This is a genomic window from Rathayibacter sp. AY1B6 (genome assembly GCF_002932755.1).
In the GTDB taxonomy this organism is placed as follows: domain Bacteria; phylum Actinomycetota; class Actinomycetes; order Actinomycetales; family Microbacteriaceae; genus Rathayibacter.
The window spans coordinates 1-52,766 of record NZ_PSWL01000026.1 but is presented as its reverse complement, the minus strand read 5'-3'; the positions used below and the strand labels follow the sequence as shown (position 1 = coordinate 52,766).

Here is a 52,766-nt window from a genome sequence, read left to right as displayed (position 1 = left end):
ATACCCAGAACGACGAGGGTGATGCCGGCGATCGTGAGAACGACGCCATCGATTGACAGAGGCGTGGAACCGTAGGAAGCACCCAGGATCAACCCGCTCTCGGGGGCAGCGTCCTGCAAGAAGCTGTTGAAGAGGAAGGGGGAAACTACTGCCACCCCGAGGCCAGCAAGCCACTGGCTGCGATTTTCGAGTCGCCAACCGATCGCGAACAGGAGCACCCCGACAAGAAACGCCGGACCGACGAACTCAACAAGAAAGGCCGGACCGGCGAACATCGTGGGCAAAAACGTCAAGATCGAGATTGCGGCGATGACGGCCGCGATCGGCCCCATGCGCTCGCGCCCCATTCCCACACCTGCGTGAGCAGCAGTAGCCCTCAGCACGATCCAGAGAGCGATGCTCGTGAAGGCAGGAATCAGGAAGCCGACGGTGAACAGCGTCGAACCGGCCAGGGGCAGCAGTCCGGCTGTTACCACTCCGACGCCGGAGACGATCAGCGGAAGTGATGACACGTGCCGCGCGTCTCGGACCCGTTCTTCTAAGGGCGTGCGAGTCAGCGACATGATGCTCCGATCACTCTGTGGTGTAGAGCAACTGTACTCTGCCTTGCAGAGCGGTCGCTAGGACGTCCAGCGTCGGGACCGTTTCGAGCGGCCGCAATTCCGCGCATCAGATCGCGAACAAGCGGACGCCGACCTCAGGCCGGCGCGGTGTCGTGCGCTGCGCGAATTTTTGCCTGGAAGCCTTCGGCAGCGTACGGGCCTCCGGCGTCCACGCAAGCCGCTGCGCGGCCGGCTCCTCCGAGCTTCTCGGCACGCGGTCGCTGCGCTCCCTCCCATCGCGCCGACAACCTCTCCTCCTCCGCCCTCCGGGTTGCGCTCCCACCTCCGACCCTGCTCGGCACTACGTGCCTTCCAGGCAAAAAAACGCTGGGAGAGAAGGAAGAACGACCGAGCCAGACCACCCCCGCTGGCTTGACAAACCTGATTGAGAATCACGGCAAAAAACGATGAGGAAGAGGAAGAACATGCAGCAGATCATCACCGTCAGCACCTTCGTCCCGGCCGCGAACGAGGACGGGATACAGAGCCAGTTGCGCCGGATCGCCGAGCGCGACGTCGACCTCTCAGGTCTGGCACGCAACGGGTGGGCGCTGGCACACATCGCCACGATCCCCGGCCCCGAGGGCGTCATGTTCGTGGACACCCTCACCCGCACCGAATCCTGACCCGCACCACCACCGAGGAGCAAACGCCATGTCCGACACCATCACCACCAGCCCCGCGGCCGAGGAGCCGACCCTCCTCGACGCGGTGGCCGAGTTCGCTTCCGTGTTCTCCCACGGAGACACCGCCGACGACCTGGCAGTCCGACTCAGCTGCGCCGAGGTCGACGCTCTGGCCGGACTCCTGCGAGCATTCGGACGAGATGAGGCCGCGGACCTGTGGATCGCGGAGCACGCGAGCGACGACGACGAGGGCGACGCCCACACCCCGGAAGGAACCCACCGATGAGCGAGCAGCAGCAGACCACGCCCGACCCGGCGGCGACCTACCAGGCGGCCGTCGCGGCCTTCGCGGCCACGCTCTCCGACCCGGCCGTCACGGAAGCGATCGCTCCGACGCTGCCGTGCTGGCGCGCGACGGGCATCATCGACCTCCTCACCCAGGCCGGACACACCGACGCCGCCGAGAAGTGGGCCGAGCTGCACGCCTGGTCCCCGGTCAACGACGAGCACGACCCGCATCGCGGCGACCGGTGGGACGACTGATGCTCACCGTCTACTCGAAGCCGTCGTGCGTGCAGTGCACCATGACCTACCGGGTGCTCGAGAAGAAGGGCATCGAGTACACCACCGTCGACATCACCACCAACCCCGCAGCGCTCGCGTACGTCACGGAGGAGCTGGGCTATTCCGCCGCCCCCGTGGTCGTCGCGAGCGACCAGGACCACTGGTCGGGCTTTCGCCCCGACCTCATCGAGAAGCACGCCGCATGACCGGCCCGAACATCACCGGCGACGACTACCGGGCCGGGTACCTCGCCGGACAGGCCGACCGGCAAGGCGAAGTCGACTGGCTGGAGAACGAGGCCGACCGGCTCTACCGCCTCGCCTACGGCGACGAGCGTCGCGTCCCCGCCCTCACCGTCACGCGCGCCGAGCTCGAACAGCGCAGAGCGCTGTCCGAGCCGCCTATGGAAGTCACGAGGCGCGACGCTCTGGCGTCCTGGGGCATCGAGACAACCCCCGCCGACACCCCGGCGGCCGCGGCCGCGGTCGAGAACCCGTCGACGTCGACGGGACCCACCAACCGCACGAGCAGGAGACGACAGATGAGCACCAGGACCATCACCGGCAACCTCGCCGCCGACCCCGAGGCCGTGCAGGCGGGCCGCGTGCAGATCGTGAAGCTGCGCGTCATCGAGAACACCGGCGAATACCGCGCGGGGGAGTGGATCCCGCACGACGCCCCGACCACGCACTACGTGGAAGCGAAGTTCGAACTCGGCGAGCACGTGCTCGCCTCCCTCCACAAGGGAGACGCCGTGATCGTCGTCGGCTACGAGCGCACCGTCGCCTGGGGCGACGGCGAGAACCGCCGCACCGGCCGCGTCCTCGAAGCCGACGCCATTGGCCCCAACCTCACCCGCGCGACCGCCGTCGTCACCACAACCACCCAGCGCGCACCCCGCCGCAGCGCCGCCCCCGCGGCTGAGTAAGTTGGTCGGCATGTGGGACGGGATCGCTCTGCTGCTGGCCGTGACAGGTGCCGCGCTCGTCGTCGCCGGTATCGTGCCGCTTTATCGCGACTCCGAGCTCCACTCCGCGCAGGTGTCCGAGGTCGCGGTCGACAAGCGCGCCCGGGCCCGCGGCGCACTCCTCGCGGCCGTTGTTCTCTTCTCCGCAGCCACTGTCGCCCTCCTCGCCGGCACCGCCGGCCCGTGAGGGGCGACCCTTCACACTCCCCGAGTGCCCCGTTGCGGGGCGCGAGCTGCGCGCGCGGCGGTGACGGAGCACCGCACGTCGAAAGCCGTGATGCGGCCCAGTCTCCGACGCCTCCGGCTCGGGGTTCATCCCTCGACGTAGCGTGCGCAGTCGCCGGAACCGTGCACATCTGCCGGATCGGCGCAGTGCAGGAGTGACCAGCTGGCACCCACGCCCGTGGGCTCTTCAAGACCGTTGTGGCGATCGAACGCTGTCGTCGTGTACACGTCGACGCCGTCGATCGAGCCACCGACGAACGCGAACGAGACGATCGGGTCACCTTCGGTGGTCGGTGTGCTCCAAGCCAGTTCCGCATCCTCTCCTGCGAGGGCGGCCGTCGCGAGGCAGGCTCGAGCCTCGCTAGGCAGGTCACTTCCTTGCTCAAGAACGTATTCGCCGCAGCTTGAACTGGCGTCGCTAACGGCGACGACGCCACCAGCATCAGGAAGGTTGCGAGCGGCGACGATCGGATCGCCGTTCGGCGCTTTCGACGCAGGTTCAGGCGCAGTCGCGGAGCAACCGCTGGCCAGAGTAAGCACCGCGATCGCGATCGCAGCTACCGTCAGGCGGTTCATCCGCCCACCGTATCCGCCAGCGCCGCATACCAGCCAAGGAACCAAGCGGGCGGGCCGGCGCCGCCCGCCCGTGAGGGGCGGCCCCCTCACGCTCCCCGGTGTCCCGTTCCGGGGCGCGAGCTGCACTCGCGCAGCGGCGACGGAGCGCCGCCAAGGGGAGGCCGCGATGCGGCCCGTTCCACCCGTTTTCTTCACCTCTCCGCGGTTTCAACCTATTTCGCTCCACCGGCTCCGTGCCACCGAGAGCGGACGCGCCCTGCGGGCTTATTTCGCCCGCTCTCGGTGTCACTGCGCCGCCTCCACTCAAACGGTTTTCCCCGCCGGAGAGGCAAAGAAAAACGATCAGCCAGAGGGAGCACCCACACCATGCAGACCACCACCGACTTGCAGACCACCGCGAAGACCTACCTCACGCTCGCGAACACCCGCGCGGTCGACGTGCGCGTTGTGGGCACCGACCCGAAGACGATGCCCTCGGTGCACGTCACCCGCCGCAAGTCCGGCGTCTGGGAGGCGTGGCACTCCGACCAGCTGCACGGCATCACCAGCGGCTCATTCCGCCACTGCGTCGCCCACGCCCGCCGCGCAGCGATCCGCCGCGTCGCCCCGTTCCTGAACCGCTGAGAGGACCACACCATGACCCGCACCGACACAGGCCGCGCCACGGCCGAACAGCTCGCGCTCATCCTCGCGACCAGTCGCGACGAGGACCCGGAGAACACCACCGCGACCGACGCGGAGATCCTCGCGCACACCCGCAACACGCTCGGACTGCCGGGGGAGTGCGGACCCGGCGGGATGCCTGTCTACGACGACGGCACCGCCGAGGCTGCCGCGTTGATCGCGTTCCTGACGCCCGCCGAGTAGCGCGGGGGAGGGGCCGGCCTTCGGGCCGGCCACGAGGGGTGACCCCCTCGCGCTCCCCCGTGTTCCGCCGGAGGCGGGGCGCGAGCTCCGCACGCGCAGCGGTGACGGAGCACCGCCGGCGGGAGCCGCTACGCGGCAGGTCCTTTGCTCGCCTGGCTCACGCTCGGCATCGCGTTCCTCCTGGGACACGCGGTCGCGCGTGGTCATCGGTCGCGAGGAAGTCAGACCTCCGGCACCCAGATGTCGGCTACGCCGGCCTGCAGGCGCATCTCGCCGAGTTTCAGTTGCTTGCGGAGACGAAGCCGGGTGTAGGGAACCAGGACCACCAGCGCGATGCCCTCCCGGTGTTCCGACTCGACTCGGATGGCCTCACCGCTCCCGCTGATCGTGACCACGCTGACGTACGCGACCGCCCGCAACGACTGCCGGTTCTCTCTGCTCGCACGCCGGAGCTCGTCGAGGTCCGCCTGGGACGAGTTGTTCCCGCGACCCGGCTCCTGCTCCACCATGCTCAGAACGCTGCGCCCGTCGGTGTCGATCGAGGCGGAGAACGGGCCGAGCTCGCCGCGCTTTCCGAGAGCCTCAACGGCGCGAGTCATCGTCAGATCGAGAAGGCCGTCGAGATCCTCTTGCGCTTCGGCTGATGCCGTCTCACGCCACATCATCATCTGCACACACTGCCACAGGCCGCAGTCTCGCGCTGGACGGAACCGCGGTCGCGTATACGGCGAAGGCCACACCCGTCTCCCCGGTCGGGGGCGCGAGCTGCGCTCGCGCAGCGGTGACGGAGCACCGCCGGCGGGAGCCGCTGCGCGGCGCGTTTCTAGGTTTTCTTCACCTCTCCGCGGTTTCAACCTATCTCCCTCCATCGGCTGCGTGCCGTCTCTCTCGGACGCGCCCTTCGGGCTTGTTTCGCCCGTGATCGGCGTCACTCCGCCGACTCCACTCAATTGGTTATCACTCGCCGGAGAGGCAAAGAAAAACGATCAGGAAGACGACAAAAGCCCCGTAGTTGGTCTAGAACCACGGGACTTGTCACCTTCATGGTCGCACACCGATTGAGGAGAAACCATCGTGACTATCACCACCGGAACCGGGACCATTCAGCACATCGACCCGACCGCCCTCGTGATCGAGGCGAACGTGCGCACCAGCGCCCCGCTGACGAAGGACTTCATCGCGTCGATCCGCGAGAACGGCGTCATCACCCCGGTCCTCGCCCGCCGCGACGAGCACGGCAACGTCATCGTCCGCGCCGGACAGCGCCGCACCCTCGCCGCCCGCGAGGCCGGAGTGCCCACGATCCCGGTCTACGTCGTGGAGGGCGACGAGACGACCGCGGACCGGATCGTGCAGCAGATCATCGAGAACGACCAGCGCGCCGAACTGAGCGTCGCGGACCGCACCGCCGCGTGGGCGCAGCTCGCGTTCGAGGGCGTCACCGCCGCAGCGATCGCCAAGCGCACCGGCACCAAGACCGACGCGGTGAAGAAGGGCCTCGCGGTCGCGGAGTCCGCAATTGTCACGTCCGTTCTGCACGAGCACGAGCTGACCCTGGACCAGGCGGCGGTGCTGTTGGAGTTCGAGGACGATGCCGACGCCCGCGCGAACCTGATCGAGGTCGCCACCCACGACCCGGCCCAGTTCGAGCACACCGCGCAGACCCTCCGCGACGAGGCCGCGCACCAGGCGCTCCTCGCAGCGACCGCCGCCGAGTACACCGGCAACGGCTTCCAGATCCTCACCCGCTCCGACGCCTACGGCGACCAGGCGACGTGGACGCCGGTGCGGCAGCTGCGCGGCGAGGACGGCAAGAGCGTCACCCCCGAGCAGGTCGCCGCCGCTCCCGGACGCGGAGTGCTCATCGACACCAGCTGGCGCGGCGAGGTCGAGGTCACCCTCTTCGTCCAGGACCCCACCGCCGCCGGATTCACCTACGCCTACGGAGCCCCCGAGCAGCCGCAGACCGAGGAGGAAGCCGAGGAGGAGCGCGCCGAGAAGTCCGCGGAGCGGAAGGTGCTCATCGCCAATAACAAGGCGTGGAACGCGGCCGAGAAGGTGCGGCGCGAGTGGATCGCGACGTTCCTCGCCCGCAAGACCCTCCCGAATGACGCGGATCGCGTCATCGCTCTCGGCCTCACCGCGCACCGGTTCGCGGTGTCGTCGGGGATGAGCAACGGCAGCGACCTCGCGTACGCGCTGCTGCGCGTCGAGCGTCCCTCCGGCTACCGCGCGGACGCTCTCGCTGCGCTGGTCGAGGCGAATCCCGCGAAGGCCCGCCTGGTCGCGCTGGCCGTCGTCCTCGGAGGGCAGGAGGCGCACACGAGCAAGGAGTCCTGGCGCCGCGGCGACGAGCGCACGGCCGAGCACTTCCGCCAGCTCGCGGCCTGGGGATACGCGCTCTCCCCGGTCGAGCAGGTCGTCACCGGCGACAGCACCCCCACCGACGCCGCAGGGCTCAGCTAGCCCACCCGGCGGGGACCGGCTCGCGCCGGTCCCCGCCCCTCCTCTTCTCCCACTGCTGCACAGGAAGGCCCGACCATGACCACCACGACCACCGCACCCCGCCCCGCCCACCGATTCGACCCGTACCAGGAGGACCCGACGCTGCGAGCGGCCGAGGTCGCCGTCGACGCCGCGTCCGGCGACGCCGACGCGACCGCGCCCGCAGCGCGAGCGCTGATCGTCGCCGCGGCCGCCTACGGCTGGCCCACCGCGACCGCCCTCGTCTTCACATACGAGACGACCGGCCCCATCGCCCACGTCTGGGGACTGTGGAAAATCCTCGACGCCGACCGGCAGGTGCTGCGCGAATGGGACGAGGAGCCCGGCGACATGACGGATGAGTCCGAGGAGGAACTGATCGCCCTTGACCTCATCAGCAACCGCCGCGCGACCCTCGACTACACCGACTTCGGGAAGCCCATCGGCTCCACGACCCTGATCCTTCACACGCTCACCCTCTGAGCGCGTGTGCGGGCCGACCCTAAGCGGGCCGACCCTAAGCGGGCCGGCCCGCACGAGGGGGAGAACCCCCTCGACCCCCCCCGTCGAGAGCCCGCGTCCTGCCTGTGCTTTCACCGGTGGCTAGGCTACGGACGCGAAAACCGCAGTGATGGCAGAGGGGCACCCTTCGTGACGACCGGACCGAAAGTGTCGATCGGAGCCGGAGTCGCTGGGCTCCTGGTCTTGATCTTCGAGCTCTACGGCCAGGTCAGAAACGGCACCGAGACCTGTTACGCCTGGTACGGCGTTCTCTTTCCCGGCGTGGAAACGGAGACCCTGGCAGGCGCTTCACTGTGGCCGCTCGGCCTCAGGTGCACTTATGAGCGATTGGGCTCCGGTGACGTACTCGCCGTAATCAACCCGAGCTGGTTCCTCACAGCGCTGCTGATCGTGTCGTTGGGGCTGATCATCGGCGGCCTCGTCTATGCCATCCGCTCTCACACCGCTCCGGCCAGATCTGACGCGTAACGCCCCGGCCCCGACCGGGCCGGCCCACAGGGGAGGGAGAATCCCCTCGACCCCAGGGCCTCGCACCACAGCAGCACAGCCAGTGTCATGGCCGGATGCGACGATGGACGCGCTCGCACCCGTCGCGACCGCCGGTCGTCGCGCCTCATCAGACAGGACACCAGCGATGAAGCTCTACCCCGACGTGATCAGCACGCTCCGCGCCCAGGAAATCGAACCTGACGAATGGGCGCGCGAGCACAGCTCGCCCTCCATCGCAGAGTGGGCCGGCGACGCGTGCGGCTGCGCCGACGACCGCTGCATCGGCCACCACCACGACGAGCACGAGGACTGCGGCTGCTTCCCCGCGATGCTCGAGCAGCACTTCGCCCAGGAAGACGCTCGCGGCCACCGGACCCTTAAATGGCGCACCACTCCCGTCAGCGTCGTCGTCTCAGCAGAATCCGACCTCGAGGACTTCGGGCTCCTCGCCCTCGCCGACCAAGACCAGATCGACCTCTTCGCCAGCACCGACGTCGACACGGCGGCGATGACGCAAGAACACACCACCGCCGAAGAGACAGCCCGGATCGCAGCGTTCGCCGCCGAAATGTCCACCGCCGGCTCCCTGAGCGCCGAGCAGTACGAGCAGCTCGGAGAGATCCACCACGCGGTCCTCAACCGCGCCAAGGACGCAGGCGACCCCCGGTACGACCTGTACCGCGAGACGGAACGGCTCTCCCGCGCCATCACCGAGGTCTGGGACCGCGACGTCGCCGCGTACCAGGACGCCTACCTCACCGTCGTCCGCGACACCCTCACCACCCGTGGTCTCACGACCGGCATCAAGGTCGTCGCCTTCGCTGACCGCGACACCGGAATCTACGACGAAGACCTCGCGCACGACCTGCGCGACGTCGCCCTGCTCACCACGCCCCTGCCCGTCATCGGAGCCCCCAGGGAGGAGCGCAAGATGACGGTCGACGCGCTGCGCGCCGCCGGCCTCAGCTACATCGAGCGCGCCCGCGCCGTCGTGTCCGCCGAGGCTGCAGCCGAGTAGCGATCAGCGGCGGGGCCGCGGCTTGTACTTCTTCCCCGCCCGGATGTTCCGGTTCTCGATCACCCCGACCACCGTCAGGCCGGCGGCCACGGCGACGATCAGCACCCACCCGAGCACGTTGAACCACTCACCGGTGAACGCCGCGTAGGTCTGCTCGCCGGCGATTGCGAAGAGCATGAACGATAGCCCGAACCAGACCATGCCGTTGCTGATCAGCGCAGCACGTGCGAGCTTGGTCCGAGGCTTCGACATGCGCCCACCCTCCCACCGGATTCTGGGCGTGTCCACGGAGCCGAGGCGGTTCTAGGGTGAGCGCATGAGCACCCCGACGCCCCGCGAGTTGCTGGCCGTTCACGTCGCCACCGACCCCTCCGGGATCACCGCGACCTTCACTCTGGGCGACCCGCTCGAACTGCCACAGTCGGTGGGATGGTTGACCTACGCCATCGAGCTCACCGGCGCTGATGGCGCCACGGCGAAGCACTTCGGCGTCCGCCTCTCAGAGCAGGAGACGAAGGCGTTCGTCTTCGAGTTCGAGAGCGCCACCCAAGCCAACTACGACGCCACGCACGTCACGGACCGTGGCGCCTCGCTCGTCGCCCGGGTCCCGGACTCCTCACTCGGCGTCGACGCGATCGGCACAGTCACCGGATTCGCCACCATCGAGGGCGAGGACGTCGCCGCCGGCGTCGCCGTCCAGTTGCTTAGGTAGTGCGTGATGCCAGCCATCCGGCCCAGTGGCCCTATCGACGTGTATTCAGCGACGCAGGTCGGTAGCGCCATCCTTGCGATGGCACGCAGCGCGGAGACGATCGCAATGAACGCCTGGCAGAACCCGCCAGCGTCGGGCTTCGGGGCCGGACTCTACATCGACCGCTCCTACACCGCGGCGGTGAGCCAGATGTCGATCTCTGTGGCCAGCGGCCTCGATCACCTCCGCGCGCTGGGATATGCGCTCCAACAGGATGATCCGTTGACCACCTCCCTCGGAACGATCGCTCGTGGAGCGGTCGAAGCGTTGGGGCGAGCCTGGTGGATGCTTTCGAGTGACACGTCGCTTCAGTGCCGGCATCGAGCTGCGCTCCTTCTGGCGAAAGAGGGACAGGGGCTCTACAGCCGAGGCATCATGTCTCCGAACAGCGCCGGTGAGGACGGTCGGGCGCTGTTCGATGCCACTCTCCACTCGCAACTCGCAGAGACCACTGAGGGAGTAGCTGCAACGGAGATGCCGACGTTGCGCCAGTTCCTCAGCAGGACTCCGAGCTTCACCACGCTCGCATCGGAAGTCTTGGATGCGACAGGAATCGACGGGGCCGTGGCTTACTCACGTCTCTCCGGCATTGCTCACGGCGAGTCGCTGCACTTGATGGCTCGAGGCGTGTCCACGACTCCGACGACCGCCGGACTTGCGCAGACCTACGAGTGGGTCGCACAGGTAACGCGCTACCCCCTCGATGCCCTCCACGTCACCATCGAACTGCTCGTTCGGAGGTGGGGAACCGCGAGTGAGGCGGAAGAGTGGCAACGTATCCGCGATATATCCTTCGATCAGATTGGAGCCGTCCTCGATGCACGTTGAGTCGCCTGGCGCGACACTCTCCGCCAGACCGGACGACGAGACTCGCTCGACCTAATCCGGCCGGACCTAGGGTGGGCAGATGAGTCGTCGTTCTGTTGCACTCACACTCCTGCTGGCTGTCGTGGGCACCATGACCGCGTGCGCGCCAGGGCCCGTTGATCGCGCGCAGCTCACCCAGTGGCGCTCGGATCGTCAGGCTGACATCGACGCGGGAGGTCCTTTCCTCGCTGTGCTGTCGTCCGATTCGAGCGCGGGGCAGGAAGGGGATCGGCTGGAATCTGCCTTCGACCAACCGGTACTGCCCGGCGCCATCACCTTCGAATGCTTCGGGGATGGCACGGTCGAACTGCATCTCGACTCCGACTCCAAGACCGGCACGGTCACGACAGGCAAGACCACTGTCCAAACCGTGGACTGCGGCGACGGTCCGCTCGACATCGACCCAGCCTCCCTCGGCACCGACCCAATCGACCTCGTCGGCGCGGCTACAACTGGCGCCGATCGCGACACGGCATGGTTCCTGACCGTGCGTGAGGCGTAGAGCACGCACTGACGGCCCGCCGCTCATGTCGGCTCCTGCGGGGCAAGCTAGTTCGTCCCGTAGGGGGATCGTTCACCGGTCGCGTATGCAGCTACGGGCAGCGGTAGGTCTTCGCGAAGTCGGTTGCCGTGAACTGCCTTCCCTCGGTCATCGAGTTCAGCGACGGGCAGATGTCGTTGTTGTGCGCCGCCGCTACGAAGGGGGTCGCTGCTTGTGGGACGCAGCCGTAGTCCTGGTCGGGCTGGTCGAGGATTCGCAGCTGACCTGTCTCCCCGGCGGCGAGGTGAAGATCGGACCAGGAGCAGGACCAGGTGAGTGAGGCTCCGGTGTCGTTGGTGATGCTGACGTAGTGGGAAGGGCCATGCACTCCGAACAGCAGATCACCCACCCACAGAACCGCGGCCGCCACGACGGCTAGAGCGCCCAGCACGATCGACAGTCTCACCAACCGTCGTTGGCGGGGTGGTGTCTGCCGGTCCGGCGAGAGTCTGCTCGGGTCCCAGCTGTCCAGGCGTTCAACCACGGCGTATCCACCCCTCGGCGCGACGTGAAGCGGCCTCGATCGCCGCCGAGCTCGTTACCTTGAGTTCTCCCACGGGAGAACAGTAGGCGTGACGCGGCTCTCACCACGAGGAGCTACCGACTCGCGACCGAGAGTGTCCTGTAAGGGGATCGATCCGCGGGACGCTTTCAGCGGACTGCTCGGAGGGGCTACTGCTCGTCTTTCCGGGCTGCTCGGCCGACGAAGTGCACGGACCGTCGAGCGTCGACGAGTTCGCGCTTCTCGAAGTGGCGAACGACGAAGGCTCCTGCGACGAACGAGTAGCCGATGCCCTCCGCGATTCGTGTGAGGACCGGGATGGTGCTGATGATCTGTTCGACGGTGGGTGATCCGTTGGCTTGGTAGGGGGCGATCCAGAACGGCACGATCGTGCCGAAGACGATGCCCAGGAGAATCCCGGCGACACCGATCCAGAACATGGAAGTGGACGAAAGTGCTCTGAGCATGGGATCCCCGGAATGTTCGGTGGGCGAGTCGAGAGGCGCCGCTGTCGGACGCGCCGTCCTCGCTCACGGCTGATCGGTCTGGTTACAAGCGCAGGTTGAGCGCGGCGAGGACGGTGACGAGGCCGGCCGCGACGACGACGACCGTCAGTGCAACGCGCCCCGCCGTACGGCGGAGAAGGCCGGTCATCGTGGCGGCGTCCGCCACGCGAGTCGCGATCACGAGGTCAGGAACGCCGGCCGGCGGTTGCGGTGGCGTCGTGGAGTCGTCTTCGCTGGCCGGGACGCTCACGGTCTGCTGAGCCGGCTCGATCCGATCGGGCAGCTTCTTGAAGCGGCCATCATTCGATTCGCCCACAGCGACCTCCCCAGCGGTCGCCGCATCGCGACCCTCCTTCGTGACTGTAGCCGTGCAACTCCATTGCGTCAGCGTGAGCGCGTAGCGGCCTGGAGCTGGAGACTGCTGCGGCGCACGTCTCCTCTCCACTCCTCGAGCGTCCACCGATCGGGTCCCGTAGAGGAACCTGCTGCTTCCCGAGCGCGCTGCTCGCTGCCATAGATTCCAACGACGTCGGTGGCGTCTGCCCAGAGGGCTGTCCTGAGGAGGAGGTAGTGCTCACCGTCACTGCTGTTCTTCACGCCTCGGATCCTCGTCGGTTCCGACGTCGTTCGGTCACCGTGGCGCGAGGTATCACAGTGCTGGCGCGCGTCCCGTATCGGGATCCTAAACCGGTCACCTATAGCGGCGTTTCTCGCGGCGTCGTTGCGCTCCTCAGCGCGTGTGTTCTCGCGGCACTGTGCGACTGGGCTACTCCGCGTCGTCGCTAGCAGTGTCGCCCCGGCCGCTTGCAAGAGGTCTGTAGCTGGGCAGAGGGGTGGAGCTCGCATCGAACCCCTCAGGGCGATCGTCTCCGTGATCCGCGGTCTCGCGGTCGGCTTCCATGCGCTGCCGCCGTGCCTGCTCCTCGGCCACGGCAAAATCGATGAGCCTCTTCGATCCGTACATACGACCACCTCATTCCTCGGAGTGGCGAGCGTATCGACCTCGGCTGGGGAAGGCGTCATCCCGGTACACACGACCGCTGCCCGCGGTTCCCGCCGCAGCCGACGTCGCCCGTGCCCCAGGTCGCTTACCGGCATTCGCTGCAGCGTGTTCCGTATGGGGATCGATCTGCGGGACGCTTTCAGCGGACCGCTCGGAGGGGCTTGGCGTCGTCGTCGCTTGCTGGTGATGCCGCCAGGGTCGACCGCAGGTCTTCTCGTGCTCGTTGGTAGCGGGTGCGTGCCGTGGACGCGGGGACGCCGAGGAGTTGTCCTGCTTCGGTGATGGAGAAGCCGTCCCAGTGGATGAGGCGGACGAGCTCGGCCTGTTCTGGCGCGAGCCTGGCGATCGCATCGCGCACGTCGACTCCTTCGTCGGCGGGGCGTCCTTCGGTAGGAGCGGTCGCCAGAACGCCGCGGAGCCGGCCGGAGAGGTCGGCTCGCCTGTTCTCAGTGCGGGTGCTGTTCGAGAGGACGTTCCGGGCGATGCCGAAAAGCCACATCCGCGACTCCTCCGCGGTGCGGGGAAGGGCGCCTACGCGGCGCCATGCGGTGAGCATGACGTCCGCGAGTGCGTCGGCGGCGTCCTCGAGAGGGAGGCGGCGTTGCAGGTACTTGAGCAGGTCAGGCGAGGCGACGCGCAGCGCCTCGGTGAGTCGCTCCGCCTCGTCGGTCTTCCTGCGGGTCACCAGGTCGCTCCGGGGCAGTGGGCCTCGCCCGCGATGCTGAGGTTCGCGGCGTCGACGTCGACGTTCTGCGCAGTGAGCTCGGCGTCGAGAGCGTTGCTGATGATGCGCCCGACGGCGGTCGAGTACTCCCGGTCGGCGTTGTAGAACTCGGTGCCGTAGCCGGCCGGCGTGCGGGATCCGTCAGCGTTGATGAAGGATCGGTCCTCGGTACGCAGCTGCGCGATGGTCTCCTGGAGTGCCCCGTCGCTGAGGAGGGCGTCTATGTCGGTCGTCTGGTAGAAGTTATCGACCACGGCGACGGCCGCCGGATCGGTTCCTTGAACGTCTCCCATGCGCTCCTCACACTGAACACCGCTGGGCAGCGAATAGGTGATCGAGGCGTCCGGCGTCTCCGCCCACGGCGACCACGCGCCCGTCGCCGCGGCGGCCGCGGTCGCCATGCCACCGAGCAGTACCAGCGACGCCACTCCGGCGACCGCAGGACGCGCCCAGCGGTGACGGTTGACGCGGGCCTCTGCCGCCGCGAGCTGCTGAAGCTCGGCCAGCTCGACAGCGACGTCGTTCGTCACTGTCGATGTGCGGGGGCTGGACTCATCCAGCAGGACGTCCAGGGGGTCTCGGTCAGGGGCGGCAGTCATGACGGGCTCCTTCGAAAGCGGGTTCATCCTGTACATGTCCACCCGACCCGCAAACGTCTGCCGCAGCATGAAACCGGCTCGCCGCCCTCGTCGCGGTGCCAGCGCCGACGCCGGACGTCAGGTCGCGAGGGAAGAGGCGAGTTCGGCGGGCGCTCCTGCGGAGCGGGGCTGCCACGACTCGAAGACGCCGTAGGCGATGATCCGCTCCGCGGTCGACAGCAGCGGATTGCAGCTCGTCATCGTGATCAGACGATCCGTCGGAACGACGTCGCTCGTCCAGGGGACCGGATCGATGACCTGCACTTCGGAGGGCTGCACGTATTCGAGGTTCCGGAACCGATAGGTGTACCAGCCGTCGGCGGTCTCGATGTAGATCGCGTCACCTAGTTGCAGCTCATCGATGAGGTGCATTCCTCCGCCGGCGGCGGAGCGGTGCGCCGCGATCGCGAAGTTCCCCATTTCGCCGGGCATCTGCGTTCCCGGGTAGTGGCCGATGCTGCCCACGTCGAGCACGTTCTCCGCGTCGACGCCCTCAGCGATCGTGCGCACCCACCCCTCGCCGTACCGGGGGATGTAGAGGTTGCCGAACGTGGTGTCCAGAGCTGCGACCGGCGCGATCACCGGGTCACCGGGGACGGCCGGCTCAGCGGTCGGCTCGGACGGCGCCTCCGCGGACGGCGCGTCATCGCCCCAGCTCTGGCGCAGCTCGGCCGCTTGATCTTCCTGCCGCCCTGCGATCACCGCATCGTTCCACCACAGCTGCCAGGCGAGGAACAGCAGAACGAGCACCCCTGCGGTCATCAGCAGCTCACCCAAGACGCCGAAGAAGGACAGGCGGCGACGAGCCGGACGACGTCGGCGCCGCGACACGTCCACGGATGACGAAGCAGTCATGCGCAGGAGTCTAGGTGTGCCGCTCTCACCCGCATCGCTGCTGGAGATCGTTCACCGAACGAGCGATCGCCCTGGTGAAGCTAGCTGCGCGGAGAGGCGTCGTTGTGCCAGTACGCGGCAATTGCCGAGGTTCGCCGCACTACCGCGTCCGCCGAGGCAGGCGCCGGCCACAGATACAGCGCGTACCGGTCAGGCGCCGGATGCGCTTCGTCGGCGACATCTTGTCGCCGGCCCTCTTCCATGCCGGAAGCGCACCACCGGGCCCGATAGGCGGACGCCGTGAGCTGGAACGACGCGGCGGAGTCCCCAGACCATCCGCTAAGCACCGCATCCGGTCCTTCGGGCTGGAAGCTCGCCTCGACGATCTCCTCCCACAAGCCGAGCTCAGGCGCTGTGTCCAATGTGCTGACTCGAACCTGTACGTACCCGGTGTGGATACCTGTCCGCATGAAGAGGGCGCCGGGCAAACTCGCTCCGCACAGCCCATTCTCTTGTCCGTCGAACGCATCACGAGGATCCTCAACCGACGCAGCGCCGGTTGTGAGTTGCAGCTGGGAGTAGTGCGTCCACACGGTTCCATCGAAGACGACTGGCATAACAGCCATCCTCCTCGACGTTCCCAGCGTCGCGTCCCATATGGGGATCGCTGGCCGGGCGTCCGGGAGGATCAGCGCATGTTGCCGGATGTCGAGCTTGCCGCAGCGCTCGAGGCTGTCGGGGTGCGGCGGCGGTGCTCGACGTCGACGTTGGGTAGCTTCGGGACATGGATGAAGCCACTGAGCCGTCCGCGCGTGGGTGGCGTATCGATCTCAACGAGCCGCCGAGGCTTCTGTGCAGTGAAGCGGAGGCAGCGCTCGTGCGCGCGTCGGAGGAGAGTGCACTTCTTCGCAGCCAGCCCTCGGGATCCAGTGGGAGGGAGAGGGTCGTTTCTGCTGCGCGCTCCGCTGTTCTTCTCGGTGCCAACGAGGACGAGCTCGCCGTGGCGATGGGGTTCACGCTCGAGGCTGTTCGGTCGATGCTCCGCGACGCTTGAACTAGGCCCGGGCCGTCCCGTATGGGATCCGCTCGCGCTTGCGCCACGCCTCGAGGAACGTCAACGACACCACGTCCTCCGCCTCCCCAGGAGTCGGAGCGAGCCCGAGCGCGTGCCGGCGGACGCGGTCGCGGTGCCGGTCGAAGATGCGACCGAACGCCTCACCCTCACCCGCTACGACGCGAGCCCAGTCCTGCTCATCAGTGACGCTCATACCAAGAAGTGTCCGCAGCGCTGCAAATCGCTGCACCCTTGGCCAAGTCCCCTCGAGTGCGAAGACTTGTGCCGTCCCGTAGGGGGATCGTTCAGCGGTTCACGCGATTCGCCGCCGTCGGAACGATCGGCAGCTTCTTCGCGCGAAGGGTGGTGGCGAGGAGCCGGCCGAGGAGGGAGGCGATGCCTGCCGTGACTGCGTATTCCGTGATGAGGCCCGCGGAGGAGGGCCAGGTCGCGTTTCCCGACGCGAGTACCAGTGCGGTGGAGGCGGCGGCGCCGATCACGAGTCCCAGACCCAGGAACGCGGCCGCCTGCCCGACACGCGGGAAGCGGCGTGTCCGCCGGTCGAGCCAGAGACTCGAGGGAAGCCACAGGAGTGCGCCCGCGACAGTGAACGCAGCTGCCGTGCCCGCGATGAGCCCTGCTGCGGACCCGCCCGATACATCCCAGCTGCCCGCTGTTCGCAGCAGCGCGAGGACCGCAACGGCCGGCCACGCCAGAATCCCCCATGCCAGTTCTCGTGTTTCCATGAGCATCATGGTCCGGCACGTCGGTGAACACGCCATGAATCAGAACGTTCAGCACTCCACGATCATGTGTTCCGTAAGGGGATCGTTGAGCGGCAGAGGGGGCGCTGCGCTATGTCGTCGCTCGGTCTTCCGGCGACTCGGTGATGAGCTCCTGCTTGCGTTCGGCTCTGAGCGCGACGACGGTTCCCTCGAGAGCGAGTGCGGCGGCTGCGGTGAAGAGGGCGGTGGCGTCCCACCTGTAGTGACGGATGGTGATGCCTGGTGAGGTCTCGCTGGCTGCGTAGGTGCAGGAAAGTCCGAGCGGGTAGAGGATCTTCTCGCCCGATACGCGGCTGGAGTAAAGGTCGATCCCGTCGGGGTACTCGCTGTGCTGGCACTGCACGGCGGCGGGTTCCCAGCCGGTCTGAACCCAGCCGATCGTGTGGGTGAGGAGGGCGACTGGGGTTCCGATCACCATCGCGAGGATGCCGAGGGTCTTCGCGGTCCGGAGTTCCATCCCGTCAGAGTAGGGCGGACGCTACCCACCAAGCGCGTCCCGAAAGGGGATCGGTCAGCGCTTCACTTGGGTTCGGCTGAGTAGGTGCGTGCCGCCCAGCTTGGCCAGTAACTCTCGGCCGCGTCTAGGTCGATGCCGCGAAGACGGATGAGGCAGACGTCCTGGTCGCTGCGGGTAACTACCCAGAGGCTATGGGGCCGGCCGTGAGCTCGCTTCGGGATCCAGGCCAGCACCTCGTCAAGGTCGGTTTCTGAAAGCTCCCACTCTTGGTTCGACGTGCCGTCTTCGGACCAGAAGTGGACGCGGTACGTCGGACCGTCGACCTGCAAGGTTTGGTCGCGCGGATCGTGCAGCTCTGCTTTCATGCGCCCACTGTAACTATCGGGGTGCTCGAGGCTGGCCCGTATGGGGATTGATCACCGGGTCGTCACGCGGTGCGGCCGAGCATCGCAGCGGACGCTGCGGCGCAGTTCTGCGGGCGACGCGCTCGATCGTGTCTTCAGAGCATGGCGGCCTACCGAGGCGACTGCTTCAGAGGACTTGTCCGTCACCTATGGCTTTGGGGCCTTCAACGATAGTGAAGGCCGCTCCGGCGCTGAGGGAGCTGTAGTCGATGTCGTACAGAAGCTGAAGGGTCACTTCGCTCGTCTCGCCGGGATCGACTTCAGTAGCCTCGCTGCTGCGCACGATCACGCCGAGATGCGTTCCGTCGCCGCCGACGACGACGACATGAGGTCGGTACCTTCCGTCGAGACCGATGGGCGCCTTTCGGCCGCCGTCGCTGGTTGGACGGAGACGGATCCTCGCGCGAACCGTTCTCGCGTCTGATTGCGGTGGTGTCACCGGCTGACCACTATGCCTACTGTTCGATGCATGGACTGATCATCGCAGCCGCGCTTCGCGTCCCGGATTGGGATCGTTCAGCGCTTCGGTCGCAGGGGCAGGCCGGTCCGCCCAGTAGGCGAAGGATTCCGATCCTGGGCCCGCGTCAGGAGGCGTCGCTGTCTCTAGTCGAGGCGTCGATCGAGTCGAGGGTGACAACCATGACGGGCTGTATCGACCGCGTTTGAACTGCTCGAGCGTCTTCCACTGCTCGAGCGTCTTCCACTGCGCTGCGGACGAGCGTGAAATGGACAGACCCTGATGCGAAGTCGGCTTCGGGGTCGACAGAGATTGGCGACGACTGAAGCGACAGGACGGCTTGAGCCGCACGGCCCGCCGAGAGTCGAACCATTCGGGGGAGCAGCCCGTCGATCAGGAACAATCCTTGTGCGACCACCTGCTCCCGCCACGATACGTTGGCGGCCGGAAGGTTCGAGCGTAAGTGGATGCTATTCACCCACCACTCCACTCCCCAAGCATCGGACGGCGGAGCCGTCCGGAGGCGAGAGGCGGCGTAGGCCCGAAGTACAACCGAGTCACCTGAACGAGTGAACCCGCGTTCGATGAGCGGTCGGAGCGTGGGATCGTCGTTCAACCAGCGCTCCACGGCTCAACTCTGTCACGCAGTGACGTTGCGCATCGTCCCGTAAGGGAATCGACTGGCGGGCTATTCCTCGATCGGTTCAGCGCCCTCGAGCGGAGTCAGCGTCGCCCAGAATCCGTTCCCGGAACTGAGGTACAGGCGGAGGGGCTGGTCGGTGTCCATCGGGTCTCCGTCCGGGTAGAGGTCGGTGCCGCTGCACGCATCAGGCATCGACACGACGCGGATTGTCTCTCCTGCAATGAACGGTCCCTTCTCTGTCTCATCCACGGTGACCATGTATGCGGATGCTGCGACGCTGAAGACGCTCTGAGTTCCCGAGGCGCGAGGGGAGGCGGTCGTGATGACCGCTTCGGCGACCTCGTAGCGAGCTTCCGCGGATCCAAAATACGCCCAGCCCGGGCATCCCGACGTCTGCACCGCCGGCGCGCAGCTGGCGGCGGTGAGCAGCGCCGCTCCGGTTGTGAGCGCGGCAGCAACTCGAATGCGGTGACGCGAACCCGAGGTCATGCCGGTGACGCTACCCGCTCAGCTCCGTCCCATATGGGGATCGTTCTGCGGATCACCAAGTCGCCGGGCCGACCTCCGCCGGGTGCCGTGGTTCAGCGAGAGAGCCCTCCCGCTGTCAGCTTGCGCGGACCGACAGGTTCTTGCCGAGCTGGGTCCAGCCGTCGCCGGTGGCGTCGTCCGGTACGGCGTCGTCGGGGTGGATCTGTACCGTCCAGTCGTTCTGCTTTGACAGCTTCTCGCCGCAGCCGCTGACCGGTTCGTCGCCCTCGTTGACGATGACGCAGTGTCCGGCTCCCTCGCGAGGTAAGGCCAAGTAGAAGTCGAGGCCCTCGACGGACCCGGCGAACCGGATCGAGTCGGGATCGAGCTTGTCTCCGACGCTGCCGAGCGAGGGGAGTGCGTCCTGCTCCTGCTGCGCCCTGTCGTAGTCCGAGTACACGGTCGGGTCGTCGTAGACGGTGGTGTCCTGCGCGCACCCGCCGAGAAGAGGAAGGGCCATGAGCGCGACCGAGGCCGCACCGATCTTGAATCCGTAGGTCGATCGTTTGTGGCCCATGGCGTCCCCCGTCGCGTTTCGCTCACCCTACTTCGCCTGAACTCCAGAGCACCGGCTCTCATCAACGGAGCGAAGAGCGCGAGGCTGCCCGTTCCGTATGGGAATCCCCTAACGGGACGACGCAAAGCCGATCGAAGGTCAGTAGGCGACGTCAGCGGGCGCTGGCTTCCCGACTCGGCTGTGATCGGGCCGACGGGCTCGGTGGGAAGATCTGGCCAGGAGGAGACCTGCAGTCACAGCAGCCAGCGACGTGGCGACGCCGGTGAAGGGCAAAGTGTCCGCGACATCCCACGGGAGAAAGAACGCTCCAGGGTCGGTGAGGGGGTTGATGACCAGGAGGAGCCCGACACCAATCAGTGTGACGGGTCGTCCCGGCGAGAGCACGAGGGCGCCGAGTATCACGAGCGGGAAGGCGATGGCCCAGAGGATCGTCGTGGCGATCCACGTGAAGTCCGACTGTGTGGCGCTGTAGCAACCCTCGTTCAGGCCACTGAAGCACGAGCTCCAATGCACCAGGAACGCGGCGGCACCAGCAGCGCCGAGCGATGCGATTGTCCATCCAACCAACGGGCCTGACTTAGCGAGTCGCTTCATGCGCTCACCATAGGACTCGAAGGAGAACCTGAGCTAGATCCACATGGTCGAAGCGAAGGCCACCGCCGCGCCCCCACTCGCTCTGATGAACGATCGTTCAGCGAAACCATTCCAGGCCTGGAGCGCGGCGATCCCACCTGAGGGTCAGAGGGTGGGGAACCAGCTCGAGTTGTCCACAATCCACAGCGACACAGAGTTCCAGAGCCCGGTGATGACGAGGACGCCGATCGCGATGAGGAGCACGGCGACGGCCTTATTGGCGTATGCGCCGATGCGGCGCAGCCAGCGGCGTGAGCGTGCTGCGCGGGCGAGGACGAGTCCGAGTAGGAACAGAGGGGTGAGCATGCCGAGGAAGTAGACGAACCCCAGCGCCACGCCGAGTCCCACGGTGTCGATGTTGGAGGCGAGGCCGTAGGCGATGGCGAGGGATGGGCCGAGGCAGGGGTACCAGACGGCGGCGCAGCTGATTCCGAGCAGCAGTGCTTTCGCGGCCGAGCCGCCTGGGGTGGAGGTCTTCGTGATCCAGGGGATCCGGAGGAAGCCGAGGGAGTAGAGGCCGGCGGCGATGAGTAGTCCGCCGGCGATGAACGTGTACGGCGGCCGGGCGAGGTTCACGTTCGCGCCGAGCGCGAGCAGCAGCGCCACGGATCCGATCAGCACGAGAGCGGCCCCGACCGCGAACGCGAGGATCGACCACACCTGTCGAGACGGTCGAGCCCGTCCGTCCCCTGTCGAGGTGAGCGCGCCGACGATGCCGGGGAGGATCGGTGCAGCGCAGGGGGAGAGCAGAGCGAGCGCGCCCGCGAGGAACGCGGTGCCAAGCTCGGGGAACATCCCCTCACCCTAGTTTCCGGAAAGGGCGCGTCCTGGCCCCGCGCTTCCTAGGCTGACCTCGTGACCTGGACAAGTCGACCGCGCAGCATCGCAAGGGTGACCGCTCGAACCCTCGCCATCACGGTCATCTCTGCCGCAGTCACGGCCTCGCTCAGCGGGTGCTTCGCCACCGCCGAGCGGCCGCCGCTCACCTTTGGTGACCTCGACCGGGCAGCGACCGAGGCCGATACGTTCCCGACGCTGCCCCCGCGTGCCTCCTGGTCCGAGATGGACGAGACCAGCTCCCGGCTCGTCGGCCGAGTCGGAGACCGATCGCTGTTCCTGGCGCGCACGAGCGATCCGGGCACGACGTGCCTGACGAGCTTCGCTGACGAGGACACATGGGACCAGAGCTGCGGGGCCGACGACTTCGACGCCACGATCGGCCGGAACACGGTCCACGTCGTCCCGGACGGCGCGGGCGCGGAAGAGACGTGGACACCGCTCAGCGAGAACGTCTACGTCGACAGCCCTGGTGTGCGGTGACGACGATCGAGGAGCTGCGACTGGCGCTCGTTCCCGTGTTCGAGGAAATGCTGCACGAGGACGAACGCTCGTCACTTCGGCTGCACTTCGTGCGGCTCGCAGAGTGGCCGGACGGTTCTCCTCTGAGTCCTGCAGATCGCCTCGAGGACGGCAGCGTCGTCGCGCAGTGGGTAGTCCTCGGGGAGACGGGCTCATCGCGAGAGCTTCAGAGCGGCGTCTCCGTGTTCGTCCTCGCTCTGGCCGTGCAGAGCGATCTTCAAGACTTCATCGCGGAGAGCGTCTTCGGGTGGGGACAGCTCAGGGGTACTTAAACGCTCCTGCCACCTTCTGGCACCGGTCGCCTCCGCCGGCAGAGGCGAGCGGCAGGCCACATCGATGAACTATCGAGACCTGGCCGCCTCCTCGATGAACCACTGTCGTCGTACGGTCTGGTCATGGGTGCATTGGTTCGGCGTCGCGTTCGGTGGTGGTGGCTCGCGATCGCGTTGGTTGCTCTCGTCGCTGTGGTCCTTCTCGCCGGTGACCGTTCGGGTAGCTGCGTGGAGTACGTGAACTCGCCAGGCGTGTGCACCAGCGTCAACGAGGATCCCCGTACCTGGGTACTCGTCGGGATCGGCAGCCTGATCGTCCTCGGCGCACTGTATGGAGCGTTTCGGCGCCGGTAGTCGAGCCCTGCAACCGATCATGGCCGCCCGCGAAAGGATCGTGAGCGGGCGATCGGCTCGGTGGCTGAAAGCCTTGAACTCGCGTGCAGCCCACGGTTCTGGACTGCCGCGACGATCAGCCGGACATCGAGCGGCGTCCATACACTGAGGACTTGTGACTGCTGATCGAATCCAGCTCGTGCGCGACGACAAGCTCGCTATCGTCCCCGCCTCCGCCGTCGCGGTGCAGCCGTCAGCGGGCTGCTGATGGCCGGCGGGGCGAGCAGTGCGCTCGCCTGCAACGCTCTCGGCGCGGTGATCCATGACGTCCGATCAGCGATCTGACCACGACGCGCCTCTCGAGCGCGAGCCCGACACGGCTCAGGCTCGCACCGATGCGAACTTCCGCCCGGCCGACCACTTCGACTCCGACGGGTCTATCACGCAGCCCACCCTCGGCTTCACCGGGTGGGTCCGCTGGATGTGGCGCCAGCTCACCAGCATGCGCACCGCGCTGTTCCTGCTGCTGCTGCTCGCGATCGCGGCGGTGCCGGGCTCGCTCGTGCCGCAGCGCTCCTCCGACCCCAACGGCGTCACCCAGTACTTCATCGACAACCCGGACCTCGCGCCGCTGCTCGACAAGGTCCAGGCCTTCGACACCTACACCTCGGCGTGGTTCTCGAGCATCTACCTGCTGCTGTTCGTCTCGCTGATCGGCTGCATCATCCCGCGGACGAAGCACCACTTCGAGGCGATGCGCTCGCGGCCGCCGAAGACGCCGGCCCGTCTGCAACGCCTCGCCGGCTACACCGTCCGAGATGTTGAGGGCTCCACTGCGGAGGAGGCGATCGAGGGCGCCCATGCGATGCTGCGCCGTGCCGGCTATCGCGTCGAGCGGTACAACGACCCTCGCGGCCGCTGGTCGAGCGTCTCCGCTGAGCGCGGTTACCTCCGCGAGACCGGCAACCTGGTCTTCCACTCCGCCCTGGTCGGCATCCTCGTCGCCGTGGGTATCGGCGGCGGATTCGGCTACAGCGGGCAGCGCGTGCTGGTCGAGGGCGGTCAGGGGTTCGCGAACAACCTCGCGGCCTACGACTCGTTCAACCCGGGGCGCTTCTTCGACAGCAGCCAGCTCGACCCGTATCAGCTGAACCTCGACAGCCTGGCCGTCGAGTACGTGACCGAGCCGGGCGAGGCGTTCGGGCAGCCGATCGACTACACCGCGACCGTCACCACCACCCAGCGCGGAGGCAGCAGCGAAGAACGCACCGTCAAGGTCAACGAGCCGCTGGCGATCGGAGGCACAAATGTCTACCTCCTCGGCAACGGCTACGCCCCGACCATCACAGTGCGCGACCCCTCCGGCACGGCGATCTTCACCGACTCGGTGCCCTTCCTCCCGACCAACGCGAACCTCACCTCGGTCGGAGTGGTGAAGGTGACGGACGGCCTTGCTGAGCAGATCGGCATGACCGGCTTCTTCTACCCCACCCAGGACCAGCTCGCGACAGGAGCATCGACGTCCGTCTTCCCGGACCTTCAGTACCCCGTGCTCTCGCTCGACGTGTTCTCGGGCGACCTGGGATTGAACGGCGGAGTGCCGACCTCGGTCTACGAGCTCGCCGTCGACTCTCTGACTCGACTGACCGGAGGTGACACCGGAGTAGCACCATTGACGCTGAAGCCAGGCGAGACCACGAACCTGCCCGACGGACTGGGCACCGTCACCTTCGAGAACGTCGGAGCCGACCCGGACGTCATCGGCACCGACAGCGTCCGCCGCTTCGCGTCCTTCGACATCCACCACGACGCCACCCAGGGCTGGGTGCTGCTCTTCGCGATTCTCGTCCTCGCCGGGCTTCTCACGTCACTATTCGTGCCGCGCCGACGAGTCTGGATCAAGGCCACCCCGGCCGAGGACGGCTCGCTGCGCCTCGAGTACGCCGGACTCGCCCGAGGCGAGGATCCACAACTCGTGCGAACGGTTCGAACGGTCGCAGACCGTCACGCGCCACTCGACTAGAGCGGGCTGCTCGCTGCCCTAAATCCCAACGACCTCGGGGCGTCCACCCATCGGGCGGTCCTGAGGAAGATGTAGTGCTCACCGTCAGCGCTGTTTTCACGCCTCGGATCTTTGTCCGTTCCGACGTCGTTTGGGCGCCATAGCGCCGGCGTCAGGCCGCTGGCGTGCATCCCGTATAGGGATCGGTGACCGGTACACGCAGACGCGACATCGAGCGCCGCGAAAATCCGCGGTGCTGAGTGTCCCGTTAGACCCGTCCGGTGATTTGTTCGGTAGGGGGGCGTCAAACGGGATACTGGTCCAATGGCTGAGCTGATCGGATACGCCCGCGTCTCGACGGACAAGCAGGACGCGCAGGCGCAGCGTGACGCGCTGCTCGCGGCCGGTGTGCCGGCGGAGCGGATCTACGTCGACGCCGGCCTCACCGGCAGCAACCGCGAGCGGCCCGCGCTGCGCGAGGCCCTGGCCGCGTGCGACGCTGGCTCGACTCTGTTCGTGACGAAGCTCGACCGCCTCGCCCGTTCGATCACCGATGCGCGCGACATCGTGGACGAGCTCACGCGCAGGGGAGTGCGCCTGAACATCGGCGGGTCGCTGCACGACCCGAACGACCCGATCGGGCGGCTGCTGTTCAACGTGCTGGCGATGATCGCGGAGTTCGAGGGCGACCTGATCCGCGCGCGCACGAAGGAGGGCATGCGGGTCGCCAAGGCGAAGGGCCGGCTGCGCGGCCGCGCGCCGAAGCTCTCCCCGAAGATCGAGGCGCACCTGGTCGCGGAGTACCGCTCCGGGAACTACACCGTCGCGGAGCTGTCGGAGCAGTTCGGTGTGACGCGCTCGACGGTCTACCGAGCAGTCGAGCGGGCGATCGTCTCGGAGTTCCGCGCGGTGGACGTCACGCTCCCGCTTCCCGCAGCGGAGTAGCCCTCAGCCGCGAGTGACCAAATGGGCATCTAAAGCGGCGTGTCGCGTCGCGCTAATCACAGCCACAGCTCTACGTTAATCACATGGCTACGACGCGGCGTCCCCGAGGAACGATGGTGGAACCCACCAACGTTGCCTGGACGGTCGAGAAGCAGGCGCGCGATCGCTTCAACGACATGGCGTCGCACGCCAACGTGTCGTCGGCGGTGTTCTTCGAGCGCCTGGTCGAGCACGTGCAAAGCGAGCTGACCGACGAGGGTGTTCCCTCGTGGTGGCCGTCGCAGCCGACCCTTCTTTCCGATGAGGAGCTGCCCATCGACACCCGTTAACGCATTAGGCCCGTCGCTCTCGCGACGGGCCTAGAAGCCTTGGCTTCCCACCTCGCACAGTTTGGCGACTCAGAGGTGTGAAGCAGTCCCACCCAAGAACCGGTTACCAGCCGGGCCTTCGGTGTACCCGCCGGAACGTACCCGGAAGGAATGACCACATCGTAACAGCGGAGTTCGTCTCCGTGCACTCCCGACCCACCCTTTTTTCAGGGGAGCGGTCGGTCGAGCTTGCATCCGAGACGTCACAGGCGGCCGCGTCGCGGCCGAACAAATTGCGGTCGGGCTCGTGGAGCCCCGAGCCGGCACCGGGCGCCTACGCGCCGCTGCCGTGCTGGACGTCCGGTAGCGCGTGGTTCGACGCCGTGTTGGACGCCCTGGTAACGCCCGAGGGCGAAGCCGTGCGAGCGGCTGTGAAGGTCGCACCGCACACGCTGCTGCTCGTCGCTCAGGAGGACATGCGCTCGGCCGACGTCGGTACGGGACGCGGCGTCACGACAGCGCACCAGACGGTCGCGGATCGCCTGGGCATGTGCAAGAGGACCGTGCAGCGCGCCCGAGAGATCCTGCTGCTGTTGGGCCTCGCCGCAGTCGTCATCGAGGGCCGTTACCTGTGCGGAGGTGAGCGCGTTGCCGCGCAGCTCGCGCACGGTGGCCGCCAGCTCCGCATGGCTTCCACGCGGGCGCTCGTGATGCCCCGTGCGGCTGCCCTGCGCGCCGCGTGCGCGGCGCCGGCTCCGGTTCCGTCCCGCGTCTCGCAGGGCGGCCGGATCACCCGATCTGTGGAGAATGTCCACCTACCCCGTAGGCGCCACGTTCCTCCCACAGCTCCAGTTAAGAAGATCCCACCAACGCGCGGTGGACCGCGCTTGGAAGCCGCTTCGCGGCAGCCCGGACGAGGAAGTAACACACGGCGCAGCTCGATCGGTCGGCCGGCGGTTCCGAGACCCATTGAACTTCAACGCTTCGCCGCTGCGCTGGCTCAGCGCATCCCTTGGCTTGCTCGCGGTGTGCACGTCGGTCACGTGGTTGGGATGCTCGAGCGGTCAGGGATCGACGTCTCCGAGTGGAGCGTCGAGGGGCTGATGTTCGCTATCACTGCCTGGCTGACGCGGGACGGTCGCCGCGTGCCGGACACGTTCACCAGTCGCAACGCTCTCGGGTTCTACGGCTGGGCGATCCGCCAGGTCATCACCGAGCACTCGCGGTTCGACCAGGCTCGTCGTGACGCTGCGGCGGAGCGGGCCGCTGACCAGCAGCGACGCGCCGCCGAGCGAGCCGCGGAGGCTGCACGGCTGGCGAACATCGACCAGGACGAAGTGGATCGGGTGATCGCTCAGATGAAGCGCGATCAGCACGAGTACGAGCGGGCAGCTCGGGAGCGCGAGGCGGCACGCAAGCGCGCCGCCGCCGAGGCTCGCGAGGAACTTGCGATCCGTACCGCGGAGCTACGATCACGGGGCTGAGCACGCACCGAGGCCATCCATCCGATAAGCGGCGCGATGCCGGAGATGGGCAGCCGTCAGGAGTGCCCCGCAGGGGCATCCCGAAGGGACGCGGAGCGCTCTTGACGGGTGATCAGCGTAGGCAAGAGTGAAGCGTCGGATGGACGGCCGGACCGCAGCCGGCGCGATCAGCCCGGGAACGAAGAAGCCCCCGCGAGCTGTGCTCGAGCGGGGGGCTCCGACGCGAGCGAGGGGGTCGCTGCGTCACGGTCGACGTTACGTGTTCCGTCCTACCGCGGTGGGGGCTTGCGGGACCGACGAAGGCGATCGTCCGGTCGCTCAGGCTGCGTCGTCAGTTGATTCCGTAGCGCTGTTTTCCGTCGAGTCGCCGGGAGCGCTGTCGCTCCCCGGTGAGCGACGCGAACGAGGTGCACGGCCGCGGGACTGGTCGGGCCGCGGCACTCCGGCTGCGCGGAGTTCCTTCTCGGACCACCCGGTAGCGAGCGCATCGGCCCACGCCCTCGTGTGCCGACTTTGCGCGTCAGTGAGAGCCGCGCGTGCAGTGTCAGTGTCGTTCGCAGCGGTGACGATCGTGCGCACCGCTGCGACTCTCTTCTCGACACTCGCTTCGAGCAGCCGGCGTGCGGCGTCGGCGGCGTCCTCTGGGTTCCTCGTGTTGTCGCTCATGGGATCAGGCTACATGCCCAAATGGGCATCCGGAAGACGCCGCAGCGTCGCCCATCCGGAGGCTGTTCCTTCCCGCGACGGGTGCCCGTTCGTGGAGCCGCTTTGCTGCACCATCGCTACGCTCGGGCAGAGCGGTTTGTGGAGCAAGCTGTCCGTTTACCGCTGGTAAATGGCTTGCCGGGCTGGCGCTGCGTTGGCTCCGGGTGCACACTAGAGGTGTGGTCCCCGCCGGGTGGCGGGTTCGCTGCGCTGGCAAGGGAAGGGCGGGTGGTTCGAGTGTCGGAGTCGACTCCTCGACGGTTGTTCGCTCGGAAAAGGCGCGAGAACGCACCCGAGGGGGCACGCGAGAAGTACTACCGCGTGTACGTCACCGCCGAAGAAGATGCGGCGTTGCAGGCTCGCGCAGTTGTGGCCGGCGACATCACGGTTCCGCGACTCTTGTTCGAGTCTGCGATGAACGCGCAGGTCCGCACGGACGCCGAGTGGAAGAGCGCAGTGGCCGAGCTGATGCAGGTTCGCGCTGACCTTGGCGGCATGGCTCGTAACCTCAACCAGCTCGCGCGGTTCGCGAACACCGAGGGGCAGTTCCCCGCACAGGTCGAGGAGTTCCGAGCGCAGTTCGCGGCACTTGTCCCGCAAATCAGCGCAGCGTGCCGTGCGGTGGCCGGCAAGTGATTCCTAACGTCACCTACGGCTCGCAGATGGGCGGGCTGATGACCTATCTCGCTGGCCCCGGTCGCTCGAACGAGCACACCGAGCAGCACCTGGTCGCTGGCGACTCCGCGATCATGGCGCTGTACGGCTACGAGGTGCTGGACCGCGACGCAGCTCTCGCGATCGCACGCGATCTTGACGAGCCGGCCGAGGTGTACGGCACGAAGGTCATGCGGTCCGTGAAGCAGTTCGACCGTGCGACGGGAGAGCCGATCCTGGATCCGTCGACGGGCAAGCAGGCCGTCGTGAAGCAGGACGCGCACGTGTGGCACTGCTCGCTCTCTCTCAGTGCCGAAGAGGGCACGCTGACGGATGAGAAGTGGGGAGCGATCGCCACCGATTTCGTGCAGCGCATGGGGTTCGCCGGCGACGACATCGGGAAGGCGAACGCGCGATGGGTCGCGGTTCGTCATGGCGCGTCGAAGAACGGCAACGACCACATCCACATCGCCGTCTCCCTCGTGCGCGAGGACGGGACGAAGGCGCACATCCCCTACGACAAGCGGCTCGCTCAGAAGGTCAGCCGTGAGCTGGAACGCGATCACGGTCTGTCGCAGCTGCACCCCGAGGGGCGTGAGCTCGGAGAGCGCGGGATCGTCCCCGGAGCCCGCGAGGCGGCCCGCACACGCAACGCGGTTGAGCCCGACGTGCGCCGCCTCGAGCGCAGCGTCCGCGCTGCTGCATCGTCCAGCGTCGATGAGGGCGAGTTCGTGCGTCGGATGCGTCAAGAGGGGCTGCTGGTGCGCCCGCGTTTCGCGGTGGGCCGCAACGACGTCGTGCAGGGCTACAGCGTGGCGCTGCGCCCCGAGAAGGACGAGCCCGTGCGCTGGCACGGCGGCGGGACCCTCGCGCGCGACCTGACCCTCCCGCGACTGCGCGAGGGGTGGCCGGACGAGCCGTTGAAGGCGACAGAAGCGGCCGAGGAATGGCGCGCGACGTCGAAGAACCCGTGGCGCTATCAGCCGGTGAACCCGGGCCGCGAGGTTGCCGAGCCCTCGCCCGATCTGTTCGCGAAGTACGCCGCCGACATGGACCGGTTGCACCAGTACATCAACTCCGTCGACCCGTCCGACCGGTCGACGTGGGCACACGTGGCGCGTGAGACGGCCGGCGCCTACGCCGCGTGGTCGAGGCGCATGGAACCCACCCCCGGACCGCTCGCGGACGCTGCGCGATCGCTCGCGCGGTCGGCACACCTGCGCGCCCACGAGACGCGACCGCGACCCGCAGCGATGCCCTCGAGCGCGCACACCACTGCGCTGATCCTGGCGGCCGCCGGCAAGAAGAAGAACGCGGCCGCTGAGCTGCTGCTGCTGCACCAGCTCGCCCGCATGACTCACGCGATCGCTTCGGCGCACAAGGCCGCCGGTGACGCACGTCGGATGAGCGAGCTGTCGCAGACGCTCCGCGGTCAGTTGACCGCAGTGCGAGACAGCTACACGAAGCAGGACACCGCGAACAAGGCCGAGGCGTGGGAGGCCCAGCGGGCCGCTCTGCCGCCCGAGCTGCGGCAGTCGCGCGAGGCGGTCGCCGCGTCGTTCCCGACCGGGAGCCCGGTGCCGACCAAGCTCACGCCGCGCGAGCAGGAGAGCGCCGACGCGCTCCTCGCCAAGCGCGCCCGAGACGCCCGCGAGAAGCCCGGTCACGACCGCGGCGGACTCGACCGATAACCAGGCACGACAGCCATAGGGGGAGGAAGTCATGAGTGACGATGAGGTCGGCCAGGAGGTCGGTCAGAACGTTCGAGTAGCACTGACGATCGCGATGCAGATGGGCGAGAAGTTCGCCCGCCTGCGGGAGGAGTTGGCGCGCGACGCGCAGGCTCGATCGGCAGCTCAGGCGCGCGAGCTCGCTGCGCGGTTCGACGCCGAGCGGGGTGCCGCACGAGCAACGTTGCAGGTCGTGGACCGGCCGGAGTGGTGGGATCGCGCGAGCATCCAGGACGTCGCCCGCGTCGCGGAGACGGCTCAGGCGTGGAAGGGCCAGGACCCCATCGCGGAGCGTGCCGCGGCCGTCGTGCAGCGCGAGGTGATGGAGCGCTACGGCGTCGACACTGCCGTCCTGCGCGACGCCGCCACCCGCGGAAAGTCCGAGCTGGATCTGGCGAAGGAATGGGCGGCCACGTCTGCGCCGGAGCACTACCACCGCCACGACGAGGACCGTCTCACCATGCAGGTCGGGGACCGCACGGAGCCGGACACCGGCGCGCAGCGCGCCCTCATCACCGACTACCGCGCCGCTCTCGCCGGCGACGTCGCGACTGTCGAGCTGTCGGTGGCCGAGGAGTGGAAGCGGGACACGGACCCCGCCGGGTTCCAGGGATACCGCGTCCAGACGTCGATCGACTGGAACGACGCCGGCCAGGTGTCCACGCCGGACCCCGCGACCGTCGCAGCCGCTCGTGCTGCACTGGTCGAGGAGTGGAAGGACGCTGTTGCTCCCGAGCGCGCGCGTGCCGGCACCGAACTGACCGAGGCGCAGGTGCTCATCGCTGAGGCGGACCGGCTCGACCGCGCCAACGACGCCCGATCCGACGCAGCAGCTCGAGAGGTTCCCGGCGTGGCCGACGTCGACAACGGCCAGGCCGTCATGGCTGCCGAGCTGGAAGCGCGCGCCAACGACTACGACCGCGATGCCGCCGCCGGCGGCACCGAGCACGCGAGCCCGGACGAGCTGCGCGAGCTCGCAGCCGACGCCCGGGCGCAGGCGCAGCTCTACCGCGACACCGCCCCCGCCGAGCGCCAGGACGCCGCTCAGAGCGCCAACGGCACCTCAGGCGACCCCACGACCCCGGCGTCCGATCCTCGTGCGTCAGCGGCGCGCGAGGCGGGCGAGGTGGCCTACGACAGCTCGGAGCGTCGACAGGCCACCGTTCACGCGATGGAGTCCAAGGGAGTCCCGCCGCACCTGATCGAAGCGCGGATGAGCGCTGACAGCGCCCACGCGACCCCGGCCAGCTCCGCGGTGACCTCGAAGGCGGCCACGAGCACCGTCCCGTCGACGCGGCGCACCCGCGGCCGCGGCCAGGGCGCCGACCGTGGGGACCTCAGCAGGTAACCGCCACCACGCGCGAAGAAGGGGAGCACCGACTGGTGCTCCCCTTCTTCTTTGCCGTTCAGGCGTTGGTGCCCGCAGGCTCTCCCTCGGTCGTCCGCTCGGTGTAGAGCGGCGGCTGACGGTCGGGCTCGAACAGGCCCTCGACGGGACGCTCGTAGGGCAGAGGTTCCCCGACCCGGTTCTCGTCCTGCGAGTCCGCGAACGGCCCGTCTGGGGAGAGCAGAGCGGTCATGTGCGGGTCGCAGTGGTTGATCCACCAGGTGCTCATCCCGGCTTTCTCGTCGGCTCTGGCGGCCTCCCACGCTCGCCACAGGGCCTCGATGCGCTGCTGCGCCTCCGCGCTCGACCACCAGGCGGCTTTCCAGCGCAGTCCGCTGCCGGAGCCACCCCGGATGACGCGGCGCCGGTAGGTGCCGATCAGCTGCTTGCGCACGAACTCATCCGCTGACCCAAAGAACGTCGTCGGCTCCTCCTCTGCGCCCTCGTAGGGTCCCGGGGTGAGGTCGTCGTCGTCCACGCCGCCGTAGATGTCGCTCATGATCCCTCCACCGGGGCGAGCGGCCGGTCAGCGACCGGCGCCGGTGCTGGTGCTGCCGGTGCAGCGCCGCCGGGCTGGTTCCGCGCGATCGATGCGTTGATACCCGCGACGAACTCCTTGGGCCCGTCGAACCACGGCACCGTGCGCAGCATCGCTGCACGGGAGCCGGAGGACATCATGATCGCTCGACCGGTCTTGCGTCCCTTCCGCGGGATCGGGAGCGTCGCCAGCTCCGCGACGTCGAGGATCTTCTCTCGCTTCAACGCGGTGGTGGTCGAGCGCACGCCCTTGTTCATGCTCGCGGAGGTCGTCTCGCGGTCGTAGGTGCCGATCAGATCGGACACCATGCCCAGGAACTCCGGCTCGGAGATTCCGCCGGCGTAGAGCTTCACGTTCGCGGCCGACCAGAGCTTCAACATGCCCTCCTTGCCGAATACCCCGATGCCCTGCGACCAGGACTGGAACACCGACATGATCGGGATACCCCGGGAGCCGTAGTGGCTGTAGAGGTCGGGGAGGTCCCGCCAGCGGCAGACGTTCGCGGCCTCATCGAGCACGCCGAGCATCGGCGTCTGCATCCGGCCGCCGGGCGACACCGCTGCCAGCTCCTCCGCCGCCTCGACCGTCGCGGCGGTCAGGGCGAGGACGAGAGGGCCGGCGCTGCCGGCGCCCTCCTTGGACAGGCTGTAGAGCGTCCCGGTCGAGCGCACGAACGCGGCCGGATCGAACTCCGGCCGCGGGTCGTTCTCGCCCTGCCGGTTCACCCACTGCCGGGTGCCGGAGTCCTTCAAGCAGGACGCCATGCGGCGGGCTGTCGAGTAGACCGATCCGCGCTCCCTGTGCTCGAGGCGGGAGGAGCCCTGCACGCTGCGTGCCATCAGGGTCCATTCACTCGCTGCGAGGATGTCGCCGGCCGTCTCGTCGCCCGGGGTCGTCGTCCACTCGTAGACGTCGGTGATCGGGCGGCCGTCGATCGCCGCCGCCAGAAGGAAGCCCGCGAGCAGTTCGCGGCCGGAGGGCTCGAAGTGCGCATCGGTTCGTGCGCCGAGCTCGCTCGACCCCGACGCGAAGTGCTGCGCGAGCTTGGCCGCCTTGGTGTCGTCGGTGACGTAGGACAACGGATTCCACCACCAGGACGCCGGCTCGACGGCGACCCGCTGCGGATCGAACACCCAGACGTTGCCGGCCTGCGCACGCAGGTCCCGCGTCGCATAGAGCACGTCCGGCTTGTTCGACGTCGTGACGACCGCGCCCGGCGCATTGGTGATTGCCGGGATGACGAACGACGTCGACTTGCCCACACGGGGACCGGCGAGCAGCAGCGTCATGTCCTCGAACGAGGCGTAGAGCGGACGGCCGTCCGTCAGCAGCGCCCCCACAGGGACGCCGAAGGAGTCGGGCACACCGAGACGCGCCGACTTCTGCTTGGCCTCCTTGCCGCGCATCTGACGCAGCTCGTTCGGCGTCGCCATGTGGCGGGCAGCCCAGTCGAGCGGGGTGCGGTGCTTGCCGCCGCTGGACTTGATCAGCAGGAAGAACACGACCAGCACGACGAGAACGGCGCCGATGCCGCCCGCAATCCACGTCGCAGTCGCAGGCCAGACGAGGCGGCCGCGGAACACGTCGACCACGACGCTGACGAAGTTCGAGGGGTCGGTGCTCATGTCGGGGTTGACCCCGTCCGCCTGTGATCCGACGCGAATCGCGATGTACAGCCCCAGGATCACCACGAGTGCACCGCCGGCCGCGATCGCTATCCCGAACCCGCCGCCGGCCTTCCCCGGCTCTCTGCGGCGGTTGTTGCTCATGCTCATCAGTTCGTCCTCTCGGTCGTGTAGATCGGGCCGACCCACCGCGGGGTCGGGTCGTCGTCGGGTGCCTGTTGCGTGGTGCCCCAGTGCACGAGGGCAAGACCGCGTTCTACGAACTCGATCGGAAGGTCCGCGGCGTGGAACTCATGCCAGGGCGAGCTGGTGACGCAGGACCACAGGTAGCCCTCGAACGCGAGGGTCGAGGGGCAGGTCATGGCAGCGCGGGAATCATCACGGCGGCGACGGTCGCCGCGCCGGCTGCGGTGAACAGCCAGCCGGCGATCGAGAGCGCGTGTGGCCGGGTCAACGTGCGTTGCGTCCAAACGTCGGTGCCCTGCACGACGACGTGGCACAGGCTGCCGAGGCCGAAAATCACGACTCCGACGAAGCCCAGCCAGAGGTTCACGGCAGGATCTCCACCACGACCGGATCGGTCGCCAGCGGCTCGTTCGCGCGTCCGGCACGGGAGGTGGTGTGCCAGAGCTTGTTGGTGTCGTTGACGTCGAGCTCGGGGCTGGTCAGCTGCACCCGGATCGGAATACCGGGCCGGCCGCCCACCTTGATCAGGAACCGGCCGCGCCCGGGAGGCTCCGACTCATGTCCCGATACCGGGTCCCACGCGGGCGGGTCCTGCCAGCTCGTCAGCATCGCTTGTTCCGCGTTCGACATCGGCACTGCGGAGGTCAGCAGCGGCATTTCCGCGCCGGGGAGCCCGCCGCAGATCACCATGCCGGAGCGCTCCACAAAGCCCTTGGCCTTCATCTGATCCTCCTGCGAGGACAGGGCCAGCAGGTCGCTCATCGTGTGGCTGATCATCGCCAGGCCGACACCGCGGGCACGGTTCAGGCGGGTGAGCGCGTCGACGCGATCGACCATGCCCTTGCCCGCGCGCAGCGCCCGCCACAGCTCATCGAGGATCACGAAGTAGTGCCGGCGCGGTTCCAGCCCCGCTTCTGCGAGGGCGGAGGCGACGTTGACCGTTCCGAAGCCGGCGGACCAGCAGGCGAGCAGGATGCTGGCCTGCAGATCGCCTTCGGAGTCATCGATCGAGGACACGTCGTAGACGACGGGGCGGTCCCGGCGCATCGGGGTGGTGGTCTGCCGGGAGAAGATTTCGCCCAGCCGGCCGCCGGTCGTGAGGCCGATGAGGGAGGCTTCGAGGTTCTCGGTGATCGCCTTGTAGCGGGCGAGGTCGCCGCGGTCGAGGGCGACCTGGCGAATCTCGTCGGGCGCTGCCTGGATCACGGCCAGAAGATCCGCGAGGACGGGGATGCCCTCGTGCGTCTCGTCCAGGTACTTCAGCGCCCGGTCGATGATCGTCTCTTCCCGGTCGCTCGGCGGCTCGGAGCGGAGGATCGTCAGCAACGCGGCGATCATCGTGTGCCGGCGGCCGTGAGCGTCCGCGAGCACCTGCGACGCGAGGCGCTGCGATTTCACCGCGTGCTTGCGCTCCTCCGCCGAGTTCTCGCCGCGAGCGTCGAGCTCGGAGGCGCGCTCGAGGGCCTGGTCGGCGTCGTCGCGGAGTCGCTGCGCGGCGACCGTCGCCTCGCCCGGGTCGAGGATGTTGAGGTAGCCGCGGCCGCGGCCGAGGGTGATGACCTGGCCGTCGAGGGCGCGGATCAGGTCCACGTAGTCGGGCTTCAAGTCACCGAGGACCAGCGGGAGGGTGCCGTATCCGGCGAGCCCGGTCGCCATGCGGCGGGTGAGCGAGGACTTCCCGAGGCCCGGCTTACCGAGGACAAACATCGACGGATTCGAGATGAGCTGCGCCCGCTGGAACCAGCTGATCGGATCGCACAGCACCGACGCCCCGGTGGCGAGGTTCTTCCCCAGCGGCACGCCGATCATGGGAGTTCCGGTGCCGACCGAGAACGGGTACAGCCCGCACACCTGCACGGTCGTTGCGCGGAACTCATCGGCGGGCTGGATCGAGACGGCCTGCCCGCCGCCACGTCCCAGCCACCCCGTCGAGGTCGGGCGCATCGGCCGGATCGGCGCGACGTTCTTCTCGACCTTTTGCTTGCCGCCCTGGTGCGGGATCGCCCGCTTCTTCCGCGACCGCTTCGAGGGCTTCTCGCGCGCCAGCGGTGATGCCGCAGCGCGAGCCGCAGCAGCCTCCTCCTCCTCTTTGCGGGCTCGGCGGGAGCCGGCACGGCTGTACGTCGACGCCGACGCGGCCTCCGCCGTTGACGGAGCGCCGACCGCACCCGTGGGCACGGCCGTGTCGAACACGTCGACGTCGAGAGCTTCCTGCTCCTCATCGACTCCGCCGGCGCCGGTGGGCAGCTCGTCGGCATCCGTGGAGACGTCATCGGGCGTCTCGTCGCGGTGGCGAGAGAAGAACTTGGTGCTGATGATGCTCACTGGGAACCTCCGGCAGTGATCGGGGCGGGGCGGTGGGACTTAAGCGGGGACGGCACCGGACACTCGCCCGGTGCCGTCCCCTGCGCGCTCATCGAGGTCACAGCGCTTCTCGGACCTCGTTGGGGATGCGCAGGTGTCGCGGGAGGACCAGGCCGAGCGGGAGCGCGGCGGCGAAGGCGGAGTCCTGCGATCCGTAGGCCGGTCGCATCCGCAGCCGTGCGGCGGAGGTGAGGGAGTCGACGGCGGCACGCGCTTCGGGCTCCTGCGTGCGCTGCATCGTCGTGGCGGTGACGATCAGGCCGAAGTTCATCAGCCCGGCGCCGGAGGCTTCCTCCGCGGCTGTCGCCTGCGCCGAGCGCGTCGAGAGCGTCGAGCGGGCGGTCGGCTTGGTCGACGCGGAGGAGTTGAACTGCGCGGCGTTGAGGTCCGCCTCCACGAGCGCTGCGGCGCGGGCGGGGTCGATGGGGCGGTAGAGCAGGGTGACGCGCTTGCGGGCGATGTCGCGGTGCGGGGCGAGCAGGCGGGCGAGGATCCCGGCCTGCACGACGCCGCGCGGCGGGGCGGTCATCGTCCACGACGTCGACACGGCACCGTCGTGGCGGTAGGAGTCCCAGTGTGCTTCTGCCGCGGCGGGGCCGACGTCGGTCCAGGACAGGTCTGCCGTCTCGCCCGCTGCGCGGGCCTGATCGATCAGGACTGCGGCGTCGGGGTCGTAGGCGGTGCGGATGACCTCGCACAGCTCCTGCGCGTTCAGAGGCCGAGCAGCGCCGGCGCCGGTTGCTGCGAGGGAGTTCGTCAGACCGGGAATGCGCGCGGAAAGATCCGCAGCCACTTCCTTGGCGTTTCGGCGCTTTCCGCCGATCCGAGCCGTGGCCGTGAAGGTCAGTGCGATGTACGCGCGGATGGTCGCGGAGCCGACCGGGTAGCTGTCCACGACCTCAGCGAGCATCGCTCGAGCGAACAGCGGGGCGTCGGGGTCCATCGACCCTTCGACCTCCCCGCGCAGCCGGGTGCCGGTGTCCGGAGCCGTCTCGACAGTGACGGAGGCGGCTTCGATACCGGGCTCGTCTCCGAGGTTGGCGAGCCAGATGCCGTACTCCGCGACCTGGTTGTTGATCTGCTCCTGATCCACCAGCGCGGCGCCGTCCGGCTCCGTCGCCAGGACCACGGTGAAGTGCTTCGTCATGGGGGTGCTGATCAGGGCGAACCGGCGGCCGTGGGAGTCCTCGTGCTCGGTGAGCTGCGAGGGTGCGGCCAGGCCAGGCAGCTGGAACGTCCCCCACTTCGCGCGGCCGATCGGGCCGGAGCGGTAGATGTTCGCTCCCTTGCTCTTGGTGCGCCACCAGTTCACGCGGACCACCGTCCTTCCTAGGGCTGACTGCCCGTGCTTGTCCTTGACCGAGACGGTCAGGAGGATGCCGCCGAAGATCCCGGCGACGATGAGTGCCGGCCCGAGGCCGGCGAACATGGACGCGACGATCGAGGACAAGATGCCCACGAACATCACGAGGGTGGCGAGCTGCCCGAGCCCGCCGAGGCCGGCGGTCTGGGGCTTTCGCCAGTTGCCGTAGGTGCGAGCCTTGACCGGCTCGGGTGCGGTAGTGGTCATGGTCTAGCTCCCGTTCTGGTTGCTGCCGGTGGCGTCGTCGGTGGCCGACTTCACGGCTCCCGCCGCGTGCTTCGCGCCTTCGGCGGCCTTCATCGCGACGGCGACGCCGGCGCCGATCGGCCCAGCGGCGGCCACGCCTCCCGCGGCCGCTCCGCCTCCGGCTGCCGCTCCGGCACCCGCTCCGGCACCCGCTCCGCTTGTTGCAGCTCCCGCACCGCCGGTAGGCGCCGCACCCGCGGCACCCATCCCGGATGACGACGCTGGCGATCCCGGAGAGGAGTTACTTCCGGTCGGTCCGTTCGTCGACGAGCCGCCGCCTCCGCCTCCGGACTTTCCGCCCCCGTTGCTAGCCCGGATCGCACCGGTGGCAATGTCTCCGGCCCCGCTCACCGCTGCTGCGCCGAGCAGGAGTCCTGCGCCGCCGCCGCCACCAACCGAGGCGATAGCAGGAACGAGGAAGCGCATCAGCGCAGGTAGGGCAATGAGCGCGATCAGCATCAGTGCGAGGCCCGTGACAATCTGGAAGAGGCCAGTGCCGTCCGACTTGAACAGGTCGGTGCCGGTCATCCGGAACGCGATCGCGTAGACGATCGCGGCGGCGGGCTTGTAGAGGATGAAGGCGAGAGTCCAGGCCATCGCCTTCTTGAACCACTGCTGACCGATTTCGGTGTTCGTCGCGGCCGCGGCGATGGGGAAGATGCCGGCGAGGACGACGAGCATCGCGCCGCGGAAGATCATCAGAGCGATCTGGATATAGGTCATCAGGACGGCGAGCATGCCGAGGAAGAACAGACCGATCAGGCCGATGGGCGCGGTCGCGGTGAGGCTGATCATCGCGAAAATGTTGGTGCCGAAGCAGTTGCTCTCACCGTTGGTGACGTCGCAGTTGGTGGAGTTGTTGAGGATCCAGATGGAGAAGGCGTCACCCGCCTGCGTGGCGAGACGGATTACGACGAGGCCGGCCCCGGCGACAGCGATCAGCGTCAGCACGGAGCGGGCGAGGGTGCGCAGCTCGCCCGCGCGCTGCGTCCAGACCATGCGGCCCGCGGCGACGAGGATCGAGAGGATTGCAAGGCCGCCGGCGTACCACTCGAGCTGCCCCTGCACCCAGCCGACCACGCTCGAGGATTCATTGAGGTGCATCGCCAGCGGGAGGAACCCAGCTACGAGCGCGGATGCCGAGGAGAGCAGGAACACGGCGAGGATGATGACGCCGATGCGGCCCATGTGCGCCTCGCCGTCGCCGTGGCGACGACGGCTGCTCATCATCACGCCAGCGATGATGAGCGACATGACGGCGAGGCCCGCGGCGACCCACGTCACGTAACCGAGGATCGTCTCGAATGCCTCAGGCAGCGGCGGGGTTCCGCCGCCGTTGACGCCGCCTCCCCTGTCGACCACGGTCACCGGGGAGGGGACGTTCACCCAGAGGGTGCCTAGCGAGACAATCGCTTTGCCGTAGCCCTCGAGGATGTTGTTCACGAATTGCTGCAAGGCATCGTTCGATGCCTGAGAGACGATTTCACCGAGGCCCTGACCGGCCTGGCATCCGAGGTCCCAGAAGTCGCAGGGGGCGTCCGTAGCGGCGGCGGGGTTCACTCAACACCCGCCCATGGCACGTAGCCACCCAGGCTCTGCAGGGTGACCGGGCGGTAGGAGCTCTGGCCGTCGTCGGTGAGCTGGACTTTCCAGTCGCCCTCCGACCAGCGCAGCTCCGTTGCGATACTCATCTGTACTCCCGTGTTCAGGCGGAACGCGATATCGATCGTCGCGGCGTCGCCGGTGTAGGCCAGCGTCTTGAAACCGATGATCTGAGCGCTCAGTCCGTTGCTTGTGTTGGAGCTCTGGCGAGCCATTGCCGCATCGCGGCCAGGCCCGGGGACCGAGAGCTTGTCGGTGATGGAGTCGCCAAGGCTTCCGTTGGTACCCATCGCCCAGATGTTCGCCGTGGCGAACAGGGCACCCTCCACCGTGTGCGCGTAGCAGCGGCGGAGCCCGTCGCTGTCGGTCACACCCGGGCCGACGTCGGCGCCTCCGGGAGCGGCCATCGTGCCGACGATGGTCCATTCGGTCACGGGGGCGGCGGTGAGGGTGCCGCTCTCTTCGTACCCGGGAAGTCCGCAGACGCTTGCGGCGTCCGCGTCGGCCTCGGGCGTCGCCGCGCTCGTCGGCGTCGCGGTGGTGGCGGGCGCGCTCTGCTGCCCGCCACCACCGCCGAGGGACGTGACAGCGAGCAGAATCGCCGCCAGTACGAGGACTCCGAAGATGATCGCTCCGAAGATGAATCCTCGACTGGTGAAGGGGCTGCGGGATCCCGTGTCGCTCATGACGTCGTGCCTTTCGTTGATCGGTTGGTTTCCCCGGGACGCTACGCGCCCATCAGGAAGCCAACGATCGTGAACGCGGCGGACACGATGATCACGCCGACGAGCAGGCGGCCGAGCCAGCCGCCGATTTCTCCGCCTTCGCCGCGGCGGGCGGAGACGGTCATGGTGACGCCGAGGATGATCAGGCCGACGACGGCGACGCCGAGGCCGACCCACTTGGCCCAGCCCATGACGGTGGTGAAGGCCTCGAACCCGGGGGGCATGCCGCCGGGGCCCGGGTCGGGCACGACACCGGCGAGGGCGCCGGCGGCGGTGATCAGCTCGGAGGAGAGAGCGAGAACAGACATGGTGTGCTCCGTTTTCTTGGTTGGTGGTGCGGGGTTATCGGTGCCGCCGGTTGGGGCGCCGAGAAGGTCCGGTTATCCGGCGAGGGTGAGAGGGGCGTCGGTGAAGCCCATGTCGAAGTGCAGGTGGTTCGGGGTGTCGTAGAACCCGCCGATGTTCGTGTAGTGGGTCGAGCGGCACTGGATCTGGCCGGCCCGCGAGCCGTTCGGCACCTGGGGGTCGAGGACGCTGAGCAGCTGCAAGGCGTTCGCGTCGCAGCCCGTAGTGGCGGTGCCGTTGAATGCGGTGAAGTCCACCGCGTGACCGCCGCCGTCGATGTAGTGGGAGGAGGCGGTGCCCGCCCCTAGCCCGGTCTCGTTCGTGCACTTGCGGTTGAGGTCGGAGACGCCCACCGTGTCGAACGTGTTCAGCGCAATGGTGATGATCTGGAGGATGCGGACGTCGAGGCCGCAGTCTGCCGACGCGGTGCCCGCGGCGACGTCGCGGACCTGCTGCGCGTAGCGGTCCTCGAGGAAGCGCAGACGCCCCTCATCCATCGCCTTCACGAGGCCCTGCGCGAGAGCTTGCGCATCGCCGGAGATAGCCGCGCATCCGGCGGCCACGGGGGGCGGCGTGGCCGTCGACGTCGACACGGGCACTGCGGCCCCGGTCGTCGCGGCCGGGGTGCTGCCGAGGCCGGCGAGGTAGGCCATGATCGCCACGGCGTCGGCGCGGTACTTCGTGTAGTGGTTCGGGTCGGCGTTGCGCTGGACTTTGTTGATCGCGATGGAGGGCTCCATCGTCTGCCAGCCCTCGACTGCCACGAGGCGGTCGTAGAAGAAGCCCGCGGAGGTCGTGGGGTCCATGCGCTGCTCGACGGTGCCCCAGCTCGACTGCTGCTGGAACAGGCCGATCGAGTCAGCGACCGAGCCGTCCGGGTTGATCGCCCCGTCCCCGTAGTTGATGTTCACCAGCGAGGACTCACCGATCGCCGTCTGCACGCCGAGCGTCTGCCCGTCCGCGCCGAGGCCCTTCGCGGCCCCGGCGTTGACGATCAGGCCCGCGTTGACGAGCTGATCGTGGCTGTAGCCACCGACTCGAGCATCTGCCGGGATCGCGGCCACGTTGACCGGTCCCCCGCCCGGCAGACATGCCGCAGCGGCCGAGCCGCCGAAGAACAGCACCCACAGGAGCATCGCGATCGCGACGACGGGCACCATGATCGCTGCCAGCACCCCCACTCCCCCCTTCGCCACCGGGTTACTCCGATGCCAAGGGGGTGATCTGCTCGACAGCCCACGGAGAGGTGTCGAGGGGGCGGTGCACGTACACCGAGTAGTCGCCGGCATCCGTGGGGACCAGGACGCGCGCGGTGTAGGCACCGTCGGTGTCCCGAATCTGCGCGGTACCGGTGACGCCCGTGCAGGGCACGTTCGCCGGGTCGACGGTTTCGTAAGCAACCGCCGCAGCCTGCGACAGCACCGGGTACAGCTCAGCGATCCACGTGTCGTAGTCGAGGGACGGACGACAGAACAGTGTCACTGCGCGGGTCGCGAGAGCCGTCGAGTCGGTTTCGGCATCCGGGTCAGCTTCGGCGTCGTGGTCGTGCGGCACCGACTCGGCATCGGGCGTCTCCTCAGCGGATGCCTCAACGGAGGGCGTGGCCGATACAGAAGGAGTCGAGCCTGAGGACGTTTGCACCGCCGGTTCGCTGCTCGAGCAACCCGCCAAGGCGAGCCCGACTGCGACGGCGACCGCGCCGAGCTGAACGCTGTTGCGCTGCCGTGTGTGCTTCATGCCGGTGGTCCCCTTTATCGCCGTGAGCACCAATCTAGACCAGAACTGCCCGTTTGGACACTCGAAAGTTGCCCAAATGGGACACTGCCTGTCTACACTGACGGCAGGCGACACCCGCCGACCTAGAATCGTGGTGTGGAGGTGGACTCAACGAACGTCAATGCCGCAATAGGCGAGGCCGTCAAGAGCGCCATCTACGAAGCCGGTTTCAACGTGAAGGCCGCGGCCGAAAGAGCCGGCCTCCCCTATCGGACTGTCCTTCGCTACATCAAGGGCGAGCGAGATATGCCGGTACCGGTACTTCTTGCCCTCGTGCACGCCACCAACGCCGACCTGGATGCACTCGTGAAGCAACTTCGCGGGCGCGTAGCCTTCAAGGAGTTGGTTGGCTACGTCGTAGACGGAAACACCACGGGTGAAGAATCCAGCGCACTCCGGCCCGCCGAACTGGCGCGCCGTCTCTCGCTCGTTTTCAACTCACGTGGCCTCGATGCGACCTCTTCCCGCACCAAAATCTCCGAGATCCTTCTCCTCAGCGGGGCCTCGATCGACCGCCAAGAATGGGGCCTGCTCATGACCGGGCAACTCCCCTCCGCGCCGAGAGTCGACGTACTCTTCGCCGTGGCCGAAGCACTCGACATCGACCCTGACTACCTACTTCGCGACGATCCCGAGCTGGTCGAAGCCGTGGAGGCGCGGCTGGGATTCGACGGTGCCATGCGCACCCTCGGCATCGAGCGCGTCGCTGCGCGCTCCCTCGGCACGATTGAGCCCGCCGAGCTGCGCGGCATCGCTGCCGTCGTCTCCGAAATCGTCACCGAGCTGCGCCGCTAGCGCACGCTCCGCCCCGCCGGGCTCGCAGCTTCGCCCTGCGCGCAATGCCGTCTAAAGTGGATGAGCTTGTCCCGGCCAGGCGAACGGAGTCCACCTATGGCGTCAGACTCCACGGAACGAGGCCGCGGCCGGTGGCGGATGCTCCGCCGCAACGGCCAGGGTCGCAGCGGCTCCATCGTCCAAGCCGCCGACGAGTTCGTAGCGCAGCTCGCCCTTCCCGCGGCCGCGACGTGGGATGACCTGCAAGCGGCTGTCGAGAAGGTCTACGGCAAGCCCATCTACTTGATCGCCTCCGCCAGCACTGCCCTCAAAACGGTCACCGGCTTGTGGATCGACACGGCCGAGTTCGGCACCGTCGTCTGCCGAGAGAGCGACGAGCTGCACTACCAAAGCCAGAACGCCTGCCACGAGCTCGCTCACATCCTCTTCGTCTACGCTCCCGACGCCTGGTTCAGCGAGCAGATCCCGCGCCTGGTGCACCCCGACCGCAGGGCCGGCGCCACGCACCTCTGCGCGCCTACCGACGATCCGGACAGTGTGGAAGCCAAGGCGGAGATTGCAATCGAAGAAGTAGCCTTCGCCATGGTCCGCCGCATCCAAACACTCAATAGGACGAGCGAAGAAACGTATTTCGGATGATCCAGCAGGTATGCCTCGCGCTCCTCATCGCCCTGGTGATGGTGCGCGCGCCCCGTGCCATCGCGTCACCCGCCGGTCGCCCCGCGTTCTGGGCCACCGTCAGCGGCATCGTCGCCCTCTCCACCTACGGCTGGCCAGTCCCGTTCGACACCTACGACACCCTGTTGGGTGGATCCAACGTGATCACCCTCGTCCGCGACCTCGCGGCCACGTCCGCATTCTGGTTCTTCCGTGAAGCTCTCGGACGTCGCGCCGGCGGCGAAGGCCGCATCGGCAGCCGGTGGGGCCTCGCCCTCATGTTCGGCTCTTACATCGTCCCGTTCCTGCTCATCCGCGACCGCGGAGACACGAGCAAGGACTTCATCATCGATCGCCTCGACCAGACGGCCGTGTGGCTCTACGGATCGGCCTACATGGCGACTCTCGTGTGGTTGTCCGTCTCCTCGATCATCAACGCGCGCCGCAACTGGCGCGGAGTGCAGGTCGTGTTCACCACCGGCTTCGCCGTGACAGCCGTGGGATGCCTGATCGAAATCGGCTTCCTTACCGCCTCGCACTTCGGATACGGCGGAGACGCCTTCCGCTACTCCGCATGGAACGCTGCAGAAATCCCCTTCTTCCTCGGGCTGCTCATCATCATGCTGGGCATCGGATGGACCGCGATCGTTCTCCCCATCCGCCACCGCCTCGTCGTCGCTCGCGCGTCGCGCTACGCCGTCCGCCACAACCTCATTGAGCGGCCGACCATCACCACCTATCTCGGAGAGCGCCGACTCATCGCTCACGCTCAGCAGGTGCTCGTGAGCACCAAGAACGCTCAGGTTCGAGGGGACATCGACCTCACTCCCGCCGCGTGTGCTGCGCTCGAGCGCCTGCGGGCGCTCATCTCACCCGACCGGGCATTCACCCCTCGGGTCATCGGCGGCAACGGCATCGGGAAGGCCGCGTAGCCCTCGTGGGAGCCCTCTGGATCGCGATCCCCGCCGCCGTCGTCGGTGCCGCCGGCGCCGGGATCGTCGCGACCGTGGCCGGCCGCGTCATCCGACCCCAGCGCAGCAAGCCGACACCAATCGCCGCCGTTCCGGCGCCCGATCGCATCGTGCTCGCGCCCACGCCGATCACCAAGCAGGACGGTACCCTCGGGCTGCTCTACGACGACGAATCTCGGCACGCTGTTCTCGGCCCGATTCTGCGCACCGGAGCGGACGGCATCGAGCGAACGCTGACCGTCCCTCCCGGCAGCCCCTCCCCCGCCGCCGGCTCCGTCAGCCGACCAATCGGCAACGTGTTCGCCACGGCGAAAGAACTTGACCCCGAGGCCCGGGAGGTTCCGGTCGCAACTGAGCTGGGCGACGCGCCCGCGTGGTTGTTCCCCGGCGACGGAGACGCCGCGAGCACCTGGGCGATCCACGTTCACGGCAGCCTGTCCGGACGAGACGGCGCTTTCCGCTCCGTTCACGCCCTCAGAAGGACCGGGTACACCTCACTGGTCCCCTCGTTCCGAGGCGACGGAGAAGGCCCGCCTGCGCCGCTGGATGCCTTCACCCTGGGGCAGACGGAGTGGCCCGACGTCGACGCCGCGATCGCTCTCGCGCTCGAGCGCGGAGCCCGCCGCGTCCTGCTCGTGGGCTGGTCGAGCGGAGCGTCGATCGCTCTGCGCCTCGCTACGAGCTCGGCGCACCGCTCGCAGATCGCCGGGCTGATCCTCGTCTCCCCCGTCCTCAGCTGGCGCAGCAGCGTGCTCTACAGCGCCGCCAATGCCGGCGTCCCCCGCGTCATCGCCTCCGCGGCCATAGCCGCCCTCGCGACGCCGATCCTCAGCCGCCTCCTCGGGTCGCCGGTTCCGTTGGACTTCCACGCTCTCGACTGGACCCGAGCGTCAGTGCAAGTCCCCGTGCCTGCACTCCTGATCCACTCCGAAGGTGACCGCACCACCCCGTTCAGCGACTCCCGTGCGTTCAGCCAGACGCACGAGCAGGCTCCTCTCGTGCCCGCCCGGCCCTCCGCTCACGCCCTCGAATGGAACGCTGACCCGGCTGTCTTCGAGAAGGCCGTCACAACCTGGTGCGCAGCCACGCTCTGACGCCCCGTCAAAAGCTAGATAGCCAGATACCTATATAGGTATCTGGCTATCTAGTACCACGCGGCTGGCTAGGCCAGCGGGTTGCGATCGCGGTACTCGCGCAGCGCCGACTCCACAATGTCGCGCTTGGTTCGTCCTGTTGCGACGCGCAGGTCCTCGACGTAGTACGACAGCTCCGCCTCGATATCGGCGTGCAGAACCTCCGTAGGAGCCTTCCGCGGCCGAGAACGAGGAGCCGTGGCACCCGTTCGCGCCGGGGCCGACGTCGCCGGTGCGGCCGCAGCAGGAGCCGGCGCCGGGCGCGGCTTCGAGTCGATCGGGTCGCGCCGGTCCGGCGCCGGCTGTGCCCGTCGAGCGGGAAGGCTCTGGGGGCGGTCCTCGTTGGTCATCGGATCACCTTTCGTGCAAGTTCTCGGTATGCCTGGGCGACGGGGGCTCCCTTGCGGAAGCGGCCGTACCAGTCGTGCGAGTACCGGACCTCCCCCACGATCGTCCGATGTGGAATGAGCGGCGTCAGCAGAAGGCCCGTCCCCCGCATCTGCTCGATGCTGTGGGTCGCCTCGCGCGGCGTTACCGTCTCCTTGTAGCCGCCGACGATGATGCCGGCCTCAGCGACCGCCTGGCGGCCGCTGGTGGCGTTGTAGCGCATCACGCTCTCCTGTGCCCCCAGGAACCCGTCTACGCCGTCCGCGGTCGGCGTGGCCGCGTAGATCACCGATTCGGCCGCCGTCAGAGCGTTGAAGATCAGTGAGCCGCCCTGGCGGTTCGGGCAGTCGATGATCACCAGGTCGGCCGGCACTCCCTCGAGCGAGTCGGCCAGACGATGCCCGACCTCCCCCGGGTCGTCCGTCTCGCGGGCACTCACGCTGCGGTCGGACGGGATGACTCGAAGGTTCTCGTGGAACGGTGACGGCACGGCCAGCTCGTCCGCCCACCCCCGCGGGTCCTGGTTGCCGAGGATCGCGCCGACGTCGAGGCCGACGTCGACGGGCTGCGCGTCGAGCCACTTGGTCGTCGCCCCGCGCGGGTCGAGGTCGATCAGGATGACGCGCTTGCCGTCCTCCGCCGCCACTGTCGCCAGGGAGACGGCGGTGGTGCTCTTGGTCGCACCACCGCTCTCGCTGTAGATCATCATCGTCTGCATGGTCGCAACCTATCTTGATACCTACACAGATAGCAAGCTACACAGATAGCAAGCTACCCAGATACCTATATAGAGATCTGGGTAGGACACGCCCGACCGACACCTGTTGAGCCGCCCCACCGCCTGGGCCGTGATCGCATGTCGGTGGAGTCGACATACACTCGAACGCATTCGAACACACGTTCGACTAAGCGAGGGAGGGTGGCATGAGCGTCACCGTCGTGGACCGCATAGCCACACCGGCCGAGGAGGCCGTCTCCATCGCCTTCCTCGTCACCGGCGACGCGGTGGCCGCAGGCTTCCCGTCGCCGGCGCAGGACTACTTCGACGGCTCTCTTGACCTCAACGACCACCTGATCCGCGACAAGACCTCGACGTTCATCGTCCGCGTGTCCGGCGAGAGCATGACCGGCGCCGGCATCAGCGACGGCGACGAGCTCGTGGTCGACCGCTCGATCACACCGACCCACGGTAGCGTCGTCATCGCGATTCTCGACGGCGAGCTGACCGTCAAGCGGCTCGAACTGCACCGCGGGGGAGTGGTGCTGCGTGCCGAGAACCCCGACTATCCCCCGATCGTCGTCCCCGAGCTGAGCGACCTCCAGGTGTGGGGCGTCGTCACCGTCTGCCTGCACCGGCTCCACCGTGCGCTCTGAGCGCCGCATCGGCCTCATCGACGTCAATTCCTTCTACGTGTCGTGCGAGCGCCTGTTCGATCCCAAGCTGAGCGGGCGGCCCGTCGTCGTCCTGTCGAACAACGACGGCTGCGTGGTCGCCCGCTCTGACGAGGTGAAGCAGCTCGGCATCGAGAACGGCACCCCCTGGTTCAAGATCGAACCTCTGATCAGAGCCGGCCGACTCCCGGAGGTCATCGCCCGCTCGAGCAACTACGAGCTGTACGGCGAGCTGTCCGCGCGCGTCATGGAGCTGCTGGGCCGATACTCCGCCTGGCAGGAGGTGTACTCGATCGATGAGAGCTTCGTCGGAGTCGACGGCGATGTGACGGAGCGGGAGAAGATCGGCCGAGCAATGCGCGCGGCCGTCGCGAAGAACGTCGGCCTGCCGGTGTGCGTCGGCTTCGGGCCGAGCAAGACTCTCGCGAAGTTCGTCAACAAGGGCGGGGCGAAGAAGCACCCGAGCCTCGGGGGAGTGTGCGATACCGACTGGTACACCCCCGAGCAGATGGACGGCCTCATGGCCTCGCAACACGTCACCGAGCTGTGGGGCGTCGCCGGCCGCACCGCGAAGCGCCTCGCAGAGCTGAACATCCACACGATCCGCGACCTCCGCGACGCCGATCCCATCCTCATCCGCAAGAAGTTCTCCGTCGTCTTGCAGCGCTCCGTCTACGAGCTGCGCGGAATCGACTGCATCCCGCTCGAGGCCGCACGCACGGTCCGGGACCAGCTGATCTTCTCGCGCTCGTTTTCCTCACCCGTGACGACGATCGCGGACATGGAACAGGTGCTCTCCGTCTACGCGCAGCGTGCCGCGCACCGCCTCCGAGCGCAGGGGTCGGTCACCAAGACGATGAGCGTGTTCGCGTCGACGTCGCCTTACGCCGACGCGCCCTACGAGTCCGCCGGCGGCATGGCCGGCTTCCCCGTCCCCACCGACGACCCGGTGACCATCGTCAAGGCCGCCACCGGCACCCTTGTGCCCAGGTTGCGCGAGGGTGCGCGCTACGTGCGCGCCGGCGTCATCCTCACCAACTTGTCTGCGAAGGGCTCCCACGCCCTGCTGGACGTGTTCGACAACGACTTCGACACCAAGGGCCTCGGCGCCACGATCGACGCCGTGACGAAGCGCCACGGCCGCTCCGCGGTCGGCCTTGGCCTCGCCGGCATCCGCAAAGGACCGGTGTGGACGATGAAACGCGATGCGCTGTCGCTGCGCGCGACAACGCACTGGGGAGAACTGGCAACCGCGCACGCACGGTGACCTCTGTCGGCTGCTCTCGCGCTGGGATAGAATGTTCTATAGGAGGTGGTTGCCGTGTCGATCGCTGAGAGGCCCAATGGGGACACTGTTCGCCGGCTACGCAGCTTGCAGGTCGTAACCCGCGTGTCGTACCTCCGCGCGTTGCGGACGGCGGCCGAAGGCACCACTCAGTCGCAGCTCGCCCGCGACATCGGCATCTCGCAGCCGTCGGTCAACAGTGCGTTGAAGTCTGCGGCCGCAGTGCCCGACGTGCGTCCCGGGTTCTCTGGCGCGACGCCCTACGAAATCGCCCAGCGCTACGACGCGGGAGAGCTGACACGGGAGCAAGTCATCGATGAGCTCGGCCGCTGGCCGTATCGTCCAGGTTCGCCCAGCGATGGCTACGACTGGACCACCTTGGACCCGGGGGAGTTCGAGGAAGTAGGTCGCGCTCTCACTGAGCACCTGATCGACGCGGACGCGTACGACGAGATCCTTGACCGCTACAGCGAGCAAGGTCGGTGACGGCGGAGGACTCGTCAGCGATCGCCGCGCACCGTGAGACGGTGCGCGCGTGGGCTCGGGCGGGAGGCCCACTGAGCCCTGCGAGTGAGCGCGCGACGGTCAACAACCGGGACTGGTTCACCCAGGAGTCGGATGGATCGGTCCAGCCTCGCGCTGCCCGCCGACTCATGCACGCCCGCCTCGTGAACGAGTACCGCGCTCACTTTCCCGACGTCCGCTCGGAGAAGAAGGCGATCATCCTCGCCGGCCCACCAGGAGCGGGAAAGTCGACAGTTCTCGCAGACGTGCTCGGCGCCGACCGCAGCGCGTGGCTCACGGTCGATGCCGACGAGTTCAAGCGAGCGCTGCTCACCGAGGCAATCAAGGACGGCAGCTACGACCGCGCCATTCTGCCGCCAGAGGTGCGCTCCGCCGAGGCGGCGGGGGAGAAGTTCTTCCCGCTCGAGCTGGCCTCCCTCGTACACGAAGAATCCTCCCTCCTCGCCACCCAGCTCCGCGCTGCGGCGATGCGAGACGGCCAGAACGTCGTCATCGACACCGTGCTCTCCTCACCCGAGAAGGCAGTCGAGCTGGGGCAACGGTTCGCGGCCGCCGGCTACAGCGTCGAAGTGATCGACGTCGAGGTGCCGTTCGAGCTGTCGGAAGCGCGGATCGCCGGTCGGTGGCAGCAGTCCTACGAACGCGCCCTAGCCGGCGCCGATGAGCTCGGCGGCCGATGGGTTCCCAGCGAGTACGCCCGCAACGTCTACGCCGGCCCCGAGGGTCGTTCGTTCCCCGAGTTCTCCGCTGAACAGCTCGCAGAAACCGGCCCGACCGTGATGCGATTCCGCCGGTTCAACACCGCCGGCGAAGGACAGCCGCGCACTGTCGACGTCGACAAGTCCCGCACGGCGTTTGGACGCCCGCTAGTCGATACCGCCCTCGTGCAGACACGCGCAACAGCTGCTCAGAGCTTCCCCACGAGCAGGAAGCCGGCCCGCGGCCCCGAAATCGGAGGCCTCGGCCGCTAGTCGGCCCAGACGATCACGCCCGGGGTACTTCGCACGCTGGACGCTGTGTCATGCCCTGTACCCCGCTGAGCGCGTCTTAGACACCCGTTCCGGGGGCGCGAGGGTCCTCGCGCAGCGTCGCTGCGCGACACCGTGGGGAGGCCGCAGAGCGGCCCATCCTTCGGGTTTTCTTCACCTCTCCGCGGTCTCAACCTATTTCGCTCCACCGGCTGCGTGCCACCGATCCCGGACGCGCCCTGCGGGCTTATTTCGCCCGTGATCGGCGTCACTCCGCCGCCTCCACTCAAACGGTTTTCCCCGCCGGAGAGGCAAAGAAAAACGATCAGCCAGAGGGAGACGCACCATGAGCGAGCAGCGCGGCACACGTACCGAGGTCATCACGAGCGAGAACCACGGACCCGGAGCGGAGGGCATCAGCCGGACCGCGCGTCAGGTGGTCATCGTCGGCGCCGGCGGCAACGACCCGGTGACCGAGCAGACGCCCGCCGTGCGCCTGGTCACCCGCAGCGGTGGCCGCGCGGTGGCCGGGGTGACGTTGCAGCACTTCGAGCCCGTCGCGCCGCTGCCCGCGGATCGCATCGGCTACATGGCCTCCGGGGCCTACGTCGTCGTTCCGGTCGATGTCGCGCGGGCGCTCGACCTGTTCCCGGCCGCCTATGCGCTGCACGACCGCAGCGAGACGCCCGCCGACTACCGCGACAACGACTGACCCCCCCCCGAACCGAGAAGGAGAACCGACATGCTCACCATCACCCACACCCCCGAGGCCGGAACGATCATCGAGGGCACCAGCCGCGGCGACGGCACCGCCGAGATCCTGAAGGCGTCCGGCTGGCGCTGGGGCCGCTCCATCGGCGCCTGGTACGTCCCGCAGTCCCGCGACCGCCTCCCGAAGTGGTGGACCATCAACCGTGCCGCGACCGCGCTGCGCGAGGCCGGCCACGAGGTCACGATCGACGCTGACGAGACGTTCCGGCCCACTGCCGAGGTCGAGGCGGACAAGACCGAGCGCCAGGCCGCCCGCGTCGATGCGCTCGACGCGAAGGCCGACCGGCGCGCCGCGGACGCCGACACCGCCGACGCGGCCGCGCGCCGCGCGTTCGACCGGCTCCCGGAAGGTGGCGAGCCGATCAAGATCGGCCACCACTCCGAGACGCGGCACCGCAACGCGATCGAGAAGGCCCACAACGCGATGGGCCGCAGCGTCGAGGCCGACCGCGAGGCCACCCGCGCCCGCGCCCGCGCCGATGTCGCCGCCGGGACCACCGAATCCCGCTACGCGCCGGGAATGGTTGCCCGCCGCATCGACCGGCTCGATACCGAGATTCGCGGGTGCACGCGGAAGATCGAGGGCAGCTCGCACAACTTCGGTGGCGGCTACATCGAGACGACCGCCCCCGCGACCGGCGCCTACCGGGAGCGGCTGCTCACCCAGCGCGCGCAGCTCGAAGACCAGCGCGACTACTGGAGCGCCGTCCGCGAGGCGCAGGCCGCGGCCGGACAGGTCACGATCCACAGCCGCGACACGATCGCCAAGGGCGACATGATCAAGCACCGCTTCGGCTGGCACGTCGTTACCCGCGTGAACCCCAAGAGCGTGACCGTCGCGCTCGACTGGAACGACGGAACCCGCCCCTACAAAGTCGCCTACGCCGACGTGCAGGGACACCACACCGCCGCCGAGGTCGAGGCAGCCCGAGCCGCCGCTACCGAGACGGCCGCCGCGAGCTGAACGGGCGAGGGCTACCTACCTATATAGGTAGGTAGCCCGTGAGGGGCGGGCCCCTCACGCTCCCCGGGGAGCCCGTTCCGGGAGGTGCGAGCTGCGCTCGTGCAGCGGCGACGGAGCACCGCCTAGAGGTCGCCCGGCTGCGCCGGCCGCCGTTGGTCGCCCTACGGGCTCACACCCTTTTTTGC

At 68.0% G+C, this 52,766-nt stretch carries 68 protein-coding genes (1 of these 68 running past the window's edge); 35 read left to right on the top strand and 33 right to left on the bottom strand.

The features are described from left to right. Positions 1 to 563, bottom strand: the 5' portion of a protein-coding gene (locus C5D08_RS16740) for a hypothetical protein (RefSeq protein ID WP_146084343.1). It extends 49 nt beyond the left edge of the window; only the first 563 of its 612 coding nucleotides appear in the window; the start codon lies at positions 561 to 563; its stop codon lies off the left edge, out of view. 464 nt (positions 564 to 1,027) lie between these two features. Between C5D08_RS16740 and C5D08_RS13640 the strand changes: the two genes are divergently transcribed. The 6 genes from C5D08_RS13640 to C5D08_RS13615 are packed head-to-tail and all read left to right on the top strand — an operon-like array spanning position 1,028 to position 2,946. Then, positions 1,028 to 1,228 (top strand): hypothetical protein, encoded by a 201-nt coding sequence (locus tag C5D08_RS13640; RefSeq protein WP_104277494.1) that lies wholly within the window; start codon positions 1,028 to 1,030, stop codon positions 1,226 to 1,228. Between the two features lie 28 nt (positions 1,229 to 1,256). Next, positions 1,257 to 1,514, top strand: a complete 258-nt coding sequence (locus tag C5D08_RS13635; RefSeq protein ID WP_219814778.1) for a hypothetical protein — start codon at positions 1,257 to 1,259, stop codon at positions 1,512 to 1,514. After that, entirely contained in the window at positions 1,511 to 1,771 is a 261-nt protein-coding gene (locus C5D08_RS13630; RefSeq protein ID WP_104256091.1) for a hypothetical protein, read from the top strand. The genes C5D08_RS13635 and C5D08_RS13630 overlap by 4 nt, the downstream gene beginning before the upstream one ends. Beyond that, on the top strand, positions 1,768 to 1,998 hold the full coding sequence (nrdH, locus tag C5D08_RS13625) for a glutaredoxin-like protein NrdH (RefSeq protein ID WP_056045893.1): 231 nt from the start codon (positions 1,768 to 1,770) through the stop codon (positions 1,996 to 1,998). The genes C5D08_RS13630 and nrdH overlap by 4 nt, the downstream gene beginning before the upstream one ends. After that, positions 1,995 to 2,720, top strand: a complete 726-nt coding sequence (locus tag C5D08_RS13620; protein ID WP_104277493.1) for a single-stranded DNA-binding protein — start codon at positions 1,995 to 1,997, stop codon at positions 2,718 to 2,720. Before nrdH ends, C5D08_RS13620 begins: the two co-directional genes overlap by 4 nt. A 10-nt stretch (positions 2,721 to 2,730) precedes the next feature. Then, positions 2,731 to 2,946 carry a hypothetical protein gene (locus tag C5D08_RS13615; RefSeq protein WP_104324909.1) on the top strand — a complete coding sequence of 72 codons (216 nt, stop codon included), beginning with the start codon at positions 2,731 to 2,733 and terminating at the stop codon, positions 2,944 to 2,946. A 125-nt stretch (positions 2,947 to 3,071) separates the two neighbouring features. Here the strand turns inward: C5D08_RS13615 and C5D08_RS16735 are convergent, their stop codons facing one another. Then, entirely contained in the window at positions 3,072 to 3,560 is a 489-nt protein-coding gene (locus C5D08_RS16735; RefSeq protein WP_146084294.1) for a hypothetical protein, read from the bottom strand. 366 nt (positions 3,561 to 3,926) lie between these two features. Here C5D08_RS16735 and C5D08_RS13610 point away from each other — a divergent pair, with 366 nt between their 5' ends. Next, positions 3,927 to 4,184, top strand: coding sequence for a hypothetical protein (locus C5D08_RS13610; RefSeq protein WP_104277491.1), 258 nt, complete (start codon positions 3,927 to 3,929; stop codon positions 4,182 to 4,184). A 12-nt stretch (positions 4,185 to 4,196) separates the two neighbouring features. Beyond that, positions 4,197 to 4,427 carry a hypothetical protein gene (locus tag C5D08_RS13605; RefSeq protein WP_104257587.1) on the top strand — a complete coding sequence of 77 codons (231 nt, stop codon included), beginning with the start codon at positions 4,197 to 4,199 and terminating at the stop codon, positions 4,425 to 4,427. A gap of 221 nt (positions 4,428 to 4,648) precedes the next feature. On the opposite strand, the gene C5D08_RS13600 is transcribed toward C5D08_RS13605, so the two are convergent. After that, positions 4,649 to 5,095 carry a hypothetical protein gene (locus tag C5D08_RS13600; RefSeq protein ID WP_146086164.1) on the bottom strand — a complete coding sequence of 149 codons (447 nt, stop codon included), beginning with the start codon at positions 5,093 to 5,095 and terminating at the stop codon, positions 4,649 to 4,651. Between the two features lie 406 nt (positions 5,096 to 5,501). Between C5D08_RS13600 and C5D08_RS13595 the strand changes: the two genes are divergently transcribed. The 4 genes from C5D08_RS13595 to C5D08_RS13580 all read left to right on the top strand — a co-directional run bounded on the left by C5D08_RS13595 (position 5,502) and on the right by C5D08_RS13580 (position 8,940). Continuing rightward, positions 5,502 to 6,893, top strand: a complete 1,392-nt coding sequence (locus tag C5D08_RS13595) for a ParB/RepB/Spo0J family partition protein (RefSeq protein WP_181110325.1) — start codon at positions 5,502 to 5,504, stop codon at positions 6,891 to 6,893. 75 nt (positions 6,894 to 6,968) lie between these two features. Continuing rightward, a complete protein-coding gene (locus C5D08_RS13590) occupies positions 6,969 to 7,394 on the top strand; it encodes a hypothetical protein (RefSeq protein ID WP_104277488.1) in 426 nt (141 codons plus the stop codon). 222 nt (positions 7,395 to 7,616) lie between these two features. Further along, positions 7,617 to 7,901 (top strand): hypothetical protein, encoded by a 285-nt coding sequence (locus C5D08_RS13585; protein WP_181110324.1) that lies wholly within the window; start codon positions 7,617 to 7,619, stop codon positions 7,899 to 7,901. A 166-nt stretch (positions 7,902 to 8,067) separates the two neighbouring features. After that, complete coding sequence (locus C5D08_RS13580) at positions 8,068 to 8,940, top strand: hypothetical protein (protein WP_104277486.1); 873 nt, start codon at positions 8,068 to 8,070, stop codon at positions 8,938 to 8,940. Positions 8,941 to 8,943: 3 nt separating this feature from the next. Here C5D08_RS13580 and C5D08_RS13575 read toward each other — a convergent pair whose 3' ends face one another. Next, positions 8,944 to 9,192 carry a hypothetical protein gene (locus C5D08_RS13575; RefSeq protein ID WP_104248327.1) on the bottom strand — a complete coding sequence of 83 codons (249 nt, stop codon included), beginning with the start codon at positions 9,190 to 9,192 and terminating at the stop codon, positions 8,944 to 8,946. Positions 9,193 to 9,256: 64 nt separating this feature from the next. Here C5D08_RS13575 and C5D08_RS13570 point away from each other — a divergent pair, with 64 nt between their 5' ends. From C5D08_RS13570 to C5D08_RS13560, 3 genes are all read left to right on the top strand, one after another. After that, on the top strand, positions 9,257 to 9,652 hold the full coding sequence (locus C5D08_RS13570) for a hypothetical protein (protein WP_104248326.1): 396 nt from the start codon (positions 9,257 to 9,259) through the stop codon (positions 9,650 to 9,652). 105 nt (positions 9,653 to 9,757) lie between these two features. Continuing rightward, positions 9,758 to 10,519, top strand: a complete 762-nt coding sequence (locus C5D08_RS13565) for a hypothetical protein (RefSeq protein WP_104248325.1) — start codon at positions 9,758 to 9,760, stop codon at positions 10,517 to 10,519. A 121-nt stretch (positions 10,520 to 10,640) separates the two neighbouring features. After that, positions 10,641 to 11,060: a hypothetical protein gene (locus C5D08_RS13560; protein ID WP_146079379.1), complete on the top strand. Its 420-nt coding sequence runs from the start codon at positions 10,641 to 10,643 to the stop codon at positions 11,058 to 11,060. Between the two features lie 91 nt (positions 11,061 to 11,151). On the opposite strand, the gene C5D08_RS13555 is transcribed toward C5D08_RS13560, so the two are convergent. The 7 genes from C5D08_RS13555 to C5D08_RS13520 form a co-directional block, all read right to left on the bottom strand. Further along, the gene (locus tag C5D08_RS13555; protein WP_146076568.1) at positions 11,152 to 11,427 is read right to left on the bottom strand and encodes a hypothetical protein; all 276 of its coding nucleotides are present in this window, start codon (positions 11,425 to 11,427) and stop codon (positions 11,152 to 11,154) included. A gap of 344 nt (positions 11,428 to 11,771) precedes the next feature. Further along, on the bottom strand, positions 11,772 to 12,041 hold the full coding sequence (locus C5D08_RS13550; protein ID WP_104224259.1) for a hypothetical protein: 270 nt from the start codon (positions 12,039 to 12,041) through the stop codon (positions 11,772 to 11,774). Positions 12,042 to 12,150: 109 nt separating this feature from the next. Continuing rightward, the gene (locus C5D08_RS13545; protein WP_104227086.1) at positions 12,151 to 12,423 is read right to left on the bottom strand and encodes a hypothetical protein; all 273 of its coding nucleotides are present in this window, start codon (positions 12,421 to 12,423) and stop codon (positions 12,151 to 12,153) included. Between the two features lie 826 nt (positions 12,424 to 13,249). Further along, positions 13,250 to 13,795 carry an RNA polymerase sigma factor gene (locus C5D08_RS13535; RefSeq protein WP_104224254.1) on the bottom strand — a complete coding sequence of 182 codons (546 nt, stop codon included), beginning with the start codon at positions 13,793 to 13,795 and terminating at the stop codon, positions 13,250 to 13,252. Beyond that, the gene (locus C5D08_RS13530; protein WP_146079378.1) at positions 13,792 to 14,433 is read right to left on the bottom strand and encodes a hypothetical protein; all 642 of its coding nucleotides are present in this window, start codon (positions 14,431 to 14,433) and stop codon (positions 13,792 to 13,794) included. Before C5D08_RS13530 ends, C5D08_RS13535 begins: the two co-directional genes overlap by 4 nt. Before the next feature lie 117 nt (positions 14,434 to 14,550). Next, positions 14,551 to 15,327, bottom strand: a complete 777-nt coding sequence (locus C5D08_RS13525; protein ID WP_104277483.1) for a class E sortase — start codon at positions 15,325 to 15,327, stop codon at positions 14,551 to 14,553. A gap of 80 nt (positions 15,328 to 15,407) precedes the next feature. Beyond that, the gene (locus C5D08_RS13520; RefSeq protein WP_104234405.1) at positions 15,408 to 15,923 is read right to left on the bottom strand and encodes a hypothetical protein; all 516 of its coding nucleotides are present in this window, start codon (positions 15,921 to 15,923) and stop codon (positions 15,408 to 15,410) included. A gap of 167 nt (positions 15,924 to 16,090) precedes the next feature. Here C5D08_RS13520 and C5D08_RS16730 point away from each other — a divergent pair, with 167 nt between their 5' ends. After that, positions 16,091 to 16,360 carry a hypothetical protein gene (locus tag C5D08_RS16730; protein WP_146086163.1) on the top strand — a complete coding sequence of 90 codons (270 nt, stop codon included), beginning with the start codon at positions 16,091 to 16,093 and terminating at the stop codon, positions 16,358 to 16,360. A gap of 1 nt (position 16,361) precedes the next feature. On the opposite strand, the gene C5D08_RS13515 is transcribed toward C5D08_RS16730, so the two are convergent. The 9 genes from C5D08_RS13515 to C5D08_RS13485 all read right to left on the bottom strand — a co-directional run bounded on the left by C5D08_RS13515 (position 16,362) and on the right by C5D08_RS13485 (position 21,579). Then, positions 16,362 to 16,574: a sigma factor gene (locus C5D08_RS13515; RefSeq protein WP_104234406.1), complete on the bottom strand. Its 213-nt coding sequence runs from the start codon at positions 16,572 to 16,574 to the stop codon at positions 16,362 to 16,364. A gap of 91 nt (positions 16,575 to 16,665) precedes the next feature. Then, positions 16,666 to 17,106 (bottom strand): hypothetical protein, encoded by a 441-nt coding sequence (locus C5D08_RS16725; protein ID WP_146083934.1) that lies wholly within the window; start codon positions 17,104 to 17,106, stop codon positions 16,666 to 16,668. Positions 17,107 to 17,215: 109 nt separating this feature from the next. Then, positions 17,216 to 17,602: a hypothetical protein gene (locus C5D08_RS13505; RefSeq protein ID WP_104277482.1), complete on the bottom strand. Its 387-nt coding sequence runs from the start codon at positions 17,600 to 17,602 to the stop codon at positions 17,216 to 17,218. Positions 17,603 to 17,664: 62 nt separating this feature from the next. Beyond that, positions 17,665 to 17,967 carry a hypothetical protein gene (locus tag C5D08_RS13500; protein WP_104234409.1) on the bottom strand — a complete coding sequence of 101 codons (303 nt, stop codon included), beginning with the start codon at positions 17,965 to 17,967 and terminating at the stop codon, positions 17,665 to 17,667. 166 nt (positions 17,968 to 18,133) lie between these two features. After that, positions 18,134 to 18,295 (bottom strand): hypothetical protein, encoded by a 162-nt coding sequence (locus tag C5D08_RS17070; protein ID WP_181027273.1) that lies wholly within the window; start codon positions 18,293 to 18,295, stop codon positions 18,134 to 18,136. Positions 18,296 to 19,151: 856 nt separating this feature from the next. Continuing rightward, positions 19,152 to 19,595: a hypothetical protein gene (locus tag C5D08_RS13495; protein WP_146087938.1), complete on the bottom strand. Its 444-nt coding sequence runs from the start codon at positions 19,593 to 19,595 to the stop codon at positions 19,152 to 19,154. A 115-nt stretch (positions 19,596 to 19,710) separates the two neighbouring features. Then, a complete protein-coding gene (locus C5D08_RS13490; protein ID WP_104234410.1) occupies positions 19,711 to 20,151 on the bottom strand; it encodes a hypothetical protein in 441 nt (146 codons plus the stop codon). A 138-nt stretch (positions 20,152 to 20,289) separates the two neighbouring features. Continuing rightward, on the bottom strand, positions 20,290 to 20,745 hold the full coding sequence (locus C5D08_RS16720; RefSeq protein WP_146079385.1) for a hypothetical protein: 456 nt from the start codon (positions 20,743 to 20,745) through the stop codon (positions 20,290 to 20,292). A 144-nt stretch (positions 20,746 to 20,889) separates the two neighbouring features. Further along, entirely contained in the window at positions 20,890 to 21,579 is a 690-nt protein-coding gene (locus C5D08_RS13485) for a cytochrome c biogenesis CcdA family protein (protein ID WP_104277481.1), read from the bottom strand. A gap of 96 nt (positions 21,580 to 21,675) precedes the next feature. Between C5D08_RS13485 and C5D08_RS13480 the strand changes: the two genes are divergently transcribed. The 9 genes from C5D08_RS13480 to C5D08_RS13440 all read left to right on the top strand — a co-directional run bounded on the left by C5D08_RS13480 (position 21,676) and on the right by C5D08_RS13440 (position 31,924). After that, complete coding sequence (locus C5D08_RS13480; RefSeq protein WP_104277480.1) at positions 21,676 to 22,104, top strand: hypothetical protein; 429 nt, start codon at positions 21,676 to 21,678, stop codon at positions 22,102 to 22,104. After that, the gene (locus tag C5D08_RS13475; protein ID WP_104277479.1) at positions 22,101 to 22,415 is read left to right on the top strand and encodes a hypothetical protein; all 315 of its coding nucleotides are present in this window, start codon (positions 22,101 to 22,103) and stop codon (positions 22,413 to 22,415) included. The genes C5D08_RS13480 and C5D08_RS13475 overlap by 4 nt, the downstream gene beginning before the upstream one ends. Before the next feature lie 655 nt (positions 22,416 to 23,070). Beyond that, positions 23,071 to 24,771: a cytochrome c biogenesis protein ResB gene (locus tag C5D08_RS13470; RefSeq protein WP_104277478.1), complete on the top strand. Its 1,701-nt coding sequence runs from the start codon at positions 23,071 to 23,073 to the stop codon at positions 24,769 to 24,771. A 303-nt stretch (positions 24,772 to 25,074) separates the two neighbouring features. Beyond that, positions 25,075 to 25,695: a recombinase family protein gene (locus C5D08_RS13465; RefSeq protein ID WP_104277477.1), complete on the top strand. Its 621-nt coding sequence runs from the start codon at positions 25,075 to 25,077 to the stop codon at positions 25,693 to 25,695. Between the two features lie 116 nt (positions 25,696 to 25,811). After that, positions 25,812 to 26,024: a hypothetical protein gene (locus C5D08_RS13460; protein WP_146082602.1), complete on the top strand. Its 213-nt coding sequence runs from the start codon at positions 25,812 to 25,814 to the stop codon at positions 26,022 to 26,024. Positions 26,025 to 26,386: 362 nt separating this feature from the next. Next, entirely contained in the window at positions 26,387 to 27,487 is a 1,101-nt protein-coding gene (locus tag C5D08_RS16715; protein ID WP_146086142.1) for a hypothetical protein, read from the top strand. A 687-nt stretch (positions 27,488 to 28,174) separates the two neighbouring features. Continuing rightward, positions 28,175 to 28,828 (top strand): MobC family plasmid mobilization relaxosome protein, encoded by a 654-nt coding sequence (locus tag C5D08_RS17545; RefSeq protein WP_104277474.1) that lies wholly within the window; start codon positions 28,175 to 28,177, stop codon positions 28,826 to 28,828. Positions 28,829 to 28,854: 26 nt separating this feature from the next. Further along, positions 28,855 to 30,537, top strand: coding sequence for a relaxase/mobilization nuclease domain-containing protein (locus C5D08_RS13445; RefSeq protein WP_104277473.1), 1,683 nt, complete (start codon positions 28,855 to 28,857; stop codon positions 30,535 to 30,537). Positions 30,538 to 30,568: 31 nt separating this feature from the next. After that, the gene (locus C5D08_RS13440; RefSeq protein WP_104324776.1) at positions 30,569 to 31,924 is read left to right on the top strand and encodes a hypothetical protein; all 1,356 of its coding nucleotides are present in this window, start codon (positions 30,569 to 30,571) and stop codon (positions 31,922 to 31,924) included. 58 nt (positions 31,925 to 31,982) lie between these two features. Here the strand turns inward: C5D08_RS13440 and C5D08_RS13435 are convergent, their stop codons facing one another. The 11 genes from C5D08_RS13435 to C5D08_RS13385 form a co-directional block, all read right to left on the bottom strand. Next, on the bottom strand, positions 31,983 to 32,462 hold the full coding sequence (locus C5D08_RS13435) for a DUF4913 domain-containing protein (RefSeq protein WP_104277471.1): 480 nt from the start codon (positions 32,460 to 32,462) through the stop codon (positions 31,983 to 31,985). Beyond that, positions 32,459 to 34,276, bottom strand: coding sequence for a type IV secretory system conjugative DNA transfer family protein (locus C5D08_RS13430; protein WP_104277470.1), 1,818 nt, complete (start codon positions 34,274 to 34,276; stop codon positions 32,459 to 32,461). Before C5D08_RS13430 ends, C5D08_RS13435 begins: the two co-directional genes overlap by 4 nt. After that, positions 34,276 to 34,488, bottom strand: coding sequence for a hypothetical protein (locus tag C5D08_RS13425; RefSeq protein WP_104277469.1), 213 nt, complete (start codon positions 34,486 to 34,488; stop codon positions 34,276 to 34,278). The genes C5D08_RS13430 and C5D08_RS13425 overlap by 1 nt, the downstream gene beginning before the upstream one ends. Continuing rightward, positions 34,485 to 34,679 carry a hypothetical protein gene (locus tag C5D08_RS13420; protein WP_104277468.1) on the bottom strand — a complete coding sequence of 65 codons (195 nt, stop codon included), beginning with the start codon at positions 34,677 to 34,679 and terminating at the stop codon, positions 34,485 to 34,487. Before C5D08_RS13420 ends, C5D08_RS13425 begins: the two co-directional genes overlap by 4 nt. Next, a complete protein-coding gene (locus C5D08_RS13415; protein WP_258067411.1) occupies positions 34,676 to 36,256 on the bottom strand; it encodes an ATP/GTP-binding protein in 1,581 nt (526 codons plus the stop codon). The genes C5D08_RS13420 and C5D08_RS13415 overlap by 4 nt, the downstream gene beginning before the upstream one ends. Positions 36,257 to 36,734: 478 nt before the next feature. Continuing rightward, positions 36,735 to 38,246 (bottom strand): SCO6880 family protein, encoded by a 1,512-nt coding sequence (locus tag C5D08_RS13410; protein ID WP_181065741.1) that lies wholly within the window; start codon positions 38,244 to 38,246, stop codon positions 36,735 to 36,737. A gap of 3 nt (positions 38,247 to 38,249) precedes the next feature. Beyond that, on the bottom strand, positions 38,250 to 39,845 hold the full coding sequence (locus C5D08_RS13405) for a hypothetical protein (RefSeq protein ID WP_146086140.1): 1,596 nt from the start codon (positions 39,843 to 39,845) through the stop codon (positions 38,250 to 38,252). Next, positions 39,842 to 40,573, bottom strand: a complete 732-nt coding sequence (locus C5D08_RS13400) for a hypothetical protein (RefSeq protein WP_104277466.1) — start codon at positions 40,571 to 40,573, stop codon at positions 39,842 to 39,844. Before C5D08_RS13400 ends, C5D08_RS13405 begins: the two co-directional genes overlap by 4 nt. A 41-nt stretch (positions 40,574 to 40,614) precedes the next feature. After that, a complete protein-coding gene (locus C5D08_RS13395; protein WP_104277465.1) occupies positions 40,615 to 40,920 on the bottom strand; it encodes a hypothetical protein in 306 nt (101 codons plus the stop codon). Between the two features lie 72 nt (positions 40,921 to 40,992). Further along, positions 40,993 to 42,153 (bottom strand): hypothetical protein, encoded by a 1,161-nt coding sequence (locus C5D08_RS13390; RefSeq protein ID WP_104277464.1) that lies wholly within the window; start codon positions 42,151 to 42,153, stop codon positions 40,993 to 40,995. A 4-nt stretch (positions 42,154 to 42,157) separates the two neighbouring features. Continuing rightward, on the bottom strand, positions 42,158 to 42,694 hold the full coding sequence (locus C5D08_RS13385; RefSeq protein ID WP_146086139.1) for a hypothetical protein: 537 nt from the start codon (positions 42,692 to 42,694) through the stop codon (positions 42,158 to 42,160). Positions 42,695 to 42,829: 135 nt separating this feature from the next. On the opposite strand from C5D08_RS13385, the gene C5D08_RS13380 reads away from it, so the two are divergent. From C5D08_RS13380 to C5D08_RS13365, 4 genes are all read left to right on the top strand, one after another. Next, on the top strand, positions 42,830 to 43,528 hold the full coding sequence (locus tag C5D08_RS13380) for a helix-turn-helix transcriptional regulator (protein WP_104277462.1): 699 nt from the start codon (positions 42,830 to 42,832) through the stop codon (positions 43,526 to 43,528). 138 nt (positions 43,529 to 43,666) lie between these two features. Then, entirely contained in the window at positions 43,667 to 44,167 is a 501-nt protein-coding gene (locus tag C5D08_RS13375) for a hypothetical protein (RefSeq protein WP_104277461.1), read from the top strand. Then, complete coding sequence (locus C5D08_RS13370) at positions 44,164 to 45,117, top strand: hypothetical protein (RefSeq protein WP_104277460.1); 954 nt, start codon at positions 44,164 to 44,166, stop codon at positions 45,115 to 45,117. Before C5D08_RS13375 ends, C5D08_RS13370 begins: the two co-directional genes overlap by 4 nt. A gap of 5 nt (positions 45,118 to 45,122) precedes the next feature. Continuing rightward, on the top strand, positions 45,123 to 46,250 hold the full coding sequence (locus C5D08_RS13365; RefSeq protein WP_181110254.1) for a S9 family peptidase: 1,128 nt from the start codon (positions 45,123 to 45,125) through the stop codon (positions 46,248 to 46,250). 68 nt (positions 46,251 to 46,318) lie between these two features. Here C5D08_RS13365 and C5D08_RS16710 read toward each other — a convergent pair whose 3' ends face one another. Further along, complete coding sequence (locus tag C5D08_RS16710; protein ID WP_146082607.1) at positions 46,319 to 46,639, bottom strand: hypothetical protein; 321 nt, start codon at positions 46,637 to 46,639, stop codon at positions 46,319 to 46,321. After that, entirely contained in the window at positions 46,636 to 47,394 is a 759-nt protein-coding gene (locus tag C5D08_RS13360) for a ParA family protein (protein WP_104277458.1), read from the bottom strand. The genes C5D08_RS16710 and C5D08_RS13360 overlap by 4 nt, the downstream gene beginning before the upstream one ends. Positions 47,395 to 47,600: 206 nt before the next feature. Here C5D08_RS13360 and C5D08_RS13355 point away from each other — a divergent pair, with 206 nt between their 5' ends. The 6 genes from C5D08_RS13355 (at position 47,601) to C5D08_RS13330 (ending at position 52,581) form a co-directional block, all read left to right on the top strand. Continuing rightward, positions 47,601 to 48,050 carry a LexA family transcriptional regulator gene (locus C5D08_RS13355; protein ID WP_104277457.1) on the top strand — a complete coding sequence of 150 codons (450 nt, stop codon included), beginning with the start codon at positions 47,601 to 47,603 and terminating at the stop codon, positions 48,048 to 48,050. Beyond that, a complete protein-coding gene (locus C5D08_RS13350) occupies positions 48,040 to 49,335 on the top strand; it encodes a Y-family DNA polymerase (protein ID WP_104277456.1) in 1,296 nt (431 codons plus the stop codon). The genes C5D08_RS13355 and C5D08_RS13350 overlap by 11 nt, the downstream gene beginning before the upstream one ends. Before the next feature lie 54 nt (positions 49,336 to 49,389). Further along, the gene (locus C5D08_RS13345) at positions 49,390 to 49,839 is read left to right on the top strand and encodes a hypothetical protein (RefSeq protein ID WP_104277455.1); all 450 of its coding nucleotides are present in this window, start codon (positions 49,390 to 49,392) and stop codon (positions 49,837 to 49,839) included. 182 nt (positions 49,840 to 50,021) lie between these two features. After that, a complete protein-coding gene (locus C5D08_RS13340; RefSeq protein ID WP_258067409.1) occupies positions 50,022 to 50,849 on the top strand; it encodes a zeta toxin family protein in 828 nt (275 codons plus the stop codon). A gap of 343 nt (positions 50,850 to 51,192) precedes the next feature. Continuing rightward, a complete protein-coding gene (locus C5D08_RS13335; RefSeq protein WP_104277454.1) occupies positions 51,193 to 51,558 on the top strand; it encodes a hypothetical protein in 366 nt (121 codons plus the stop codon). 30 nt (positions 51,559 to 51,588) lie between these two features. After that, entirely contained in the window at positions 51,589 to 52,581 is a 993-nt protein-coding gene (locus C5D08_RS13330) for a DUF3560 domain-containing protein (RefSeq protein WP_104277453.1), read from the top strand. Positions 52,582 to 52,766: the final 185 nt, after the last annotated feature.

Excerpts from the sequence above, each read along its gene's own strand:
- C5D08_RS13640 (WP_104277494.1), top strand. The coding sequence starts at position 1,028 with ATGCAGCAGATCATCACCGTCAGCACCTTCGTCCCGGCCGCGAACGAG.
- C5D08_RS13635 (WP_219814778.1), top strand. The coding sequence starts at position 1,257 with ATGTCCGACACCATCACCACCAGCCCCGCGGCCGAGGAGCCGACCCTC.
- C5D08_RS13630 (WP_104256091.1), top strand. The coding sequence starts at position 1,511 with ATGAGCGAGCAGCAGCAGACCACGCCCGACCCGGCGGCGACCTACCAG.
- C5D08_RS13620 (WP_104277493.1), top strand. The coding sequence starts at position 1,995 with ATGACCGGCCCGAACATCACCGGCGACGACTACCGGGCCGGGTACCTC.
- C5D08_RS13615 (WP_104324909.1), top strand. The coding sequence starts at position 2,731 with ATGTGGGACGGGATCGCTCTGCTGCTGGCCGTGACAGGTGCCGCGCTC.
- C5D08_RS16735 (WP_146084294.1), bottom strand. The coding sequence starts at position 3,560 with ATGAACCGCCTGACGGTAGCTGCGATCGCGATCGCGGTGCTTACTCTG.
- C5D08_RS13610 (WP_104277491.1), top strand. The coding sequence starts at position 3,927 with ATGCAGACCACCACCGACTTGCAGACCACCGCGAAGACCTACCTCACG.
- C5D08_RS13605 (WP_104257587.1), top strand. The coding sequence starts at position 4,197 with ATGACCCGCACCGACACAGGCCGCGCCACGGCCGAACAGCTCGCGCTC.
- C5D08_RS13600 (WP_146086164.1), bottom strand. The coding sequence starts at position 5,095 with ATGATGATGTGGCGTGAGACGGCATCAGCCGAAGCGCAAGAGGATCTC.
- C5D08_RS13590 (WP_104277488.1), top strand. The coding sequence starts at position 6,969 with ATGACCACCACGACCACCGCACCCCGCCCCGCCCACCGATTCGACCCG.
- C5D08_RS13580 (WP_104277486.1), top strand. The coding sequence starts at position 8,068 with ATGAAGCTCTACCCCGACGTGATCAGCACGCTCCGCGCCCAGGAAATC.
- C5D08_RS13575 (WP_104248327.1), bottom strand. The coding sequence starts at position 9,192 with ATGTCGAAGCCTCGGACCAAGCTCGCACGTGCTGCGCTGATCAGCAAC.
- C5D08_RS13570 (WP_104248326.1), top strand. The coding sequence starts at position 9,257 with ATGAGCACCCCGACGCCCCGCGAGTTGCTGGCCGTTCACGTCGCCACC.
- C5D08_RS13565 (WP_104248325.1), top strand. The coding sequence starts at position 9,758 with ATGAACGCCTGGCAGAACCCGCCAGCGTCGGGCTTCGGGGCCGGACTC.
- C5D08_RS13550 (WP_104224259.1), bottom strand. The coding sequence starts at position 12,041 with ATGTTCTGGATCGGTGTCGCCGGGATTCTCCTGGGCATCGTCTTCGGC.
- C5D08_RS13530 (WP_146079378.1), bottom strand. The coding sequence starts at position 14,433 with ATGACTGCCGCCCCTGACCGAGACCCCCTGGACGTCCTGCTGGATGAG.
- C5D08_RS13525 (WP_104277483.1), bottom strand. The coding sequence starts at position 15,327 with ATGACTGCTTCGTCATCCGTGGACGTGTCGCGGCGCCGACGTCGTCCG.
- C5D08_RS13520 (WP_104234405.1), bottom strand. The coding sequence starts at position 15,923 with ATGCCAGTCGTCTTCGATGGAACCGTGTGGACGCACTACTCCCAGCTG.
- C5D08_RS16730 (WP_146086163.1), top strand. The coding sequence starts at position 16,091 with ATGGATGAAGCCACTGAGCCGTCCGCGCGTGGGTGGCGTATCGATCTC.
- C5D08_RS13515 (WP_104234406.1), bottom strand. The coding sequence starts at position 16,574 with ATGAGCGTCACTGATGAGCAGGACTGGGCTCGCGTCGTAGCGGGTGAG.
- C5D08_RS16725 (WP_146083934.1), bottom strand. The coding sequence starts at position 17,106 with ATGGAAACACGAGAACTGGCATGGGGGATTCTGGCGTGGCCGGCCGTT.
- C5D08_RS13505 (WP_104277482.1), bottom strand. The coding sequence starts at position 17,602 with ATGGAACTCCGGACCGCGAAGACCCTCGGCATCCTCGCGATGGTGATC.
- C5D08_RS13500 (WP_104234409.1), bottom strand. The coding sequence starts at position 17,967 with ATGAAAGCAGAGCTGCACGATCCGCGCGACCAAACCTTGCAGGTCGAC.
- C5D08_RS13495 (WP_146087938.1), bottom strand. The coding sequence starts at position 19,595 with ATGACCTCGGGTTCGCGTCACCGCATTCGAGTTGCTGCCGCGCTCACA.
- C5D08_RS13490 (WP_104234410.1), bottom strand. The coding sequence starts at position 20,151 with ATGGGCCACAAACGATCGACCTACGGATTCAAGATCGGTGCGGCCTCG.
- C5D08_RS16720 (WP_146079385.1), bottom strand. The coding sequence starts at position 20,745 with ATGAAGCGACTCGCTAAGTCAGGCCCGTTGGTTGGATGGACAATCGCA.
- C5D08_RS13485 (WP_104277481.1), bottom strand. The coding sequence starts at position 21,579 with ATGTTCCCCGAGCTTGGCACCGCGTTCCTCGCGGGCGCGCTCGCTCTG.
- C5D08_RS13470 (WP_104277478.1), top strand. The coding sequence starts at position 23,071 with ATGACGTCCGATCAGCGATCTGACCACGACGCGCCTCTCGAGCGCGAG.
- C5D08_RS13465 (WP_104277477.1), top strand. The coding sequence starts at position 25,075 with ATGGCTGAGCTGATCGGATACGCCCGCGTCTCGACGGACAAGCAGGAC.
- C5D08_RS17545 (WP_104277474.1), top strand. The coding sequence starts at position 28,175 with ATGGGCATCCGGAAGACGCCGCAGCGTCGCCCATCCGGAGGCTGTTCC.
- C5D08_RS13445 (WP_104277473.1), top strand. The coding sequence starts at position 28,855 with ATGGGCGGGCTGATGACCTATCTCGCTGGCCCCGGTCGCTCGAACGAG.
- C5D08_RS13440 (WP_104324776.1), top strand. The coding sequence starts at position 30,569 with ATGAGTGACGATGAGGTCGGCCAGGAGGTCGGTCAGAACGTTCGAGTA.
- C5D08_RS13435 (WP_104277471.1), bottom strand. The coding sequence starts at position 32,462 with ATGAGCGACATCTACGGCGGCGTGGACGACGACGACCTCACCCCGGGA.
- C5D08_RS13430 (WP_104277470.1), bottom strand. The coding sequence starts at position 34,276 with ATGAGCATGAGCAACAACCGCCGCAGAGAGCCGGGGAAGGCCGGCGGC.
- C5D08_RS13425 (WP_104277469.1), bottom strand. The coding sequence starts at position 34,488 with ATGACCTGCCCCTCGACCCTCGCGTTCGAGGGCTACCTGTGGTCCTGC.
- C5D08_RS13415 (WP_258067411.1), bottom strand. The coding sequence starts at position 36,256 with ATGCGCCCGACCTCGACGGGGTGGCTGGGACGTGGCGGCGGGCAGGCC.
- C5D08_RS13410 (WP_181065741.1), bottom strand. The coding sequence starts at position 38,246 with ATGACCACTACCGCACCCGAGCCGGTCAAGGCTCGCACCTACGGCAAC.
- C5D08_RS13400 (WP_104277466.1), bottom strand. The coding sequence starts at position 40,573 with ATGAGCGACACGGGATCCCGCAGCCCCTTCACCAGTCGAGGATTCATC.
- C5D08_RS13395 (WP_104277465.1), bottom strand. The coding sequence starts at position 40,920 with ATGTCTGTTCTCGCTCTCTCCTCCGAGCTGATCACCGCCGCCGGCGCC.
- C5D08_RS13385 (WP_146086139.1), bottom strand. The coding sequence starts at position 42,694 with ATGAAGCACACACGGCAGCGCAACAGCGTTCAGCTCGGCGCGGTCGCC.
- C5D08_RS13375 (WP_104277461.1), top strand. The coding sequence starts at position 43,667 with ATGCTCCGCCGCAACGGCCAGGGTCGCAGCGGCTCCATCGTCCAAGCC.
- C5D08_RS13370 (WP_104277460.1), top strand. The coding sequence starts at position 44,164 with ATGATCCAGCAGGTATGCCTCGCGCTCCTCATCGCCCTGGTGATGGTG.
- C5D08_RS16710 (WP_146082607.1), bottom strand. The coding sequence starts at position 46,639 with ATGACCAACGAGGACCGCCCCCAGAGCCTTCCCGCTCGACGGGCACAG.
- C5D08_RS13360 (WP_104277458.1), bottom strand. The coding sequence starts at position 47,394 with ATGCAGACGATGATGATCTACAGCGAGAGCGGTGGTGCGACCAAGAGC.
- C5D08_RS13355 (WP_104277457.1), top strand. The coding sequence starts at position 47,601 with ATGAGCGTCACCGTCGTGGACCGCATAGCCACACCGGCCGAGGAGGCC.
- C5D08_RS13335 (WP_104277454.1), top strand. The coding sequence starts at position 51,193 with ATGAGCGAGCAGCGCGGCACACGTACCGAGGTCATCACGAGCGAGAAC.
- C5D08_RS13330 (WP_104277453.1), top strand. The coding sequence starts at position 51,589 with ATGCTCACCATCACCCACACCCCCGAGGCCGGAACGATCATCGAGGGC.